This is a genomic window from Glycomyces sp. NPDC021274 (assembly GCF_040641195.1).
Classification (GTDB): Bacteria; Actinomycetota; Actinomycetes; order Mycobacteriales; family Micromonosporaceae; genus Glycomyces.
Map to the genome: position 1 here is coordinate 1 of NZ_JBFADC010000010.1, position 57,671 is coordinate 57,671.

Sequence of the window (57,671 nt, forward strand, 5' to 3'; positions counted from 1 at the left end):
GGGGGGGGGGGGGCCGCCCCCCCCTTTACACGGGGGGGACGTGCACCCCCCCGCGGGCCGGGGCGGGGGCCCCTCGATCGAGGGACACCGGCCCGAGCCGTCTCTTGCCTTGCTTATTCGGCGGTCGCCTGGCGGTCGCTGTCGCCCGTGGGGCGACGACGGCGGCGTCGGCGGCGGGCCGGGGCCTCGCCGTCACCGTCGGCTTCGGCGCGCGGGGCGCTGTCGCCTTCGGGCTTGGCCTGGCGCGGGGCCTTCGCCGCCGCGCCGGTCTCGGCGCCTTCGGTGCGGATGCGGCGGCGCTGGCGGCTGCGCGGGGCCGGAGCCTCGCCGCCGTCGGCGGTGCCGTTCCCGGCAGTGCCGTTCACGACCGCGCCCTTGTCGTCCACGGTGATGCGCTCGCTCGAAGCGGCGGGACGCTCGCTGCGCCCGCCCGAGCGTCCGCCGCCGCGGCGTTCGCTGCCGCCCCGGCCGCGGTCGCGGTCACCGCGTCCCCGGCCTCGGCCGGACTTGCGGCTGTCGCCCTCGACGTTCTCCTCGCGCTCGGCGCTGAGGCCGTCGCGCTTGCGCTGGTCGCTCGGGAGCGACGACGGCGCGCCTTCGGGGATGTCCAGGTCCGTGTACAGGTGGTCGGACGTGTGGTACGTCTCGATCGGCTCGCCGATGTCGAGGTTGTTGTTCTTGACGATGATCTTCCAGCGGGGGAGGTCCTCCCACGTGAGGAAGGTGACCGCGATGCCCGTGGCGCCCGCGCGGCCGGTGCGGCCGATGCGGTGCACGTACGCGTCGGCCTCTTCGGGCGCGTCGTAGTTGATCACGTGCGTGATGTCCGGGACGTCGATGCCGCGGGCGGCCACGTCGGTCGCCACGAGCACGTCGATCTTCCCCGCGCGGAAGGCCCGCAGGGCCCGCTCGCGCGCGTTCTGCCCCAGGTCGCCGTGGACCGAGCCGACCGCGAAGCCGCGGAAGTCCAGTTCGTCGGCGACCTTCTGCGCGGCGCGCTTGGTGCGGCAGAACAGGATCGTCAGGCCGCGTCCGCGGGCCTGGAGGATCCGGGCCGTGACCTCGACCTTGTTGAGGGCGTGGGTCATGTAGACCAGCTGGCGGGTGTTGTTCGCCGCCTCGAGGTCGGGGGCGGTCACGTCGGCGGCGACCGTCATGGGCCGGTGCATGTGGCGGCGCGAGAGCGACATGATCGTGTCGGGCATCGTCGCCGAGAACAGCATCGTCTGGCGCTCGGTGGGGAGGAGCTTGAGGATCTTCTCGACGTCCTCGGAGAAACCGAGGTCGAGCATGCGGTCGGCCTCGTCGAGGACGCAGTGCGCGATGGCGTCGAGCTTGATGTGCTTGGACTTGTGCAGGTCCAGCAGGCGCCCGGGGGTGCCGACGATGATCTCGACGCCCGTCTTGAGGGCGTCGACCTGGGGCTCGTAAGCGCGCCCCCCGTAGATCGGCAGGACCCGGATGCCGCGGGTCTTGCCCGCGTCTTCGAGGTCGCGTGCGACCTGGAGGCCCAGTTCGCGGGTCGGGACCAGGATCAGCGCCTGCGGCTTGCCGCTGGCGCCCTCCTCGGCGGAGAGGATCCGGTCGATGATCGGCAGGCCGAACCCGAAGGTCTTGCCGGTGCCGGTAGGGGCGCGGCCGATGATGTCCAAGCCGCGGAGCGCGATGGGAATCGCGTACTCCTGGATGGCGAAGGCCCGTTCGATGCCAAGCGCTGCAAGCGCTTCGACGGTCTCTTCTCTGACGCCCAGCTGGGCGAAGGTCGGCCCCTCGTTCGTGGGCCGGTCGTTGTTCACTTCGTTCACTCTGTTCACCTCGTGGCGGAGGACGTCACCAGATCCGGGGAACTCGGCGCCACATTCAGTCTCGTCATACAGCGGCGACGACCGCCGGATTCGGGAAGTCGCCGCTTCGCAGGAGCGGTTCGGCGCTTGGCGCCGGTACCGCGTTCGAGGACCGCTCTCGCATCGCCGAACTCGTATGGTCGAACCGTGATTCGCGAGCTTCGTCGAGGGGACTGCCACCAGATGGCCGCGGTCGCTCCCGTCCATCGTACGCTCCCGAAGCACCCCCGTCTCGGTGCGACGTCGCCATCAGGCCCGCAACGTGGGCGGACTCACCCGTTCGGGGCCGCGTCGACCTGCGAAGACGCGTGCAACGGTCCCGTTTGCGACAACCTGTGAAGGCGAAGGCCGCTCTGGGCCAGTGGTAACCTGCCCCCGTGTCCGAGACAACTGATCCCGCCGCGCAAACCGACGACCCGGCCCCCGCCGCCGCGGCCCCCAGCCGCGAAGCCGTCATCGATCTCCTTGGGCTGCTTGCCCTCGGCGAGCTGCTCGCGTTCGAACGGATGGTCTACGACGCGCGGCTGGCCCCCGATCTCGGACGCCGGGCCGCCCTCTCCGAAGCCGCGGTGGGTGAGATTCGCAACTACCGGCGCCTCGCCGACCGCCTGCAGGAGCTCGGCGCCGACCCCGGCGAGGCCATGGCCCCGTTCAAGGAGGCCTTCCGCTCCTTCGACGCCTCCACCTCGCCGCGCGACTGGCTCGAGGCTCTTGTGAAGGTCTACCTCGGCGACGCCGTCGCCGACGACTTCTTCCGCGTCGTCTCCGCCGGACTCGACGAGCGGGACCGCACCCTCATCGAGACCGTCCTCGCCGAGACCGGCGCCTCCGACCTGGCCGCCGAGGAGATCCGCGCCGCCGTCGAGGCCGATCCCGCCGTCACCGGCCGCCTCTCGCTGTGGGCCCGCCGCCTGGTCGGCGAGGGCATCAACCGCGCCCAGGGCGTGGCCGCCGCCAACGAGCGCCTCACTGCGATCATCCTGGGCGACGGCGGGACGCTCGACGCCCTGCTGCGCAGGCTCACTCGCGCGCACCAGGACCGCATGAAATCCGTCGGGCTGAACAACTGAGCCGCTACTCGTTCACGGCTCGCAAGGGGCGTTACCGAATCGAGATGAATCGGCCGCAACTGGACCCTTCCTTCCACGCGTCTTGGCGGTGGAGGAGGACACAAACATGCGGCTCACAAAAAGCCATGTCGTCAGCGGGGTTCTTGGCCTTGCGCTGCTCGGCGCCACCGGCACCGCCTGGTATTTCGCAGACCAGGCGCGCACCCCGGCCCAGCGCGCCGAGGAGACGGCCGCACCCGACGACAGTGTGATCACTGTCCGGGTCGACCAGGACCAGTTGATCGACACGCTCGATTTCGACGCGGAACTCAACCGCACCGGAGACTTCGAGATCCCGGCCCCGGCGAACGCGCCCGAAGGGGCCGAGACCGCCCTGGCCTCGAAGCTCCCGCTCGAGGTCGGCGACGAGGTGAAGGCCGGCACCGTCCTCTTGGAGGTCTCCGGCCGCCCGATGATCGCCCTGAAAGGGGCAGTGCCCGCCTACCGGGACCTTCAGGAGGGCGACACGGGGCCGGACGTGGAGCAGCTGCAACTGGCGCTCCAGCAGATCTACGGCACCCCCAAGACCGGCAAGTTCGACGCCCGCACCATCGCCGACGTCAAGAAGCTCTACGACCACGCCGGATACGACCACGCGACCACCTCGGAAGAGGTCGTCGACGAGACCCCCGAGGGTGAGGGCGACGCGCCCCCCGAGGGCGAGGGCGACGAGGACGCCGAGAACACCGGCGGCGGCCAGACCACCACAGTGGAGCGCGTGACCGTGCCCGCCGCGGAGGTCGTGTTCCTGCCCGAGCTGCCCATGCAGGTCAGCAAGATCAACGCCAAGCAGTCCGCGCCCGTCACCGGCATCGAAGGACCGCTCATGGTCCTCGCCTCGGGCGACTGGAAGCTCGAGGCCAAGCTCGACGAGGAGACCGCCTCCGCGCTCATGGACGCCGGCGACGACGCCGAGCTCGAGTTCGGCAGCGGCCCCATGGAGGGCCAGGAGGTCGGCGCGTTCGAACTCGAAGAACGCGAAGAGGCCGCCGAGAGCGAAGGCGACTACTACGGCGAAGAGGGCGGCGAGCAGCAGACCGTCGACGTCGTCTACGCCGTCTTCGAATTCGACGCCGAGACCGTCGAGGGCATCGACGACCTCTCCCCCGGCGAGGAGCAGGAGGTCACCCTCATCCGCGCCCGCTCGGCCGAGGACGCGCTCATCATCCCGCTCTCGGCCCTGTGGACCGACAGCGAGGACCGCACCATGCTCACCGTCGTCGAAGGCGAGGACGGCAAGGAGCGCCACGTCGAGGTCAAGGTGGCCCTGCGCCACGAGGGCCGCGGGGTGGTCGAGGTCGTCGACGGGGAGCTCGCCGCCGGCGACGAGGTCGTGATCGCCTGGCGCGACCGGGAGAACGCCTGATGGCCAGGGGGCGCCGCAAGCCCGAGACCGACACTGAGCTCCTGGAGTTCGTCACCGCCGAGGAGCCGGTCGAGGCCCGACCGCGCGGGCGGAAAGCACGCAAGGCCGCCAAGCAGGAGGCCAAGGCGGCACGCGAAGCCGCCAAGGCCGAAGTACCGAAACGCCAGGGCCGCTTCGGGGTCCGCAGCATGGGCATCGCCTACGAGGCGTTCCAGTCCCTGCGGGGGCGCTCCATGCGCACCTGGATGACCGCGATCGGCATCGCGCTGGGCATCGCCGCCACGGTCGCCACCGTGGGCCTCTCGTCCACCTCGGCCGCGGCCATCGCCGAGCGCTTCAACGCCACCGAGGCCACCCAGGTCACCGTCTCGTTCTCCAACAACATGCGCGACGCCGGCTTCGCGCCCACATTGGACGCCAGCGAGCGCGTGCGCTCCATCATCGGCGTCGAGAACGCCGGCATCTTCTGCACCTCGAGCGAGGAGCGCAAGGCCTCCCGCACCGAGACCCAGGACTACACGCGCGACGTCCCCGTCCTCGGTATGGAACCGGGCGCGATGGAGGCCTACGGCTTCACCTTCGTGGAAGGCGCCGCCTTCGACACCGGGCACGTCGTCCGCGACGACAAGGTCGCCATCGTCGACGAGTCCGCCGCCCGCGACCTCGGCTACGCCTCGCTCGAGGGCGGCCCCATGATCTACCTCAACGGCGAGGAGTACGCCCTCGTAGGCGTCTACACCGCGCCCGAGGGCGAAGCCAAGCTCACCGGCGCCGTGATCATCCCGCCCACCCCCTGCACCGCCGCCGACCCCGCGTACGGGGCCGCGGAGGTCTTCATCCGCACCGACCTCGGCGCCGCCGACAAGGTCGCCCAGACCGCCCCGACCGCCGTCTTCCCCGAAGGCGCCGACAACCTCTCGGTCACCAAACCCTCGGACCTGCGGAACTTCCGCAAGGGCGTGGAGAACGAGATGCAGGCGCTCCTGCTCGGCCTCGCCGGCGTCTCGCTCGTCATCGGCGCCGTCTCGGTCTCCAACACCGCGCTCGTCTCGGTCATGGAGCGCCGCAGCGAGATCGGCCTGCGCCGCGCCGTCGGCGCCGCCCGGCGGGCCGTCGCCATGCAGTTCGTGTGGGAATCCACCCTCATCGGACTCATCGGCGGCCTCTTCGGCACCGTGCTCGGCGTGAACGTCACCGCGGTCGTCTCGCTCTACCGCGACTGGCAGATCGTGTTCGACCCGATGCTGTTCGCCGCCGGACCGGTCATCGGCGCTGTCGTGGGCGTCGTCGCCGGCGTCTACCCCGCCTGGCGCGCCAGCCGCATCCCGCCCGCGGTCACCCTCCGGGCCTGACACTCGTTAGTCCCCGGTGAGACTCACCGAGGACGCACGGGACCTGTTCCTGCCCGCCGCCTGCGCCTCCTGCCGGAGCGCGCCGGCGGCGGGCAGCGGTCTGTGCGCCGACTGCGCCGCCGACCTGCTCGCCCTCCGCCCGGTCCTCGCCACCCCGGCCCGGCGCACCGCGCCGCCCGTGGTCGCCGGCGGGCCCTACGCCGGGGCGCTCGCCGAGGCCCTCAACGAGTACAAGGAACGCTCCCGGCGCGAACTCGCCCCCGCCCTGGGCGCGCTCCTGGGCCGCGCGCTGGCGGTCGTCGCCGCCGAGGTCCCGGACGCCGTGCTCGTCCCGGTCCCGCCCACCCGGGCCGCCCGCCGCGCCCGCGGCTTCGACCACGTCGCGCACCTCTGCGCGGGCCTGGGGGAGCTGCATCCGGTGCTGCGGGCGCGGCCCCGGCCCGACTCGGTGGGCCTGACACCGCAGCGGCGCGCCGCCGCGGCGCGCGCGAGCCTGCACCCCGCCCCGCGCCGCCTCGCGGCCCTCATCGCCTTGGGGCGCCCCGCGATCCTGGTGGACGACATCGTGACGACCGGGGCGACGATCGACGCCGCGGCCGCGGTGCTCCGCAGCGCCGGCCTCGCGGTCCCGGCGGCGGTCGTCGTGGCCGCCGCATGAGTGTGGCTGGAGAGGTTCATGTGACGGTACCGGCGGGTACGCCTTCAGGTGTCGGCAATTCGACAAGCCGCGAAACACCGCTTCGGCCGCTAATGCGAAGAGTTATCTCCAGTCCTCCGAATTTCGCGCGGACGTACCCATTCGCATTGGAGAATTCCGGTAGCCGAAGGGTCGACTTTCGGTGACCGAGGGGATAGTCTCGAAATCTCGGATCGGTAACGAGACGACAGCGGCCACATGGCCCAAAGGTGAACGCCCCCAATTCCTGAGGCGCGGAAAGCCAGGTCGTTCCACCCGTGAGAGGAGGTTGCTCCTGCCGCCGTACCGGACCATCGGCTCCGGACCCAGCACGCACAACTTCGTCCGCATCACCGCCGCAAGCCGCGCGGGATGCACCTGGGAGGTTCAGAGGTGGACATCGTCGTTAAGGGTCGCAACGTGGAGGTTCCCGACCACTACCGCGAGCTCGTCGAGGAGAAGATCGAATCGAAGATCGCCAAGTACCTCGCCCGTTACGACGGGGAGGCGATCCATATCGACGTCGAGCTCTATCACGAGCCCAATCCCCGCCAGGCCGACCACGCCCAGCGAGTGGAGATCACCTGCCGTCCTAAAGGGACTGTCATGCGCGCCGAGGCCTGCGCCGAGGACTTCCGCTCCGCGTTCGAACTCGCCGTGACCAAGCTCGGGCACCAGCTCCGCAAGAACACCGACCGCAAGCGCATCCACCGGGGCGGGACCAAAGCCCCGATGTCGGTCGCGCAGGCGACCTCCAACGGCAACGGCGGGTTGAACGGCACCCTTCTCGCGGAGCCCGAGGTGAAGGACGCCGCAGCGGCGCATTTCATCTCCGAGGACATCGACCACTTCGACGGCCTCGTCGAGGACCACCTGCCCGGCCGGATCGTGCGCGAGAAGATCCACCCCGGCGAACCGATGACCGTTGACGACGCACTGGCGAACATGGAGCTGGTCGGCCACGACTTCTACCTGTTCCACGACAAGGAGAGCGGCCGCCCGACGGTCGTCTACCGCCGCCGGGCCTTCGACTACGGCCTGCTGCGGCTCGACCTCTAACCGGGCCGCGGCGCCGCACGACGGCGCCGATGCAAGAGGGGGGACTTTCCTCTTCGGTCCGGATGTTGTTGAGGGGTGGCATCCGGACCACGGACGAGGCCCCGGGCGCAAGCCCGGGGCCTCGTTCCATGCTCAATCCGCTTCTCGGTGGTGCACGCGCCGGGCCCTAGAGGGCCGAGCCTTCCTTCCACTCGTCGAAGGACATGATCCAGAACCCCCAGCCGTTGTCCCACGGCATGTCGCGCGGGGAGGACTCGCCGACGACCTCGACCGGGTCGCCGCGCTGGGCGATGTTGAAGAACCACTCGGCGTCCGAGTCGCTGGCGTTGAGGCAGCCGTGCGAGAGGTTCGCCTCGCCGAGGCTGCCGTTCCAGGGCGCGCCGTGGACGAACTCGCCGGTGGCGTTGATGCGGGTGGCCCATTTGACGGGCGTCGAGTAGTAGCCCTCGTCGCCCTCCTCCTTGCCGGGGGAGACCATGGTCTTGTCGGCCATCTTCTCCATCACCAGGTGCGTGCCCTTGGCGGTGTAGTACTCGTACTCCGCGCCGGAGCCGCCGCTGATCGGGATCTCCTTGGCGACCTCGCCGTCGATCTCGACGGTCATGGTGTGGGTGTCCAGGTCGGCGACCGAGATGTTCGCCTCGCCGATGACCATCTGCGCGGTGTAGTCCTCGCCGCCCCAGGTGTCGTCGCCGAGGAACTCGCCCTCGAAGTTCGCGGTGAAGGTCACGGTCTGGTGGCCGTCCCAGTACTCCTTGGTCCGGTAGATCACCGTGTCGTCGTCGATCCACCGCCAGGCGCCCTCGTGGCCCTTCTCGGACTCCACGACCAGCAGCCGCTCCACTGCGGCGCGGTCGGGGGCGTCCTCGGTGAAGGTCACGATGAGCGGTGCGCCCACACCGACCTCCTCGCCCTCGGCCACCGGGGTGACGTCGGCGACCGCGAAGCCCGAGCTCTCGCGGGCCTGGGTGGTGAACTGCTGTTCGAACTCGGTCACGGTGCCGTCCGAGCTGACGGCCTTCGCGACGACGTTGTGGGTGGACCCGGCGTCGAGGATGCCCTCAGAGGTCCAGGTGGTGAGGTCCTCGGAGAACGAGCCCTCGATGGTCTCGGAACGGTCGGAGGTGACATTGACCTCTTCGAGGATGCCGTCCACCACGGACAGGGTGAACGGCGCGGTCGGGTCCTGCTCCTCGACGGCGTCCATCGACACCGCCGGGACGATCGGCGCGGGCGTGAACGTCCCCGTCTGGGGCGCGCTGCAGGCCCCGGCCATGAGCAGCAGGGACAGCACCGCCAAGGCGCGCGCGGGCATGAGCTTCAAAGGGGGTTCCTCCACAAAGCGAAGTGACTGGATCACTATAGCTTCGACGCTCGGCCCCACCTGTTGGGTTGCATGTCAATCGCTACTTAGCGAAGCCCACAGCAACGTGTCCCGCCGCCGCCCCGCGATCGTCGGCAGACCGCCCCGCTCGACCCCCTCCAGGCGGAACCCCGCGCGCCTGAGGACCGCCTGCGACGCGGTGTTGTGGATGTCGGTCCCGGCCCACACGCGGTCGAGCCCGACCTCCTTGAACGCCCACTGGCGCACCAGCCGCACCGCCCGCGTCGCGTACCCCCGGCCGCGGGTCTCGGGCCGCAGGTCGTAGCCGATCATGCCGGTGCCCGCGACGCGCGCCACGTCGTAGAGCCCGATCGTGCCCTGGTAGCCGGCGCCGTCGTCGATCACCATGAGGGCGCTGCGCCCGCGCAGCCACTCCAGTGCCGCCCGCCACTCGCAGATCTCGCGGGCCTCCTCCCGGCTCGGCGGCAGCGGCAGGACCGCGCCGGAGTACACCTCCGGCCGCGAACGGTGCCGCAGATGCGCCTCGAAGTCGTCGGGGATCAAGGGCCGCAAGGCGATCACGCCGTCCCGGAGGGTCCCGCCCGGCAGGTCCGGCAGCACCCGCGGGAACGGCCCGGGCCCGTCCTGCGGCAGCAGCCCGAGCGTCAGCGCCTCCGTGCCGTCCCAGGCCGCGCCGCGCGCCACACCGCTGTCGGGCCGGAACCCGGCCCGCATCGCCGCCCTGATCGCCGCCTGGTCGCGCACCGGCGGCCGCACCTCCAGGCGCCGCGCGCCGCGGTCGAACACGCCCGGGGCCGCGGCCCGCAGCATCGCCGCCGCCAGGTGCTTGCCGCGCCGCTCGGGCGCGACCCAGTACCGCGCGGTCACCGTGGCGCCGACGGCCGCGAAGCCCAGCGCACCCCAGACGGCCTCGCCCTCGGGCCCGTACGCGAGGGCGTGGGGCGCGAACCCGCAGTCGACCTTGGCGTCCTCGGGCGCGGGGCGCAGCGAGAACGCCGCCGACTCGACGGGCTCGAAGTCATACACGCCCTCAGCCAAGCAGGGGCGACGCCGTCCCGTCAACCATTCGCCGAACAGAATTCACGTTGTCGGCGGCTCAGGCCACGTCCTCGGGCAGCAGGCTCCCGAACCACGAGTCGAGCAGCCCGTCGGCACCGTGCCGCACTCGCCTGCGCGTGCCCTCGACCGTGAAACCGGCCTTCTCGGCGACCCGCCGCGAGGCCTCGTTCCCGACCACCGCGCGCCAGTTGACGCGCTCCAGTCCCAGCTCCTCGAAGCCGAGCCGGCACAGCCGCCGCACCGCCGCCGTCATCCAGCCCTGCCCGCGCGCCCACGGCGAGCAGAAGTACCCGATCTCGGCCTCGCCGGCCGCCCCGAGCCCCAGCTCCACCGAACCGCAGTACCGGTCCTCCGCGTCGGCCAGCACGAACAGCACGCGCTCGCCCCGCTCCCACGCGCCCTCGCAGAACGCGAACCAGTCATCCGCCATCGCCCGGGTGTAGCCGCGCGGCACGGTCGTGCACCGCTGCACGTCCTCGTCGGCGCAGGTCGCGGCCAGGTCGTCCAGGTCCGCCTCGCGCAGCGGCCGCAGCCGCAGTCCCGCCACCCCGGTCTCGAGCTCCTGGCGGTCGGCCAGGAAGAACCCCGCCTGCCGCTTCAGAATGCCGTAGTCCGCGGGCGGATTGTCGGGTCCGCGGACCTCGCCGGGCAGCACGCCGCCGACCCAGCAGTCCTTGGAGACGCCGCGCTGGTGCACCCCGTTGCGGGCGATGCCCTCCACGGTGAAACCGGTGCGGACCGCGGCGAGGCGCGACGCGTGGTTCCCCACGATCGCGTCCCACGCGATGCGCTTGGCCCCCATGTTCGTGAAACCGAACTCGACGGCCGCGCGGATCGCCCGCTGCGCCACGCCGCGGCCCCGGGCCCACGGCGCGGTGACGTACGTGATCGTCAACTCGTACGGGAACGACTTCGTCAGCGCCATCGAGCCGCACAGCGATCCGACCTCGTCGACCACCGCCCACCGGGGGTTCCCGCTCTGCCAGTGCCGCTCCTGGAGCCACACGAACCGCTCGCGGGCGGTGCCCGCCCAGGGGAGGGGCATCACGAGGAAGCGCTCGATGAGCGGGTCGGCGTAGATTTTCGCGAGATCGGCCATGTGCCGCTGCTCCCACGTGACGAGTCGCAGGCCGTCGGCGGTGAGGGTGACGGGTTCCATAAGCACTGATTGTGCCCCACCGGCGGCCGTCGGGACCAGCCGCGGAGTACGCGTATTATTGACCGGGAAATCCACCCTGTTCTGGCCGAGACGTTGCTGTGGGAGCTGATCTTCCGTGTCGTTGTTCGAGAAGGTACTGCGAGCCGGCGAGGGCCGTGCGCTCAAGCGACTCAACGCGATCGCCGACGCGATCGACTCCTTGGAGGACGAGTACGCGGCGATGACCGACGCGGAGCTCCGCGCGCTCACCGACGAGTACAAGGAACGGCTGAAGGACGGCGAGACCACCGACGACCTGCTGCCCGAGGCGTTCGCCACAGTGCGCGAGGCGGCCAAGCGGGTCCGCGGGATGCGGCACTACCACGTGCAGCTCATGGGCGGCGCCGCACTGCACCAGGGCAACATCGCCGAGATGAAGACCGGTGAGGGCAAGACCCTCGTGTCGACGCTCCCGGTCTACCTCAACGGCCTCACCGGCAAAGGCGTGCACCAGGTCACGGTCAACGACTACCTGGTGCGACGCGACGCCGAGTGGATGGGCGAGATCCACCGCTTCCTCGGCCTGACCGTGGGCGTCGTGCTCCCGGGGGAAGGCGCCGAGAAGCACCGCGAGGCCTACAACTGCGACATCACGTACTCCACGAACAACGAGCTGGCGTTCGACTACCTGCGCGACAACATGACCAGCTCGGCTGACAGCCTCGTGCAGCGCGGCCACCACTTCGCGCTCGTCGACGAAGTCGACTCGATCCTCATCGACGAGGCCCGCACCCCGATCATCATCTCCGGCCCCGCGGACCACACGCCGCGCTGGTACAAGGAGTTCGCGGAGATCGTGCGCTCCATGAAGCGCGACGAGCACTACGAGGTCGACGAGGGCAAGCGCACGATCGCGATCACCGAGTCGGGCGTCGCCCGCGTCGAGGACCGCCTGGGCATCGAGAACCTCTACGACTCGGTGAACACCCCGCTGGTCGGCTACCTCAACAACGCGATCAAGGCCCACGAGCTGTTCGAGCGCAACCGCGAGTACATCGTCTCCGAGGACAAGGAAGTCCTCATCGTCGACGAGTTCACCGGCCGCGTGCTGCCGGGCCGGCGCTTCAACGAGGGCATCCACCAGGCCATCGAGGCCAAGGAGAAGGTGGACATCAAGCAGGAGAACCAGACGTTCGCCACCACCACCCTCCAGAACTACTTCCGCATGTACGAGAAGATCGGCGGCATCACCGGTACCGCGCAGACCGAGGCCGCCGAGTTCAACAACGTCTACGGCATGGGCGTCATCCCGATCCCCACGAACAAGCCGATGATCCGCAACGACCAGTCCGACGTCATCTACAAGACCGAGGAAGCCAAATTCCAGGCGGTCGTGGACGACATCGCCGAGCGCCACGAGACCGGCCAGCCGATCCTCGTGGGCACCACCTCGGTCGAGAAGTCGGAGATGCTCGGGCTCCTCCTGAAGAAGCGCGGCATCCCGCACCACGTGCTCAACGCGAAGAACCACGCCAAGGAAGCGGACATCATCGCCCAGGCGGGCCAGCGCGGCGCGGTCACCGTGGCCACGAACATGGCCGGTCGCGGTACGGACATCATGCTCGGCGGCAACCCCGAGTACCTGGCCGCCGCCGACCTGCGCGCGCGCGGGATCGACGAGGCCGACGAGGAGACGTACGCGGCGGCTTGGGAGGAGGCCCTCGAGAAGTTCGAGGAGACCACCAAGGCCGAGGCCGAGGAAGTGAAGGACGCGGGCGGCCTGTACGTGCTGGGCACCGAGCGCCACGAGTCGCGGCGCATCGACAACCAGCTGCGCGGTCGCGCCGGCCGCCAGGGCGACCCGGGCGAGTCGCGGTTCTACCTCTCGCTCTCCGACGACCTGATGAAGCGGTTCAACGCGGATGCGGTGCGCGCCATGATGAACCGGCTGCGCGTCCCTGACGACGTGCCGATCATCTCCAAGATGGTGTCGCGCCAGATCGAGTCGGCGCAGTCGCAGATCGAGGGCCACAACGGCGAGATCCGCAAGAACGTCCTCAAGTACGACGAGGTCATGAACCGCCAGCGCACCGTCATCTACGACGAGCGGCGCAAGGTGCTCAACGGCGAGGACGTCTCCGAGCAGATCGGGCACTTCATCGACGACACGCTCGAGGCCTACGTCGCGGGCGCGACGAGCGAGGGCTACGCCGAGGACTGGGACCTGGACGAGCTGTGGAGCGCGTTCAAGCAGCTCTACCCGATCCAGATCTCCCACAAGGACCTGGTGAAGAAGGCCGGCGGGCTCGCCGAGCTCGACGCCGAGACGCTCCTGGCCGCCGTGAAGGAGGACGCGCACGAGTTCTACGCCTCGCGCGAGGAGGAGTTCGGCGAGGAGATCCTGCGCAAGCTGGAGCGCCGCGTCCTGCTGCAGACGATCGACCGGAAGTGGCGCGAGCACCTGTACGAGGTGGACTACCTCAAGCAGGGCATCAGCCTGCGGGCGTACGCGCAGCGCGACCCGGTGATCGAGTACCAGCGCGAGGCCTTCGACATGTTCCAGACGATGCTCGACGGCATCAAGGAGGAGTCGGTCCGGTTCCTCATGAACGCCGAGCTGAAGCAGAAGACCGAGGGCTCCGCCGAGCCCGAGGCCCAGATCCGGGGCCTGGAGCCGCTGAAGAAGCCGGAGATGCTGACGCAGTCGGCGCCGTCGATGGACACCGCGAGCGGTGTCGAGCAGCAGACCACCACTGAGGACGGCGCGGTGTTCAAGCGCCCGCCGAAGCCGGTCCCCGGCCAGAAGCGGGCCGTGAAGCGCACGCCCGGGGCGGGTACGAAGGGCGCGGCGAAGGTCGCGCCGAAGTCGGCCCGTTCGGCCGGCCCGCGCAAGGCCTCGACCGCGCCTCCGGCGAAGCAGGCGAACCCGCAGCAGCGCCAGTCCGAGAAGGTCGGGCCGAACGAGCCGTGCCCGTGCGGTTCGGGCAAGAAGTACAAGCGCTGCCACGGGGCCCCCGGCGGGGCTGCAAACTAGGGGCATGCAGAAGAACTCGAGCCGCGGTTCGGAGGACGCGCCGAGGCGCGTCTACGTGCCCGCGAACGTGGAGATGCTGGCGCACCTCGCCGCTCACGGCGAGGTGCGGTCGGTGCTCGATGTGCACGCGGTGACGGCCTGGCTCAGCCGCGAGGCGCCCGGCGCCGACATCGAGGACCTGGAGTACACGGCATTCGCCGATGCGGCGCTGGCCGCAGTGGCGCTACTCATTGACGGCTCGCAAGCGTCGCCGAAGGGCCTGGTGGATCAGGCGCCGCGGCGGGTGGTGATCTCCGCTGACGTCCCGGCCGCTTTGGTCGAGGACCGGCCGGACGGCACTGCCGCGAAGTTCGACGGCACAGTGCAGCTGAAGCAGGTGGCGGCGATCCACATCGACGACGCCGCCGCGGCGGTGCAGATCGCGGCCGAGCTCGTCTCGGGCGAGCCCGACCTGGAGCTGATCGGCGCGAACGTGCTCGACTGGTACGACCCTGCGGAGCTTCAGGACCTCTTGGCGGCCTTGGACTTAGGGTGCTTCGGCAGCAGCAGGCCGAAGGCGAGCACGGCGCAGAACGCACCGGCGAACATCGCGGTCATCGACCCGTTGTACTGGGACTGGAAGCTCAGGCTCAGGTAGGCGCTGTCGAGCGGGGAGACCTCGTCCGCGCCGACGGCGAGGACCGATTCGACGCCGAACTGGGCGATGATCGTGGAGAGCATCCAGATCGCGCCGGGGATCGCGCCGGCGAACAGGTGGCCGATGAGCTTCACGTTCGCTTTGCGCTTGCGCAGGTACAGGAACGCGGTGATGCCGCAGGCGAGGCCGATCAGGAACGGGGCGGCGGTGCCGAGGGCGTTGTACTCGTCGAGCGGGTCCGAGAAGAGGCTCAGCGACGAGGCCGCTTCGTAGATGCCGCGCGCGTACATGAACACCAGCAGCACCAGGGTCGCGATGAGCCCGGCAGCGGTGGCGGCGGCGTGCCTCGACAGGGCGATGAGCCCGCCGACGAGGCCGGAGCCGACCAGGGTCAGGCCGATCGCCAGGGCGATCGCGGCGTCGACGCTGAACAGCGCGTAGGCCGCTGCGCCCGCGACCAGACCGGCCACGAGGGCCCCGATGAGCGCGGCGAGTTTCTGCGGGCCTTTGACCAGGCGCAGGGCGACGACTGCGGCGACCGCGCCCGCGAACACGGTGACGATGATGGGGCTGAACAGGCTCAGGGCCAGGAGGATGACGCCGGTCTGGTCGAGCCCGTCGGCCATGCCGGTGACGCGGTAGAGCGAGAAGAGGACGCCGCCCACGGAGAGCAGGGCGGCGGCGCCGAGCACCCAGAGCGCGACCCGGCCCGGCCGGGCCGCGGGCGGGGCCTCCGCTCGCGGCTCGGTCTCCTGCTCCTGCGCCTGTGCTTCCTGCGTTTCAGTCACCTGCCCAGAGTACGGACCGGGGTCTCGGGGCATCCGTGCGGAGCCGCGAGTGTGGGCTGAGCGGACACCTGCCGGTTTGTTCGCATCGCAGCAGGTCGCGGGCTTGAACTGTGCGAGGATGGCGGCAGGGCCATGCGTCTTGTAGCCTGGTTATCAAAGACTTGTCACCGCAGTAGCCATCGATTCGACGGGAGGGCGCGATGGACGCCTTGTTTACGGTTCCCACTCCGGAGAATGAACCGGTCAATTCGTACGCACCGGGCACTCCTGAGCGCGAGAGCCTCCAGAAGACGCTCGCCGAACTCGCCGGCACCGAGCTCGAGCTCGACCACCACATCTCCGGCGAATGGCGCCGCGGCACCGGTGCCGAGATCAAGGTCGTGCAGCCCCACCGCCGCGCCCACGTCCTCGGCACCACTCGCGAGGCCACCGCCGCCGAATGGGGCGACGCGGTCGCCGCCGCCAAGGCCGCCCGCCACGACTGGGTCCGCACCGACTTCGCCGACCGCGCCGCGATCTTCCTGCGCGCCGCCGAACTCATCGCCGGCCCCTACCGCGACGTCCTCAACGGCGCCACCATGCTCGGCCAGTCCAAGACCGCCGTGCAGGCCGAGATCGACGCGGCGTGCGAGCTCATCGACTTCCTGCGCTTCAACGTCAGCTTCGCCGAGGGCATCTACCGGCAGCAGCCGAACTCCTCCAAGGGCCTGTGGAACCGCACCGACCACCGGCCGCTCGACGGGTTCGTCCTCGCCATCACGCCGTTCAACTTCACCGCCATCGCAGGCAACCTGCCCACCGCCCCGGCCCTCATGGGCAACACGGTGGTGTGGAAGCCTTCGCCGACCCAGCAGTTCGCGGCGCACTTCGTCATGAAGGTGCTCCTCGAGGCGGGCCTGCCGCCGGGCGTGATCAACATGGTCACCGGCGTCGGCGAGAACAGCGAGACCGCGCTCCTCGACCCCGACCTCGGCGGCATCCACTTCACCGGCTCCACCAAGACCTTCCAGCACCTGTGGAAGACCGTGGGCGCCAACATCGCCGGATACCGCACCTACCCGCGGCTCGTCGGCGAGACCGGCGGCAAGGACTTCATCGTCGCCCACCCGAGCGCCGACGTCCAGTCCCTCGCCGTCGCCATGGTCCGCGGCGCCTACGAGTACCAGGGCCAGAAGTGCTCGGCCCTCTCGCGCACCTACGTGCCGGCGTCCCTGTGGAAGCGGGGCCTGCGCGACGCCGTCGTGGGCATGACCGAGGACATCACCTACGGGGACGTCACCGACTTCGCGAACTTCGGCGGCGCCGTCATCGACGACCGCGCCTTCGCCAAGCACACCGCGCTCTTCCAACGCCTGCAAGAGGACGCGAAGGCCACCGTGGTCACCGGCGGCTCCGCCGACGACTCGCAGGGCTACTTCGTGCAGCCCACGCTCATCGAGTCCACCGACCCGACCCACGAGCTGTTCTCCGAGGAGTACTTCGGGCCGATCAACGGCGTCTACGTCTACGACGACAACGACTTCGACACCGTCGTCCGCCAGGCCGCCGATATCGCCCCGTACGCGCTCACCGGCGCGGTCTTCGCGAACGACCGGGCCGCGATCGCCCGCGCCAGCGAGGAGCTCCGCTTCGCCGCCGGCAACTACTACATCAACGACAAGCCCACCGGCGCCGTCGTCGGCCAGCAGCCCTTCGGCGGCGCCCGCGGCTCGGGCACCAACGACAAGGCCGGCTCCTGGCAGAACCTCGTCCGCTGGGTCAGCCCGCGCTCCATCAAGGAGAACTTCCTGCCGCCCACCGACTACCGCTACCCGCATCAGGGCTAGCCAGCCGCTCGCGAGGGGGCCCGGACCGTGCGGTTCGGGCCCTTTTATGCTTGGCCCATGACGAAGCGTGAGCACCCGCTCAAGGGCGAATTCGACACTGCGGCCGCCCGTTGGGAACGCACCACCCACGAGGACGGCACGCCCGCCGCACTCGAGATCGGCTACGCCGACAACGGCCTGGTCGCCCTCCGCATGGCCGAAGACCCCGAAGGCGACGTCCTCATCTACACCCCCTCCGAGTGGGAGGCCTTCGTCGAAGGCGTCCGCGACGGCGAGTTCGACATCGAGACCTGGGACGACGAGCCCATCGTCGAGATCATTGACGACGAGGATGAAGACCGGGACGCCAACGAGAAAGCCGACGCGGGCGAAGCGAAGTCCGCCTCTTAGCAAGCCCCGCAACGGCTCACGGCCGCGCCGACGGGAGACCGCCAGCGCGGCCGTCTGCATGCCCGGATCCACCGCGCATCGCCGGAACGTGCCAACCTGAATTTCTCGCGAAGCTCTTGTATCCGAACGGACTCGGCGGTCTCTTCCCTGGTGAATGACGCGATACCCGCCCAGTCAGTGGTGTTCGCGGCATTCCGGGCTTGACTGCCTCCCTACCTATCGGCGCCGTTCGTGGCCCCCGCGAATGGCGGCAGGCGAGGAGAATGGATCGCGAAGAGATCCCCCTCCTCACCGAACAACCGCATAGACCCCCCGAGAACAGCAGAGGAGCTCCCATGCGATTGGTGTTCGCCGATCACGAACCCCATCTGAAGCCCAACCCCCGCCGCGACCACATGAGCGGCGTGCCCGAGCTTTCGTACTCCACTCTGGACCGCCACGGCGGCCGCGTCCTCGCCCCTGGACAGGTCGTGCGCACGGCGGGTCAGTCGGCGCCGATCGGCACGATCTACCGCTATGACCGTCTGCTCGTGGACGAGTCGGTAATCCGTGACGACCACTCGCGACGTCGACTCGAAGGCGCGGTCGGACCGACTGGCATGTCGCTTGAGAGCCGGTCCGCCAGCACGATCATCCCGGGTCAGGGCGCCTACCGCGTCCCGGTCGTGAGCTCCTACGGAGACCAGGCCGGAGTCGACGCCTGGTCGCTGCTCCAACGGCTGCGGACTGACACCAGTGACGCAAGCCTGCCAAGAGACCTGCTCGACAAGGTCCGCCTTGAACACCTGATGATCTGCGCGAAGACCGGGGGCGGAGGAATCGGCAGCGGCGAGCCGCCGATCGGCGGCGGACACTACTCCCCGCTGGGGCGCATCCCGGTCGACATGGTCAACCCGATGCCCGTCCGCCGGAAGCTGGACCGGCGCCTGCGCGTCGCGGTCCTGGACACCGGTGTTCCGTCACGTCACCCCGCGTTCGACGTCTCCGACCGTACCGAGCACGACGACACCTTCGTGGTGGTCGACCACGCATTCCAAACCAAGCTCGGCGAGCACTCCGACTCCCCGGCGATCCCACTCGACGACCCTTGGGAGGGCCCGGTCCACGAGCCGACCCTCATCGGCGAGGTCGCCAGCCATTTCGGGCACGGCACGTTCATCACCGGGCTACTCCGGCAGATGTCGCCGGACGTCCAGGTTTATTCGCTCCGGGTCGTCCACAACGACGGTATGGCATACGAGCACGAGGTGATCGCGGCCGTTCACCACGTCGCCGACCAGGTCGAAGCGGCACGAAACGGCGACGCGGAGGCGTTCGGGGTCGACTTGGTCGTCCTGGCCATGGGCTATGTCGACGAGAACCCGGAGGACGAGCCCGGTGGCTGGATCGGCGATGCGGTGCAACGCCTCGCGGCACTCGGCATCCCCGTAGTCGCCGCCGCAGGAAACCAGTCGTCAGACCGTCCTTTCTACCCCGCGGCGTTCGCGGGGAACCCGACGGTTGAGAACGCCGCCCCGATCCTGAGCGTCGGCGCGCTCAACCCCAACCGCAAGATCGCGATGTTCTCCAACGAAGGCCCTTGGGTCTCGTGCTACGCCACCGGGGCCGGGTTGGTGAGCACGTACCCATGCGAGGCTTCGGGCTCGCGAATGCCCGAACGACGAGCGATGTCGACGATGCTCAACCGCCACAGGGAAAGCCACGACCCCGACGACTTCTCGGCCGGGTTCGCGGTCTGGAGCGGTACTTCATTCGCGGCGCCGATCGCGGCTTCGTTCCTCGTGAACGCGATGTTGGAGACCGAGTTCAGCGAGGTCAGCGGTGCCGCTAAAGCTTCAGCGCGAGCACACGAAGCGTTGAAACGGCTGAAGAAGCAGCTAGCCTGAAACCATGAACGCGATTTCGGCTCACCCGGTGGATGCCGTCGACTACGACCGGCGCGCGCAGCTCTATCTCTCTGCGCGCGCCGGCGACGGCAGTGCACAGCAGGCCCTCGTCACAGAGCTCAACGAGATCCTGTGGCGTGCGGCCCGTCGCACCGGACTGGACCGAGAGCGCGCAGCAGACGTCGTACAGACCGCATGGCTTCGGCTGTGGCACATCGAGAAAGAGCTGGAGCACCCTCGCGCTCTGACCAAGTGGCTGCTCACCACGGTCAGCCGCGAGGCATGGAAGCAAATCGGACACATGCGGCGCGAGGTCCTCGCCGACCCGATCGACATCCGTGTAGAAGAGACCGCCGAAAGCGCCGAGGACGGACTCGTCCGCGACGCCGAGCGAGAGGCCGTGCGCCGTGCCTTCCTCGCACAGCCGGAGCGGTGTCGGCAACTGCTCGCCTTCGTGGCGACAGTCTCCCGGCCCGACTACGACATCATCGCCGAGGCATTGGGGATGAAAAGGGGGAGCATCGGTCCGACTCGGGGCCGCTGCTTGGACAAATTGAGGAGAACGCTCCTGGACGATCCGTCCTGGAGCGCAGGTGAGGAGCGGGATGAAAATGCGGCCTGAAGACGAAAGTCAGAGCGAATTCGAGCCATTGGACTCCTGCGATGAGCGGATCTTGTCGGTGATCAACGAACTGCATCACCGCCATGATCCGATCCCGGTGGATCTCAACGAGCGGGTCCAGTTCGTGCTCGAACTGGAAGCGGAACTCGATGCGAGAGTAGCCCGGGTGTCTCGATCCGGGGACCTCGTGTTGACGAGGGGCGACTCGGAATTGATGGTCGGCCAGGGCGATCCGGCATCGGTCACGTTCGACTGCGAGGCGGTCACCGTGATGGTGACGCCGCGTCCATCCGCTCCTGGGGGACTTCGCCTCGACGGTTGGATAGGGCCCGAAGGCATCTATGAGGTCGAACTCAGGAGCCCCGAAGGCTCACGAAGAGCCTCAACCGATGGATCTGGCAGATTCGCGCTCGAGGGCGTGCCCGACGGGCAGATGCTCCAACTGGTGATCCGGCCCGATGAAACACTGCAGCGACAAGGGCTACCGGCAGTCGTCGTGACACCCGCGGTCCGCCTGTAGCATATAAAGAATGCTCCACGGCGCTTGGCGATTGTTCACACGTGGTCAGCGCCTCAGCCGCCGCGGCAGGGTTGCCGAATCCGCAGCTGTTCTGGAGGAGGCGCTGGCACTCCTCGACTGGAGTGAAGAACGACTCCCTGAAGCGGGAACTGCTCGGGCCCGCTTGACCGCCAAAGTCCTGATGGCGATGGCGTTTAACCGCGCCAGCCTCGGCGACTCGGCCGAGGGACAGCGTCTGCTCGACTATGCCGACATCCTGGCCTTCGCAGATGATCGGGGAATACTGCTGCACCAGCGCGCGCTGATTCTCTGGCAGAGCGGCCGCCTCGCCGATGCACTGCATTGGTTCGAATTGGCCGAACCGCTGCTGGCGCAATACGGACCGGACAATTTCTACGCCGCATCGTTCTACAACCGAGCGTTGGTGTGGAGAGATCTGGGCGAGTTGCGCAAGGGGATGGCGAGCATCCGCCGTGCAATCGAGCTTTACAACGGCATCGACGTCCCGGTCAATCGGGCGCGGGCGATCCATATCGAGGCTCTGTTCCTGCTCGACCTCGGCGAAGTCACCAAGGCGCTCACGGCATTCGACGTGGCCAGGGAGCAGTTCCGCAAACTCGCTCCAGACCTCGAGTCTTTCATCGACGCTTCGTATGCCCATGCGCTGCTGAGCGTCGGCATGTACCGGCAGGCGGCCGAGCGGTGGGAACACGCCATTGCCGCGCAGCGGCTCGCGGGCGACCACCGGAACGCGGCGATGGCCGAGTACTGGAGGGCGCTCGCCGCCTCCGAGGACAATCGGTCCGAATTGGCCGATCAATGGGCCAGGCAGGCGATGGATTCGCTCTACAGCCAGGGGAACGAGCCGATGGCCTTCCTGGCGCGACTGCTCATCCTTCAGGGGCAGTTCGATTCGGGACAGCAGAGCCCGGACTTTGCGGACAAGGTGCAGCGGCTGTGCGACGCCTTGGAACAACGCGGTTGGACCCTCAGACTCAAGCAGGCCAAAATCCTTGCAGCTCGCGCCAGGATCAAGGCCGGGGACCTCGACGGAGTCGAGGCAGTGCTCCAGGGCGAACACGGCGGGCCGGGTCACGACGCGCTGGCCGAGGAGTTGGCACGGTATCTCGCCAAAGCGGAACTCGCAGTGGCGCAGGACCGCGATCCCCTTCCCGAACTGCTCGCAGGGCTCGATCTGCTCGACGAGTACCGGATGGCCTTCGGCTCGGTAGAGTTCCAGGCGGGGGTCTCGGCCCTGGGGACCCAGCTCGCTTTCATGGGTCTCGGTCACGTGGCCAGGCACAGCGGCCCTAAAGACATGCTCTGGTGGGTCGAACGCAGCCGCGCCCAGGCGCTTCGGATTCCGCCGGTCAAGCCCAGCAACGACCCCGCGGCCCGTGAAGCGCTCGGTCAGCTTCGGCAGGCACGTCAGCGGCTCTGGGATCTGCAAGTCGAAGGCGGAGACGACGCCGAGGCGCGCAACCGGGTACAGGAGCTGGAGGAGGAGATCCGCGCTCACGAGCGCGCCCAGCCCGGCTCGGGGAAACGCGCCGATCGCATCGCGCCCGAAGCCATCCACGATCTCGCCGAGTCGCGAGACACGGTCGTGGTCAACATGTTCGAGATTGCCAACAAGGTCTGCGCGGTGCTCGCCGGGGGCGACGGACTCCAGTTCGCGTGGATGATGCCGCTCGACGAGGCGAGTGAGCTCGAACGTCGTCTGGGCGCGGACCTCGACGCCCTCGGCAGCCGACGGAAGCTTCACCCCCGCATCCAGGCGAGCGTCGAAGGCGCGATCCGGCGGAATGCGACCGCACTCGCCGACGGCATCTGGAAGCCGATCGCCGACTATGTCGGGGACCGGCAAGTGGTCATAGTCCCGCACAGCCAACTCAACTGGGTGCCATGGCCGCTGTTGCCGCCCCTGCGCGGCCGGCCCGTCACAGTCTCGCCCTCGGCCGAGGCATGGTGGCGTGCGGTGCATCGAACCCGCGCGAACGGTCCTGCTCTGGTGGCGGCTGGTCCGGCGCTGTCGCGTGCGGGCGGCGAGATTGAAACGATCGCCGGTCTCTACCCTGGCGCGAACCTGATCACCGCTGACGAGTCGGATCCCGAGATCGTCTTGAAGGCCCTCGACGGCGCCTCCGTCGCCCATATTGCGGCACATGGACACCACGAACCTGACAACGTCCTGTTCTCCCGCCTCGACTTCGGTCTCGGGCCGCTCAACGCCTATGAACTCCTCGGCCTCGACCAACCGCCCGGCCACGTCGTGCTCTCCTCGTGCGACCTCGGGCGCTCCACCGTCGCGGTCGGGAACGAGACGCTCGGCTTCACCGCGGCGCTCCTGCACGCCGGCACTTCCACGGTGGTGTCCAGTCTTGGCCGCGTCCCCGACGACATGGCCGCCGAGATGATGATCGAGTACCACCAGCGCTGCGCGGCGGGAGCGACCCCGGCCGAAGCCCTTGCGGCCGTGGGGGAGCACCGCCCGTGGCACCCGTTCGTGGCGTTCGGCGCTTAGCCCTTCCGCAACCTCCCGCACAACCGCTCTCCGAGACCGCTGCTCCCTACACCCGCCCATCCGCCTCCCGAAAAGGTCCACCCCCTGATGGCCGAATTCGAGTCCCAACCCAAGTCCCGAACCAAGTCCATGTTCCGCAACCCCGACTACCGGCGGATCTTCACCTCCGTCGGGGCGAGCCAGATCGGCCTGCAGGTCGCGTATTTCTCGATCTCGATCATCGCGGTCGTCGTGCTCGACCTCAGCGAGTCGCAGATCGGGATCCTGTACGCGATGGACCAGATCGCGCTGGTGCTGTTCGGTCTGCTGGTCGGCGTCTGGGTCGACCGGTTGCGGGACAAGCCGATCATCGTCGTGAGCGAGGTCCTCCGCGGGGTGGTGATGCTGAGCGTCCCCATCGCCTGGGCGCTCGATGCACTGACCGTGTGGCACGTGTTCGCGGCGATGTTCCTGCTGGGCCTGACCTCGGTCTTCTTCGACATCGGGCAGGCGAGCTACGTGCCGAGGCTGATCGACAACAAGAGCCTCGCCGCCGGCAACTCGCGCATTCAAGGGATCAGGTCGGCCTCCGACACGGGCGGTCCGCTGGCCGCCGGCCCGCTCGTGTCGCTGCTGACCGCGCCGGTGGCGATCATCGTTGCGGTGGTGTCGTTCGCGGTGTCGGCGTTCTCGGTCGCGACGATCAAGTACCGCGAGGAAGAGCCGGAGAAACCAGAGAAGCCGCACCTGTGGACCGAGATCGTCCAGGGCGTGAAGTTCATCTTCCATGACAAGCTCCTGCGGAGCATCCTGTTGGTGAGCACTTGGTGCAACCTGTCGGTCGGCGCGTTCCAGGCCATGCTCATGGTGTTCCTGATCCGAGAGGCGGGCCAGTCGAGCGAGGTCGCCGGGTTCGTCCTCGCCGGTTCCGGGGTCGGCGGGGTGCTCGGTGCGATGCTGGTCGGTCGGATCTCGAGGCAGGCGGGCGTCGGTCCGACTGCGATTGCGGCGCTGGCGCTCTCGGGCCCCGGGATGGCGATCGTCGCCGCGTCCGGCCCCGGCTGGGGTGCGGCGGTGGCGTTCGTCGGCCAGGTGGTGTTCGTGGCGTCGATCGTCGTGTTCAACGTCAACGTCATCAGCTACCGGCAGGCGGTCACCCCGGACGACATGCAGGGGCGCGTGGGTGCGACGCAGCGCGTGATCTGCTGGGCGGGGCTGGCGGTCGGTTCGATCGTCGGCGGTTTCACCGGTGACCTCCTCAGCGCTCGCGCCGCCCTCCTGATCGCGGCGGCGATGCTCTTTGCGGGGTTCCTGCCGCTGCTGCGCACGCCGCTGCGGACGCTCCGCGAGATCCCCGAGGAAGACGCCCTGGGCTCCTGAGAGCGGACCCCGTTGCGGGTGCCCGTTCGCCGCCTCGGTGCGCCTGCTCCCCGGGGGATCCCTCACGGCCGCAGCACTTTTCGCGCTCACGGCTCCGCGGGACCCACCTGCCCCGATCCGCATATCGGCCGATGCCGGAGCCGCTGGCACACAGTAGATTCCAGGGGATGAAGCAAACCTGGGACCCCGCTGCCCCCGGCGTCATGCGCCTGCCGTCCGGCCGACTCGTCCGCGGCCGTGGACTCGCCCGGCCCCTCCCTGAGGGCCCGACGCCCGTATTCGCGCTCTATCTCCTCGGCAAGGAACCGCCCGCCGTCGCCTGGGAGTCCGAGTGGATCCGGTGGCCCGACTTCCGCCTCCCCAGCGACAAGCCGGCCTTCGCCACCGCCCTCCGTGCAGCCTGGGCCCGCACCGAGACCGAACGCGTCGAATTCGCCTGCCACGGTGGACACGGCCGCACCGGCACCGCCCTCGCCTGCCTCGCGATCCTCGACGGCGTCCCCGCTGCCGAAGCGGTCGCCTACGTCCGCACCAACTACGCCGCCAAAGCAGTGGAGACTCCCTGGCAACGCCGCTTCGTCGCCCGCTTCCCCTCGAACGTTCGGCTCGATTAGTTCGGGGTTCACGGACAGTTGCCGTGGTTCCCTGCGCAGGTCGCAGACGCGGGCGGGGCCGGTTCCGAAGAACCGGCCCCGCCCGCAAGTCCGTTGTTGCTAGTCGAAGAGCTCTTCGACACGCTGGATCTCGAGAGCCCGATCGCCCCAGCGGTCGAGCTGGTCGAGGTCGGTGCACGAGGTGATGCGAGCCTCCGTCTCGGCATCGACCGCGATGCCGCGCTTGTCGAGGATCCGGAGCAGCATCCGTGATTCGCCCTGGGCCTGGCCTCGAGCCTCGCCTCGAGCCTCGCCCCGAGCCTCGGCTCGGTCGAGGAAGGTGATGCGGTGTGCGGTGTCGGTCATGATGGCGGCCTCCAGTCGCTCCAGAGCCTTGTCAGAGAGCGTGTTGCTAGCGATTCGAGTGTACTTGAGCTTGAGGTGTTCGGGAAGTTCCACGAGGACGCCCAGCAGCGCATCGATGACCTCCACGCCTGCAGCGCCGCCGCCGTGGGCCATGGCGCTGAGCAGGGCCATCTGCTCGCACCCCCGGACTTCGGCGGGATCGGTGACCACCGGAATGAGGTCCGGTCCGATCACGAACGGCACCAGGGTGAACCCCGTATGGCCGGTCGTGATCGGCGTCATCGCCCATTTCGCGGTCAGTACAGCTCGGTCGCGAGTTTGGGGTTGTCCTGCAGGAGACGCAGTGGCGCCTCGTGTTCGTGTGTGACCACGTGTTCGACGCTAAGGGAGCCGTCGCACGCGACGTGCTAACGACACTGTCGGGTGCGAGACAGTGTCGTGCAGTCGCTTTCCGGCGGGAGAGGTGGTAGGCGGTTGCAGCACGGTTGGCATAAGGTGGGCGCGTTACCCCTGAAGACGAGCACTCCTTGAGGTCCCGTATGGCGCACCCCGAAACGCAGCGGCGGCGAACCGCGCTCAGGCGCTGGCTGCCCGTGCTCGTGGTGGTCGCCGCGCTGCTGGTCGTCGGGCTGGCCGCGCAGGGGGCGGGCCTGCAGTGGGACGAGGCGGAACTGCCGCCGTCGACAGGCGGGCAGGACGCCCCGCCGGATCAGCTGCAGACGCTGGAGATCCCCACCCTGCCGGAGGAGGGCGAGCCCCGCGAATCGTTCACGCTGCCGCCCTGGGTCTCCTGGGTCGTCCTCGCCATCCTCATCGGCATCCCGCTCTCCTTCATCCTGCTGTTCCTGGCGCGCAGGCTCATCGACTGGCTCGCCGACGCGCCGCCCAGCAGCGGCATCGCCGATCCCGAACCCGAGTACCTGCGCCGGGACTTCACCCTCGTCGAGGAGGCCGTCAATGCCGCGCTCGCCGAAATGGACCTCGGCGACGACCCCCGTGCTGCCATCATGGCCTGCTGGCTGCACTTCGAGCGGGCCTCCGAAGCCGTCGGCATCGAACGCGAATCCTCGGACACCCCTGCGGATCTCGTGCGCAAGCTCCTGGTCCGCCACGAACTCGACGGTGCCGCGCTGCGCCGCCTCTCCGAGGCCTACCTCCGCGCCCGCTACTCGCCGCACCAGGTCGTCGAAGCCGACCGCGACCAGGCCCGCGACGCGCTCATCGCACTCCAGGCGCAGCTCGGTCTCCGGGTGAGCCGATGAAGGAGTTCCTCGCCCCATTCGGGAGCCTCAGGTTGTGGCCCGCCGTCGGTGCCGTCGCGCTGGCCGTCGTCTTCTGGGGCGCCGCGCGCGTCAGCGGCGTCGACTTCGCGATCTGGCAGCTCGTGCTGCTCTCCCTCGCCGCGCTCCTCGCGAACTCCGTGGTGAACGGGATGCGCGCCGACAACCAGCCCGCCCCGCCGCTCGCCACCACGAGCGTCAACGAACCCAGCTGGCGCCCCTTCACCGAGGTCAACCGCTGGGAGGACCGGCTCATCTTCGCCGAGGCCAAGCCCGGCCGCTTCGATGGCACGAACGCGAGGCAGCAGCTCGTCGAGGTCGCCTCCGAACGCCTCCGGCTCCGCCGCGGCCTCTCACTCGCCGACCAGCCCGACCAGTGCCGGGCACTGCTCGGCGAACCCACGTACCTGTTCCTGACCCGACCCGCGCCCGACTGCCCGACCCCTCGGCAGCTCGGCGAACACCTGCAAGCCATCGAGGAGATCTAATGGCAGACACCCCGAACATCAGCCTCGACCAGGTCGCCGACCACGCGAGCGCGGTCCTCAAATCCGTCCAGTCGGTCATCGTCGGCAAGGAGGAGCCGCTGAAGCTGGTCCTCGCCGGGATCCTCGCCGGCGGCCACATCCTCCTCGAAGACCTTCCGGGCCTTGGCAAGACGCTCACCGCGCGCTGCTTCGCCCAGAGCCTCGGACTCGACTTCCGGCGCCTGCAGTTCACCCCCGACCTGCTGCCCGCCGACGTCACCGGATCCCTCCTCTACAACCAGAAGACCGGCGACTTCGTCTACCGCAAGGGCCCCGTCCACACCAACCTCCTGCTCGCCGACGAGATCAACCGGACGCCCCCGAAGACCCAGTCGGCCCTCCTCGAAGCCATGCAGGAGCGCCAGGTCTCGGTCGAAGGCGAGACGCACCCGCTGCCGAAGCCGTTCACCGTGCTCGCCACCTCCAACCCCGTCGAGTTCGAGGGCACCTACCAGCTTCCGGAGGCGCAGCTCGACCGCTTCCTGCTGCGCGTCTCCTTCGGCTACCCCACGCCCGACGAGGAGTGGGAGGTCCTCCAGCGGCGCCTTTCCCGGCGCGAGGAGACCGTCGACCTCGCGCCCGTCATCGACGCTCCGACGCTCGTCGCCATGCAGCAGGCCCTCGAGAACGTCACCGTCGAGGACTCGGTGGGCCGCTACATGGTCGCCATCACCACCGCCACCCGCGGCCACGCCCAGGTCCAGGTCGGCGCCTCGCCCCGCGGTTCGCTCGCCCTGCTGCTGGCCTCCCGCGCGCTGGCAGTGCTCGCCGGGCGCGACTTCGTGACCCCTGACGACGTCAAGGGTGTCGCGGGCGCGGCGCTCGCCCACCGCATCACCCTCAAGCCCGAGCTGTGGATGCGCCGCATCGACCCGGCGTCCGTGGTCGCCGACATCTGCCTCGGCGTCGAAGCGCCCCAGACCGCGCAGGCCCCCGTGTACTCGGCCTCGGCAAGCCGCACTTCGGCGCAGTAGCGATGACGGCCATCGGCGATCCCGCTCTCAGCCTGCGCACTGACAACCCCCGGCCCGTGGGTCGGGCGCAGTCCGAGCCGCCGGTCACGTGGCGCCGCACGCCGGCCCTGACGCGCGCGGTCGCGCTCGTCGCGGTCTGCCTGCTCGTCGCGGTCGCGTTCGGACGGATCGACCTGGTGCTCATCGGTGCGCCCTTCGCGATCGGCACGGCGATGCTGCTCCAGCACCGGCCCACCCGCCCGCCGGAGGCCCGGCTCGTGCCCGCCGGCGGCGCTGTCGACGGCGAGGCCACCACGGCCGAGGGTGCGACGGCCGCGGCGAGTCTCATCGTCGTCAACCCCGAGCCGGTCGCGATCACGACGCTGGTCACCGCGGCCGCCGATCCCTGGATCGACCTGCACACCGGGAAGGGCGACTTCGCCGAGCGCCTCGCCCCGGCCGCCGGCCGCGAGATGGTCGTGGCCGGCCGGGCTCGCCGCTGGGGCGGCCACCACCTCGGCCCGATCCACGTCCGCTCGATCGCCTGCGGCGGCCTGCTCGAGACGACGGTGCAGCGCCTGCACGGCGCGACCGTGTGGGTCCTGCCGGTCCCTGACTGGTTCGACTCCGCCGAGTCTCTGCCGTTCGCGGACGGCGTGACGGGCGTGCACCGCTCCCGGCGCGGCGGCGACTCCGGCGAGCTCGCCGAGGTCCGCCTCTACCAGCCGGGCGACCGCCTGCGTCGCATCGACTGGCGCACTTCGATGCGCAGCCAGGACCTGTACGTCAACGCCACACTGTCCGAACGCGACACTGACGTGACCCTCATCCTCGACCTCCAGGTCGAGGCCGGCGTCTCCGGCGGCCTGGACGGCGCGGCCTCGATCGCCGACCTCACGGTGCGCGCGGCCGGGGCCGTGGCCTCCCATTACGCGCTCCAAGGCGACCGCGTCGCGTGCATCGAGTTCGGTGCGCGCGGCCGTCGGATGCGGGCCGGGGCCGGGCGCCGCCACGCGGCCGCGACGCTCCGCTGGCTCGCCTCGGTCGACATGCCGGCCGATCCGCTGCCGCCCTCGCCCGAGATGCTGCGCCGCCAGCTCGCCGGGCAGCGCAGCCTGAACGTGGTGTTCACGCCGCTGCTGACCGACCGCTCGCTGGCGCTTATCGCCGCGATCGCCCGCGCGGGGCGGCCGGTGCTCTGCGTCGACACGCTCCCGCCGCACGTAGCGCCGCCTCACCGTACACATTGGACGCCGTATGCGGAGCGGCTGTGGCGGCTCTCGCGGGCCAACACCGTGATGGAGCTGCGCGACCTCGGCGTCGCCGTCGAGCCCTGGCAGGGTTCGGCGTCACTGGACAACGTGCTCGCCGAACTGAACCGGAGGCGCTACCGATGAGCTCCCTCGACGATGCTCGCGAGTCACAAATGAGCCCTCTTGACGAAGCCTGCGAGTCGTAAATGAGTGATGTCCAGCGCGGCCTCGTCCGGGCCCTCGCCGATGGCGCCCGCGAGCGCTTCAAGGCCGGCCGGGCCGGCAGCGTCTCCTGGGCCCGGCGGGTCGCGCCCGCCGGAGTCCTGCTGCGGTTCGCCATCGCACTGCCGCTGTTCGTCGCGGCCGAGATCGCCGTCCCGCTCGAGTGGGCGGCCACCGGCTTCTACGTCGGGGCCGCAGCGCTCTTCGCCCTGGCTGCGGCCCTGCTGCCGGGCGGCGTCGCGCCGACCTTCGCGATCCTCTTCGTGCTCGCCTCGTGGCTCATCAGCGGCGCCCTCAACGAAGGCCACCCGTCTTTGTGGACGGCCACCGCCATCGCCTGCCTGCTGTATGTCGCGCACGCCACGGCGGCCGTCACTCAGCGCTTCCGAACAACTACCGCAATGGACGGTGAGATCATCCTCACCTGGGCCCGCCACCTGGGGCTCGTCCTGGCGTCGACGGTGGCCGTGGCCGGTACCCTGGCCCTGTTCACCGCGTATTTCACTGGTCTCGCCGCCGGTCTCGTCATCGCGGCCGGGATCGTGGCAGCGGTGACAGTGATCTACGTCCTCGCGCGTTCGCTACACAAGAACCCTGAACAAGGACAGAATTGAACCCGTGAAACGTATTGTCGTGATAGGTGCCGGTCACGTCGGTTTTTACGTTGCCGAACGCTTGAGCAAGCTCTTGAAGAGCGACATCAAGCGCGGTCAAGTGGAACTGATGGTCATCGACCCCAACCAGCACATGACCTACCAGCCGTTCCTGCCCGAGGCGGCTGCTGGCTCCATCTCCCCGCGTCACGGTGTCGTGCCGCTCCGACAGGCCCTCAAGCTCTGCACCATCCTCACCGGTGCGGTCACCGAGATCGACCACGCGGAGCGCAAGCTCGTCGTGCAGCCGTTCGTCGGACCCGCCCGCGAGGTGGAGTACGACGAGGTCATCGTCGCCCCCGGTTCCGTCACCCGCCCGCTGCCCATCCCGGGCCTGGCCGACGTCGCCATCGGCATCAAGTCGATGGGCGAGGCCATCTGGCTGCGCAACCACGTGCTCCAGCGCTTCGACATCGCCGCGACCACCGAGGACCCGGACGTGCGCCGCAAGGCCCTCACGTTCGTGACCGTCGGCGGCGGCTTCGCGGGCGCCGAGACCCTCGGCGAGCTCGAGGACCTCACGGCGAACATCGTGAAGAACTACCCGATGCTCGACGCCGACGAGATCAAGTGGTACCTCGTCGAATACGCGAACAAGATCCTCCCCGAGGTCGGCCCCGAGATGGGTGCCTACGCGGCCCGCGAGCTCACCAAGCGCGGCGTCGACATCCGGCTCGGCACGACCCTCAAGTCCTGCATCGACGGCCACGTCGTCCTCACCGACGGCGAGGAGTTCGACACCGACACCATCATCTGGACCGCCGGCGTCATGCCGCACCCGATCCTGAAGCAGTCGGACCTGCCGCTCGGCCCGCGCGGCCACCTCGAGTGCAACACCCGCCTCCAGGTCGCGACCGGCGTCGAGGCCGGCAAGCACACCGTCGGCGAGGTCGTCGAGGGCGCCTGGGGCGCCGGCGACTCCGCCCAGGTGCCCGACACCTCGGACTTCCCGATGGACTGGTGCACGCCTTCGGCGCAGCACGCCGTCCGCCAGGCCGCGATCCTCGCCGACAACGTGTACGCCAAGCACGTCGGCCGCGAGCTGAAGCCGTACGAGCACAAGTACCTCGGCTCGGTCGCCGGCCTCGGCCTGTACAAGGGCGTCGCGAACACCTACGGCTTCAAGGCCAAGGGCCTGCTCGCCTGGCTCATGCACCGCGGCTACCACCTGTCGCGCGTGCCCGGGACCGGCCGCAAGGGCCGCGTCCTCGCGGACTGGATCGTCGGCTTCTTCACGAAGCGCGAAATGGTCCAACTCGGTGAAATCCAGGCCGGCCGCGAGCCGTTCGAAGCCATCGCCGCAGGCACTGACCCCGCACGGGCCGCCAAGTCCGTCGGTTAGTCGTTACAGTTGGAGCACCACGGGTAAACAGACCCGTGGTGCTTCAGCCTTTAGCGAGGTGGAAAACTGGTGTCCATGAGAGCACGTGTACTCGTCGTCGACGACGATCCGGCCCTGGCGGAGATGCTCGGCATCATCCTCCGGACCGAAGGATTCACCCCCACGTTCGTCACCGACGGTGAGAAGGCACTCGCCGCGTTCAAGGAGCACCGCCCCGACATCGTCCTGCTCGACCTCATGCTCCCGGGCATGAGCGGCATCGACGTCGCCAAGGCGATCCGCGGCGAATCCGGCGTGCCGATCGTCATGCTGACCGCGAAGTCGGACACCGTGGACATCGTCCTCGGCCTCGAATCGGGCGCCGACGACTACATAGTCAAACCCTTCAAGCCCAAGGAGCTCGTGGCCCGCATCCGCGCCCGCCTCCGCCGCGGCGACGACGTCACCCCTGAACGCCTCGAGATCGGCAAGCCCGGCCTCCAGGTCCAGATCGACGTGCCCGCCCACCAGGTCACCCTCAACGGCGCCGAAGTCAAGCTCACGCCGCTCGAGTTCGACCTCCTCGTGGCCCTCGCCCGCAAGCCGCGCCAGGTCTTCACCCGCCAGGTCCTCCTCGAGCAGGTCTGGGGCTACCGGCACTCGGCCGACACGCGCCTGGTGAACGTCCACGTGCAGCGCCTGCGCGCCAAGATCGAACCCGACCCCGAGCGCCCCCAGCTCATCCAGACCGTGCGCGGCGTCGGGTACAAAGCCGGATTGGGTTAATGGCGCTCGATCAGGGCCGGACTCGCGAGAGGCCGGCATGGCTGCGGCGCCTCGTCCAAGGGGCCGCTCGCTTCGCGGGCCGCGTCTCGCGTCCGCTGGTCGACCGCTTCCGGGCGTCGCTCCAGCTGCGCGTGGTCTCGTCCACCCTGATCGCCTCCACGATCCTCGTCCTCATCTTCAGCTTCGTCGTGGCCGGATCGGTGACCTCGGGGCTCCTCGAGGATCGCCGGGACACGGCCGTCGAGGAGACCGAGAACGCGGCCGAGAACGCCGCCGAGCAGCTCGGCTCCTTCACCACCGAGTCCGACACCTCGCTGGCCCAGACCATGCAGCGGATCGTCGTCGAGCTCGGCGAGGACCCGGCGTACGCGCCGTACATCCTGCTGCGCACGGCCAACGGCACCGTCGCGAAGTCGCACCCCGTGTCGGGCGGAGCCGAGCCCAGCACCGAGCTCCAGGCCACGGTCGCCGAACGCAAGGTCGCGACCCAGTACGCCGAGTTCGAGATCGACGATGAAGGATCGAAGCCCTTCCTCGTCGTCGGCTCGTACATCGACCTGAACATCGGGTACGAGATCTACGCGTTCTACCCGCTCGAATCGCAGCAGGAAGCCATCGGCCTGCTGCGCACCAACCTGGCCCTGGCCGGGGTCGCGCTGGTGCTGCTCCTCGGCGTGATCGCCGCGCTCGTGACCCGCCTCGTCGTCACCCCGGTCCGTGAGGCCGCCCGCACCTCGCAGCGCCTCGCCGCCGGGCTCCTCCACGAGCGCATGGAAGTGCGCGGCTCGGACGACCTGGCCCGCCTGGCGGGGTCGTTCAACCTCATGGCCGAGAACCTCCAGAACCAGATCCGCAGGCTCGAAGAGATGTCGATGATGCAGCGGCGCTTCACCTCCGACGTCTCGCACGAACTGCGCACCCCGCTCGCGACCATGCGCATGGCCGCCGACCTGCTGTACGACAACCGCGACGAGTTCGAGCCGCTCACCAAGCGCTCCACCGAACTCCTCCAGCACGAGATCGACCGCTTCGAGGACCTGCTCCAGGAGCTGCTGGAGATCTCCCGCTTCGACTCCGGGTTCGCCTCACTCGAAGTGGAGGCCGTGGACGTCGGCCGCATCGCCGAAGACGTGGTCGAAGGCCTGTCCCGGCTCGCGAGCGAATGCGGCGTCGAGGTCGCGATCACGAAGCCGCAGCGCCGCGTCATCGCCGAGGTCGATCAGCGCCGGGTGCACCGCATCCTGCGCAACCTCGTCTCGAACGCGATCGAGCACGCCGAAGGACGCCCGATCGAGATCACCGTCGCCGAGAGCGACACCGCCGTGGCCGTCGCCGTACGCGACCACGGGGTGGGTCTCAAACCCGGCCACGCCGACCGCGTCTTCGACCGGTTCTGGCGCGCCGACCCCTCCCGCAACCGCAAGACCGGCGGCACCGGCCTGGGCCTGGCCATCAGCCTGGAGGACGCGAAGCTCCACTCCGGCACGCTCAAGGCCACCGGCTCTCCCGGCGAGGGCACACTGTTCGTGCTCACCCTCCCGCTGCAGGCCGGGAACCGGGTCATCAACTCGCCGATCCCGCTGCGACTCGAACAGAGCAAGGAGGAAGCTCCCAATGCGACGCAGGACTAGCCTCGCCGCCGCGGCCGCGCTGGGCGCCGCCTGGGCGCTGACCGCGTGCGGCATCCCGACGGACAGGGAACCCGAGGTCATCGGCAGCGCGCCCACCGACTTCGACTCGTCCCCAGGGGCCCGGCCGGAGGTCTTCAGTCCCACCTCGATCGCCGAGGAGACCGTCGAGAACTTCTTCAAGGCGGCCGCCGGCGACCCTGCCAGCCGCGACGACCGGCTCAACGACTTCACGGTGAGCGGCGACGTGCAGTTCTCCGACCCGGCCGAGGACATCCGGCTCGTCGCGGGCCTCAACGTGACCGTGAACCCCGCGAGCGACTTCGATTCGGCGACGGTGACGGTGACCGGGTCGGTCGTCGGCAACTACCTCCAAGACGGCTACGTCCGCATGAACCCGACTCCGGGCGACTACGAGGAGACCTTCACCCTCCAGCGAGGCGACGTCGACGAACCCTGGAAGATGAGCGAGCAGCCGGTGCAGGCGGCCCTCAGCTACGAGCACTTCACCAGCTCCTATGAACAGGCGCCGATGTACTTCCAGGCCGGGCAGGCCGAGCGCCTCGTTCCGGACCTCCGCTGGGTCTACCGCGAGCTCGACGCGGAGGCCCGCCAGCGGCTGCTCCTCTCGTGGCTGCTGGCGGGTTTCCGCGATTTCGCGATCGGGTCGGCGCGCAATGCGATCCCGCCGAACACCAAGGGCAAGATCGGCGAGGACGGCGGTGTCGAGGTCGACCTCTCGCCGAGCGAGGCCATCGAGGAGGAGACCGCCTACGCCATTGCGGCGCAGATCGTCTGGAGCCTCGAGGTCGACGGCGACTTCACGCTCAGGATCGACGGGGACGTCCGAGCCGAGGGCGACTCGACCGAATGGCGGAACTGGAACGCGATACCGCCGAACCTGCCCGAGACCGCGTACTTCATCGCCGAGAACACCGTGTGGGAGTACTCGGCCATGTCCGGCGTCACCAGGCAGCCCACCGCAGAGCACTCCTGGGTCGGCTTCAGCGCGGAGGGGCTCCAGCAGGTCGCGGTCGGGTTCGACCAGCTCGCCGCGGTCGTGGCCGGTCCGGGCGGCGTCGTGCTGCAGACCGGCGCGTCCGCTGCGGAGATGCGCGAGGTCGCCGGTCTCAGCGGGGTGCTCACCGACCCGCAGTGGCTCGACCGGAGCACGTTGCTGATCATCGACGACGGTGTCCCGACCCTGGTCCTACCGTCGACGGGGGCTGTGCAGCCGCTCGGCGTCGGAGCGGACGTCACCGCGATGGCGCTCGCGGCCGATGGACGGCGCCTGGCCTATGTCGAAGACGGCCACGCCTGGCTGGCTCCGTTGAGCGTCGACGCGGACGCGAACGTGACCATGGGCGACCCGCGGCGGATCGGCCTGGACATCGAGAACGTGAAGGACGTGGCCTGGAGCTCCGAGAACTACCTGTGGGTGGTGGGGGAGCGCGGCACCGACCAGCTGTTCCGGGTCGCGACCGACAATTCGCGGACCGAGGCGCAGGACGGCACGGGCACCGGGCAGATGCCGCCGATCAACCAGATCGCGGCGAACCCGGCCGATCCGGAGCGACGGAACGTCGATCGCGGCGAACCGGTGATCATCGTCGCGAACGAGACCCTGTACCGCGTCTTCGCGAGCGATGCCGCCCAGGTGACCAATGAAGGCGAACTCGTGGGAGGCACCGCGCCGTTCACGGTCCTGTCGCCGGGTTAGGGCAGGGCTCAGACAAAGCGAAAGGCCCGGAGCGGGATGCTCCGGGCCTTGCAGCTAACTACGCGTCGACCGTGAAGCCAACCGACCGCACGTTGCTCGCGGCGACCTCGACGTAAGCGATCTTCTCTGCGGGGACGTACACCTGCCGACCCTTTTCGTCTTCGAGACGGAGGACGCCGCCGTTCGTCACGGCCTGCTCGATCGTCTCGGACAGGTCCTTCGGCGACAGCTTGCTCTCCAACACCAGTTCGCGTGGGGCGTACTGGACACCGATCTTGACCTCCACGGGTCCTCCTCAATCGAAATACTCTGACGTCTCTACGGTTGCAAGACTACTAGCGGGCCGCGCCCGCGACCGTCGCGGCGCAGTGCGCCGAGAGCGAACGAACCCGCGGGGGAGTGGCCGGGTTCACGAGAAAAATTCTGTCTGCGGATACTGGCTTCGTCTTCGTGCGGACTGTGCCCACTTACCCGTGCTCGGCTTCGCCTTCGCGCGGGAAGTGCGAGATGCCGCGCCAGGCCAGGGTGCTCATGAGCTGCACGGCCTCGTCCTTGGGGATGGCGCGGCCGGAGGCGATCCACTTCCGGGCCGAGATCTCGGCGATGCCCAGCAGGCCGGTCGCGAGGAGTTCGGCGCGGGCCTTGTCGACGTGCGTGTCGCCCATGATCGTCTCGGCCATGGCGGCGACGCAGTCGGCCTCCATCTTCAGCACCCGCTCGGAGACCTCGGGGTCGTTGCGCTGGTCGGACTCGAAGACGAGCCGGAACGCCTCGCCCTGCGCGTCCACGAACTCGAAGTACGCCCGCATCGCGCGGTTGACCCGCTCCTTGTTGTCCTCAGTGGAGTCAAGGGCGTGGCGGACCTGGCCGACGAGCTCGGCCGCGCGCCCGTCGAGCAAAGCCAGGTACAGCTCCAGCTTCGAGGTGAAGTGCTGGTAGAGCACGGGTTTGGAGACCCCGGCGTTCTCGGCGATGTCGTCCATGGAGGTGCTGTGGTAACCCTTGGACACGAAGACGTCCTGGGCGGCCCGCAGCAACTGCGCCCGGCGTTCGCTTCTGGGCAGTCGGACCCGGCCCTCACCAGCGCTGTTCACCAGGGCACCTCTCCTCGGCACATGTCGGTCATCCGTCAGTGGCCCGCTCTTGCGACCTGAACGAAGTTTACGGAAACCTGAATACAGTCTCCCAGCGTACGGGGGCGACAAACGCGGGTTCGAGTCACTGGGCACGCCACGGTACCTTGAGACCGGGAATATGAAGGAGTTGTCTAGTGGTGTATGACCAGAACCGACCGGATGAGCCGCAGCGTCCGAGCGGGGAGGAACGACCCGCCCGCAGGCGCATCGGCAGGTCCTGGGGACCACCCGCCGATGAGGCTCCCGAGCCCGCCGAGGAGGCGCGGCAGGGGATGGGCCAGTCGCCGGAGCAGTACCGGTTCGATCCGGACCGGGGACGCCGCCACCGCTACAGCGAGGACCCCACCGGGCAGGTGCCGAACGTCCCCGTGGAGATCGCCGAGACCGGACCGATGGTCCCGGCCACCCGCCGCCCTTCGCCAGGCGAGCAGTTCGAGCCGATCCCGCCCGCCCCGCAGCATTCCCAAGCCCCCCAGAACTTCCCAGGCGAGCAGCAGCAGTCGCCGTTCGCACCGCCAGGTGCGAACCAGGAGTACAGTGCGCCGCCCGGTGTGAACCAGGAGTTCAGCGCACCGCCCGGTGCCAATCAGGAGTACGCGCCGCCGGGTGCGAACCAGGAGTACCAGCAGCCTGGCGCGAACCAGGAGTACAACCCGCAGCCCGGCGCCAATCAGGAATACAGTGCCCCGGGCCAGAACCAGGAGTACAGCCCTCCCGCTCAGGAGCAGGGCGCGCCGCAGCAGCACCCCGGTTACAGCGCTCCGCCCATGCCGGGCGATTACGCGGCCCCGCAGCAGCACCAGAACCAGCGTCCGCCGCAGCCGAACCAGGAGTTCGTCCCGCCCGGTGCGAACCAGGAGTTCCCGCCGCCCAGTGCGAACGGCTCCGCGCCGGCCGCGAACCAGCAGGAGTACGGCGCCGCGCAGGACCAGAACGGCCCGGCGCAGCAGTTCTACAGCGCCCCGCGCCAGGCCATGCCGAGCGGGCCGCCCGCGAACCCGCAGTTCGGCGCGCCGAACCAGGAGTTCAGCGCGCAGCCGCACCACCAGGAATACAGTGCGCCGCAGCATCCGAACCAGGAGTTCGCCGCCCCGCCGGGCATGAACCAGGAGTACGCGCCGGGCGCGAACCACGAGTACGGTGCGCCGCCGAGCGCGAACGGTGCGGCTCCGGCCCAGCAGGAGTACAGCCCGCAGCAGGCCACCCCGCAGCATCCTGACGCGCTCGAAGCGCCGCAGGACCCGACCGCGCCCCCGCCGCTCCAGCCGCCCGGGCCGCAGCAGCACACCGGCCCGATCGAGGTGCCGCAGCAGGCCGCGCCGCCGACACCGAGCGCGCCGGGCCCGCTGCCGCGTGGACTCTCCAACGCGGAGCAGCAGACCGAGCAGTTCCCGATCGTGCAGCCGCAGCCGCCGGTCACCGAGGTCTCGCCCGCGGCGGTCCCGAGCCCGCCGGTCACCGAGCAGGCCCCGCTGCGCACGCCTCCGGCGAACCGTCCGCCGTTCGCCGAGCCCACTCCGCCCGCGACAGTAGAGAAAGACGTGAACGACCCCGAATCCGCGAGACTCGTCGACGCCGTGCGCCAGGTCCCCGGCGTCCGCGACGCCTTCCATGTGACCGCCCCCGACGGCAACTCCAGCCTGCGCCTCGAGCTCGAGGAAGGGGTCGACCCGGACGAGGTCCACGCGGTCGTCTCGGCCGTCGTCGCCGAGCAGCGCGCGGTCGAGCCCGGCCCGCAGACTGCGGAAGAGCCGGAGGTGCACGACCAGGTCGAGTCCCCGTCCGCCGAGGTCGAGGTCGCGAAGGTCGGCCCGGTCGAGCTGCGCCGCGTCGAGATCGAATCCGCGGGGCTCGAAGCCGAGGTCAGCGTGACGCTCGCGCTGGGCGACGCCGAGTCCACCGGCAAGGTGGCGGTGCCGCCCATCGACTGGCACATCCAGCACGCGGCGGCGGCGGCCACGGTCGAGGCCCTGCGCCCGCGACTGGGCGCGAACGACGTGCGCGTCGAGGTCGAGCACGCCTCGATCGTCCCCACTGGACCGGTGAAGACCGCCGTGGTGGTCGTCCTCTGGCTCGACGGGCACTCCGTGCGCCGCCTCTCGGGCGCTTCGGTGGTCACGGCCGAACGCTCTCGCGCGGTGGTTTCGGCTACATTGGGCGCGCTGGCCGGTGAAGTGACACACTAGGTCCCATGAAACGGGCACGGCTGGCCGAGGCGGGCGGGGTTCGCAATCCGACCCGCCCCCACCCGCCGTTCCCCGGGGTGGAGCACCAGCTCAGCCGCCGTCGCCTCTTCATCAGGCACACGCAGCCGACCGCGCCGAACGCCGAGCCTGCCGTGTTCGTGCACGGCCTCGGCGGGTCCGCCCAGAACTGGACCGACCTCGCCGACGCGCTCTCGGACCGGCTCGCGGTGGACGCGATCGACCTGCCCGGTTTCGGGCACTCGGCCCCGGCCCCGCGCGTGACGGTGCCGCTGCTGGCGCAGGACGTGGCGGCGTGGATCATCGAGTCCGGCCGCGCCCCGGTGCACCTCGCGGGCCATTCGCTCGGCGGGGCCGTCTCGGTCTACCTGGCCGCGACCCGACCGAACCTGGTGCGCACGCTGACGCTGATCTCCCCGGCGATGCCGTTCGCGAACCCGCGCCGCTCGCACCAGGCGCGCTACGTGCCGATGCTGGCGCTGCCTCGCATGGCCTGGTTCGCCGACCGCGCCATGAAGGCGCGCACGCCCGAGCAGGTCGTGGACGACATCTTCCTCGGCACCTGGGCCGACCCTTCGACGGTGCACCCGCAGCGCCGCCGCGAGGCCCTCGCCGAGGCCCGCCGCCGCCTCGCGACGCCGTGGAACTCGCGCGCGTACATCCAGACGTACCGGGGCCTCATGGCCTCGTTCTTCCAGGCGTTCGTGCCCGGCACGCACTCGCTGTGGCGGCTCGCCCGGACGATCGAGTGCCCGGCGCTGGTGGTCTGGGGCAAGCAGGACCGGGTGATCGACGTGCGCCAGGCGCCGCCGACCGCGATCGCGATCCCCGACTCGCGGCTGCTCATCCTGGACCGGACGGGGCATGTGGCGATGATGGAGCGCCCGCAGGCCGTGGCCCGTGCGATGGCCGCGATGTTCGACGAGGCGCGACAGGCAATGGACCCGACCGATACTGCTTTGTCCGTATTGTGAACAGGAACCGTGCCACATGAAGCTGCGGTGTCTGCCCCGCGCGGCTCTGTCTGTCTTAGACTCGGCGGGTGACTGAGGGACGGCTGGCACGGCTCAAACGCATCCGCAGGCTCCGCCGGCGGCGCCGGTTCGTGTTCCTCGCCATCCTCGTCCTCACCGCCGGCACCGGCCTGTACTTCGCTCTGGGCGCGGCCGACTCCGAGAAGCCCCAGGCCCTCGACGAAGAAGAGCGGATCGCGCCGACCACGGTCGCCGACCCCGCCCCGTCCGCATCCGGCTCGCCCTCGCCTTCAGCTGAAACGGAAGTCGCGGCCACGCCGCCGCTCTACTTCTCCGGCTCGGGCACCTGGACCTACGCCGAACCGGTGAGCGACGCGGTCGTCGGCGACGCCGGCACCCTCCTCCAGTACGACGTGGCCGTCGAGAACGGCCTCGAGCTCGACGCGGCCGAGGTCGGCGCGTTCGTCAACGCGACCCTCGCCGACGCCCGCTCCTGGACTGCCGGCGGCGCGTGGCGCTTCCAGCAGGTCCCCGAAGGCGCCGGCGCCGACTTCACGGTCTACCTCGCCAGCCCCGAGCAGCGCGCGTACCTGTGCGGCTCCCAGAACACGACGGTCTCGTGCCGCAACGGCGACAACGTCGTCATCAACTCGGCCCGCTGGATCACCGGCGTCGAGCACTGGGACGGCACCCTCGACTCCTATCGCCAGTACGCCGTGAACCACGAAGTGGGACACCGGCTCGGCCACGGCCACGAGGTCTGCCCCGCCGATGGCGAGCTCTCCCCGGTGATGGCCCAGCAGACCTACCAGCTCGCGGGCTGCGTCGGCAACGCCTGGCCCTTCCCCGACGGCACGACCTACGCCTCTGGGCCCGTGGGGGACTACAACGGGCCCGACCTCCCGCCGGACGACTTCGTCGACCAGTAGCGTTCCAGCATCCGGGACGGGACGTCCCACACGCGTGAAGAACCGCACACCGGGCTTCCCGGTGGAATATCCAGCCCTTGGACATGCATTATTGAACATATGAGTTTGCCGCCGCTGGTCGAACCAGCCTCAGAGCTGTCGGTCGACGAGGTGCGCCGCTATTCGCGCCACCTCATCATCCCCGACGTCGCCATGGACGGTCAGAAACGACTCAAGAACGCCAAGGTGCTCTGTGTGGGCGCGGGCGGCCTCGGGTCCCCCGCCCTGATGTACCTGGCCGCGGCCGGGGTCGGCACGATCGGCATCGCCGAGTTCGACACCGTCGACGAGTCGAACCTGCAGCGCCAGATCATCCACGGCCAGTCCGACATCGGCCGCCCCAAGTCCGAGTCGGCCGCCGCCTCGATCCGCGAGATCAACCCGTACGTCAACGTCGTCATCCACAACACGGTGCTCGACAACGACAACGTGTTCGACATCTTCGGGCAGTACGACCTCATCATCGACGGCACGGACAACTTCGCGACCCGCTACATGGTCAACGACGCGGCCGTGCTGCTCGGCAAGCCGTACGTGTGGGGTTCGATCTACCGCTTCGACGGCCAGGCGTCGGTCTTCTGGGCCGACCAGGGCCCCTGCTACCGCTGCCTCTACCCCGAGCCCCCGCCGCCCGGCATGGTCCCGAGCTGCGCCGAGGGCGGCGTGCTCGGCGTCCTCTGCGCCTCGATCGGCTCGATCCAGGTCACCGAGGCCATCAAGCTCCTCACCGGCATCGGCGACCCGCTCGTCGGCTCGCTCATGGTGTACGACGCGCTCGAGATGACCTACCGCAAGATCAAGGTCCGCAAGGACCCGAACTGCGCGGTGTGCGGCCCCAACGCCACCGTCACCGAACTCATCGACTATGAAGACTTCTGCGGTTCTGTGACCGACGAAGCAGCGGAGGCCGTCATCGGTTCGACCATCACCGCCCGCGAGCTCGAGGCGTGGATCAAGGAAGGCCGCGACATCGACCTCATCGACGTGCGCGAGCCCGCCGAGTACGAGATCGTGCGCATCCCCGGCTCCCGGCTGATCCCCAAGGGCGACATCGTCTCCGGTGCCGCGCTCGCCGATCTGCCGACCGAGCGGCAGGCGGTGTTCTACTGCAAGGCGGGCGTCCGCTCCGCCGAGGCGCTGGCCGCGGCGAAGGCCGCCGGTCTGAAGAACGCGGTCCATGTCCAGGGCGGCGTGCTCAGCTGGATCAACCAGGTCGACCCGAGCCTGCCCACCTACTAAGGGGCGCAAGGAAAGCGACAGGATCGAAGGGCGTGCGGCCCAAGGCCGCACGCCCTTTCCCGTGCCCCCGGTCGTGCCGTTTGGTTGCCTCGGCCGGATATGAGATATCGGACCCCTGCTGTTCGGTGAATTCCGCTGAGGGGGCATTGACTCCCGCTTGACCGGTTCCGTACGCTCGCAAGGATGATCCGCAAAAGCGAACCATTCTCCCGTCGCCTCACCCCCACCCGTCGCAACCTGCTGCGGATCGGCGTGCCCGCCGCGGCCGTCCTGGTGGGCGGCGGCGCCGTAGCCACGGTCGCCGCGAACGCCGCGGAAGGCGGGATCGACTTCTTCGGCCCGTCCCGCGAGGACCTCGAAGCCGACCTCAAGACCCGGATCGACGCATACCTGGCGGGCACCGGCACCGCCGTCGAAGCCTCCGTCGCCGTCGAGCGCGGCGACATGCACCTCGACTACAACGCCGAGCAGACCCACATCACCGCCTCCATCGTCAAGGTCGAGATCCTCGCGATGGTCCAGCAGTACTGGGGCTCGGTCGACGCCATCCCCGCCGACCAGCGCGACGACCTGCAGCTCATGATCACCGAGTCCGACAACGACGCGACGACCACCCTCTACAACTACCTCGGCGGCGCCGCGGCCCTCGAAGCCGCTCACGAGCGCTACGGCCTCGAGGACACCACTGTGGACGCTCAGGGCCGCTGGGGCGTCGGCTGGTCCAGCGCCCGCGACCAGCTCGTCCTCACCGACCTCAACCTCTTCGCCGACGTCCTCACCGAGGAGCAGGTCGACCTCGGCCGCGAACTCATGGGCGCCGTGATCGAAGAGCAGGCCTGGGGGATCTCGGCCGCCGCAAAGGAAGGCGAGACGGTCTGGCTCAAGAACGGCTGGGACGTCGAGTCGCAGCTCGACGGCCTCTGGGTCGTCAACTCCATCGGCGTCCTCAGCGGCGACGGTGACGACCCGGTCAAGCTCGCCGTCCTCACCAGCGGCGCCGTCGACGACGTCGAAGGCATCCCGATCGTCGAGGAGATCGCCAGGATCGCCCGCGACGTCATCGAGACCGACTGACGCAACAGGAACCATTGCGGTGCAAGCGAAGCCAGCGGGCGCTCGGCCTCAGCCGAGCGCCCGGTCCCGTCTCCCGCACCGCTGCGGACGCGAACGGCGGCACCGGCCGCGACCAGTCGCGAGACCGTTTCATAGTCTTGCGCAATGACGCAGCAAGCCCCCGAACGACACCCCTTCATCCCCTCCCGGCGCACTTTCCTCCGCGCCGGCATCCCCGCCGCCGTCGCCCTCGCCGGCGGGACCGCCCTCTTCGGCGCGGTGACCGCCTCCGCCGCCGGGCCCACCGATGCCGAGCTCTCCGCCGAACTCGCCACCCGCATCAGCACCTACCTGGCCACCACCGGGACCAAGACCGAGGCCTCCGTCGCCGTCTCGCGCGGCACCCGCCTCGTCACCGCCAACAAGGCCAAGATCCACGACACCGCGTCCATCGTGAAGATGGAGATCCTCCTGATGCTCCTGGAGAAGTACAGCAGCGTCGCTGCGATCCCGACCGCCATCAGGGAGCACGCGCGGCAGATGATCATCTGGTCCAACAACGAGTCGACCACCACGGTGTACAACCACCTGGGCGGCTGCAGCGCCCTCTCGGCGGCGCACACGCGCTACGGCCTGCAGTACACGAAGTCCGCCGCGGACTGCCGCTGGGGCCTGACCACCACCAACGCCACCGACCAGCTGCGGGTCATGGGCCAGCTCCTCTACAAGGGCCGGGTCACGCAGGCCGAGGCCGACCACGCGCGCTGGCTCATGGGCGGCGTCGCCGCTGTGCAGGCGTGGGGAGTGAGCGCCGCGGCGAAGACCGGCGAGAAGGTCTGGATCAAGAACGGCTGGGACACCCGCGCCTCGCTCGGCGGCCTGTGGGTCGTGAACTCCTGCGGCGTCATCAACGTGCCGAACCAGACTGCCATCCGCATGGCGGTCCTGACCAGCAAGGCCCCCAACCACACCAAGGGGGTCGCGATCGTCAAGGAGATCGCCAAGATCTCCCGCGCGGTGATCAACAAGGCCGTCCTCTAGACGACGAAGAGCGGCCCGAGCCGAAGCCCCGACCGCTCAAATCCTATAGGATATATAGTATGGGATTTCGTCAGTAGCGGTAGTGGTCCGGCTTGTAAGGCCCTTCCACGTCCACGCCGATGTAGTCGGCCTGCTTCTTCGAGAGGGTCGTCAGCTTGACGCCGAGCGCGTCGAGGTGCAGGCGCGCGACCTCCTCGTCGAGCTTCTTCGGCAGCGTGTAGACGCCGACCGGGTACTCGGCGAGACGGGTGTGCAGCTCGATCTGGGCGAGCACCTGGTTCGTGAAGCTGTTGCTCATCACGAAGCTGGGGTGGCCGGTCGCGTTGCCCAGGTTGAGGAGTCGGCCCTCGCTGAGCACGATGATCGAGTGCCCGTCGGCGAACTGCCACTCGTGCACCTGCGGCTTGACCTCGAGCTTCTTGACGCCCGGCTCGGCGGCGAGGCCGGCCATGTCGATCTCGTTGTCGAAGTGGCCGATGTTGCCGACGATCGCCTGGTGCTTCATGCGGCGCATGTGGTCGATCGTGATGATGTCGCGGTTGCCGGTGGTGGTGATGAAGATGTCGGCGTACTCGACCGAGTCCTCGAGGGTCAGCACTTCGTAGCCGTCCATCGCCGCCTGCAGCGCGCAGATCGGGTCGACCTCGGTGACGATGACGCGCGCGCCCTGGCCCCGCAGCGACTCCGCCGAGCCCTTGCCCACGTCGCCGTAGCCGCAGACCAGCGCGATCTTGCCGCCGATGAGCACGTCGGTGGCGCGGTTGATGCCGTCGATGAGCGAGTGCCGCACGCCGTACTTGTTGTCGAACTTCGACTTGGTCACCGAGTCGTTCACGTTGATCGCCGGGAACGGCAGGCGCCCGTCGCGCTCCAGCTCGTAGAGCCGGTGCACGCCCGTGGTGGTCTCCTCGGTGACGCCCTTGACCGCGGCGGACTTGCGGGAGTACCGCTGCGGGTCCTCCTTGATGGAGCGGGCGAGCAGCGCCAGCACGACGCCCTCCTCCTCGCTCTCGGCGGTGGACAGGTCGGGCACGACCCCGTCGGCCTCGTACCGGGCGCCGTTGACGACGAGCATCGTGGCGTCGCCGCCGTCGTCGAGGATGAGGTTCGGCTCCTCACTGCCCCAGTCGAGGGCGCGCTCGGTGCACCACCAGTACTCCTCGAGGGTCTCGCCCTTCCACGCGAACACCGGGACGCCCTGCGGCGCTTCGGCGGTGCCCTCGGGGCCGACCGCGATCGCGGCGGCGGCGTGGTCCTGAGTGGAGAAGATGTTGCACGAGGCCCAGCGGACCCGGGCGCCGAGCGCCGTGAGCGTCTCGATGAGCACGGCGGTCTGGATCGTCATGTGTAGCGACCCGGTGATGCGGGCACCCTCCAGCGGGCGGGACGCGCCGTAACGCTCGCGCAAGGCCATGAGGCCGGGCATCTCGTGTTCGGCCAAGCGGATCTCATGGCGGCCGAAGTCGGCCAGCTTGAGGTCGGCAACCTTGTAGTCGTCGGCACGCAGCGTGTTCGTCATGGCAGAAATGCTACGCGCCGCGCCTCGAAGACCTGAAGAACGCCACTGCCGAGGCTGCTTGGAGCACTCTCGTTCGGGGCAGGGCCTGTTGCTCGGACCACTGTTTCGAGGCCGCGGAAAATTTTTTTCCGGCAACGCGTGTTTCGGCTTGACACTGCCGAGGCTGTGGGTAATATTGCAGATACACAGCGTCACGGAGATGCGGAGGGCCCACAGGGTCCGGAACCATCACCGAGACGCCGGGGAATACCAAACCGGGGGGAGTGCCGGGCGGTCTGGGGTGGCCGCCCGGCACATTTTTGTGCCCACCCGGTTCCGAAATTCGATTGCGCTCAGTCCCGGAATGCGGGACCGTACAGGGCAAATGAGCGACATCGACATCACCCAGATCGATCCCCTCGACACCGAACTCGTCGGGGCGTGGATCGCCATGCAGAACGCCGTCATCGCGCACGACCGCCCTGGCGACGCGCCCTACAGCCCCGCTCACCAGCGGCTGCGCCTCCTCCTCTATCCCTCCGCCGTCTCCGTGGAGCGCTACGCCGCCCGCGTCGACGGGCTGATCGCCGGCGCCGTGGAACTGGTCTGCTACCTCAAGGACAACCAGCACCTCGCCAGCGTCGAGCTCGAAGTCCACCCCGACCGCCGCCGCCGCGGCATCGGCACGCGCCTCCTCGAATTCACCGAGCAGCGCGTCGCCGAACTCGGCCGCGACACGATCCTCAGCGGCGTCGCCGAGACCGTCGAGGACGCGCCGACGGTGGACCACGCCGGCCGCGAGTTCGCCAAGGCCCGCGGCTACGCGGCCGTCGACAACGAGATCCACCGCCGCAACGACCTCTTCGCCGTCGATGACGACGACCTCGCGAGCCTCTACGTCGACGCCTGGGACAAGGCCGCCGGGTACGAGCTCGTCCAGTGGGTCAACCACGCCCCCGAGGACATCGTCGAGGGCATCGCCGCCATGCGCGCCCGCATGTACACCGACCCGCCGATGGGCGAGGAGCTGGACATCCGACCGGCCGTCTTCGACGTCGAACGGGTCCGCAACGAGGAGCTCGTGCGCGCCGACCGCGGCGAACTCCAGCTCGCCGCCGCCGTCCGGCACGTCGAGTCCGGCGAGGTCGCGGGGATGACCGACATCCTCGTGTTCCCCGGCAGCGAACTCCACGCGGGCCAGAACGACACGATCGTGGACCCGGCCCACCGCGGCAAGCGGCTCGGCACGATCCTCAAGATCGCCAACCAGCGCCTGCTGCGCGAGTACCGGCCGAAGCTCCGGTACGTGCATACCTGGAACGCCGAGTCCAACAACCACATGATCGCCATCAACGAGGCCGTCGGCTACCGGCGCTTCTGCCGCGACATCGACGTGCAGAAGAAGCTCGCCTAGTACGCGAAGCATTCCTGCTGCTCAAATGGAACGGCCCCGGCGTGCAGACGCCGGGACCGTTCCTTCGCTCTGGGGCGCTAAGCGCTGGCGATGAACAGTTCGCCTTCGCCGCTCGCGACGACCGGACCGGCCGTGCCGGGCGAGAACGCCGCGCGGCCGGGGGAGAGGGCCACTTCTCCCTCGTCGTCGGCGACGATGACGTTGCCGCCGGTGCTCAGGCAGATCCGCGGGCCGTCGACGTCGATCCGGATCGGCTCGCCCGTGAGTGCGACGCGCCGCAGCAGGAAGTCCTCGATCGGGACCGGCCACGAGCGCACGGGGCCATCGTCCTCGACGATCGCGCGCGGCTCGTCGATCGCGTTGAAGTCCAGGACCCGCAGCAGCTCCGGCACGTCCACGCGCTTGTTCGTGAGGCCGCCGCGCAGCACGTTGTCGCTGGCGGCCATGATCTCCACGCCGAACCCGTTGAGGTACGCGTGCAGGTTCCCCGCGGGCATGTACACGGCCTCGCCGGGCTGGAGCGTGATGTGGTTGAGCAGCAGGCTCACCAGGACGCCCGGGTCGTCCGGGTACGAGCGGGCCAGGTTCACAAGGTCGGCTGCGTCTGCGGTGCCCTGCTCCGAGGCCGCCTTCGCGGCGGCGTCGATGATGCCCCGGCACTCCTCGCGCCCGAGCCCCAGCAGGTCAGGGACGGCCCGGCGCAGGCCGGCCTTCGGGTCGCGCAAGGTGGAGCACAGCGCCGCGAGCTCGGGGACGCCGAGCACTTCGATGTCGGCGGCGGCCGCGAGCGGGTCGCGGAAGCCGCACATCGCGCGGAACTCGGTGAGCGCCACCAGGAGTTCGGGCTTGTGGTTGTCGTCCACGTAGTTGCGGTAGGCCGCGTCGATGCCGATGCGCATTTCGCGCTGGTGGCCCGAGTTGGCCTGGCGCAGGTTCGGGTGCGCCTGGAGTGACAGGGGCTTCCCGGCCGCGAGCAGCTTCATCAGGAACGGCAGTTTCGGGCCGAAGCGGTCGAGCACGCGCGGGCCGAGCATCGCGGCGGGCGCGGAGGCGATGGCGTCGTCCAGGGGACGGCCGTCGTGGAGGGTCGAGGGGGCGCTGTGGTGGGCGCCGAGCCATTCCTCGGCTTCGGGGAGGTCGGCTGGGACCTCCCGGCCCTGCAACTGGGCGATGTCGACTTGCGATCCCCACGCGTAGTTGCGGATGACACCGTAGAGCCCCTGCACCGCCGCTCCTCACTGTTCGGGTTGAAGGCCTCAACTCTAACGGTTCGGCTCGCGCGTCCCGCCACCCCGGCCCGTCTGAGCGCGGGACGCGGCAGGCCGCGGACGGCATCGCCGTCCGCGGCCCTGCAAGCGTTGCGGCCCTTGCGGATCCGCTATTCGGCCCCGAGGGTGGCGTCCTTCATCTCGGAGACGGCCGGGACCCGCATCGGGTCGAGGCCGTGGGCGAGCGCCAGGTACACCGACGCGAAGTCGGGGACGGCGATGAGCGAGGCGAGCCGCTCGAGCGAGCAGCCGCCCTCGGCGGGGAGCACGTCGCAGCGGACGCCGCGGCGCGAGGCCAGGTCGGCCACGGCTTCGGCCCGGCGCACGTCCGGCATGGGGCCGGTGTCGTCGCCGTCGAGGCCGTCGTCGCGCATGAGCACGATCCGCAGGCGGGTCAGCTCGGCGTCCTCGGGGTCGGCGAAGATGTCCGTCTGCCCCTCGGCGAGCGAGCCGAACACGCCGTCGAGGAGGCCCACGCGGCCGCGGCCGACCTCGCCGAGCTCACCGGAGACCACCGGGTAGCGGGAGTTCGCGGCGAGCATGTCGCCGAAGCGGCGGGCCGCGACGCCCGCGAGCGGGCTCGATCCCCAGATGACCGGGATCGACCCGGCCAGGTTCATCGCGAGCTCCTTCGCCGGGTTGACGTACGCGTCGGCGTCGGGACGGCAGCGTTCGGCGTCCTCGTCGAGCCGCCGCGCGGTCTCGGCGATGTCGGCTTCCACGAGGTTCACGAGCCCGAGTTCCCTGGCGGCCATGAGGACCGGGACGGTGAGCGCCCACAGGCTCAGGCGCGCCGGGGCGCGGCGCGGCACGGCCACGAACGAGGCGCGGGCGCGCTCGGCGAGGGCCTGGAGCTCCGAGTCGGGGGCGCCGATGGCGACCAGTCGCGCGCCGCGGCGCGCGGCGGCCTCGGCGGCGGCGAGCGCCTCCGGGCTGCGTCCCGAAGCCGAGACGGCGATGACCACGTCGGCCGCACCGACCCAGCCGGGGACGCCGGCGGACCGGTGCCCGAGGATCGGCACGGGGCAGCGCGGCCCGGCCACGGTGGCGAGGATGTCTCCGGTGCGCGCGGCGGTGCCGACGCCCGCGACGACGACCGCCCGGGGGCGGCCCTCCTCGGCGAGCGCGGTGAGGCCGGCGTCGGCGGCGAGCGCGGCCGATTCGCGCAGCTGCGGCCCGGCCGAGGCGAGGGCCCACAGGGCGCCGCCGGGCCGGATGGACTCGCTGAGGTCGCCTTCGATGCGACGCTCGTCGGGGAGCCGGTCGCCGGTGATCCCGGCGAGGCCGTCGTCCTCAAGACCCATGCTGTACTCCTCCTTGGCCGGTGCGGCCTCGACGGTTCACTTCATTGCCGGGCAGTACATGTTCACGGCTCGCAAGCGCTGCCGAGCAGCCGCTTTCACGACCCGCGGGCCCCGTGGAGGCGGCCTCCGGCGGCTCGTGCGCCGCCGCGTCACTGCTTGCAGATCCTGCCGCGCTGTTGCGCGCACTCTTCGGCCCGGGAGCCGAGCGGTGCGGGCTATTCCGGGCCGTCGAGGAGCATCACGGGGATGCCGTCCTCGACCCGGAAGACCTTGGCGCACTCCGAGCAGGTGAGCGCGTTCGCCTCGCGGTCGTACGAGAGCGGGGCGTGGTGTGGCTCAGGGCAGCGCAGCAGTTCGAGGAGCACTGGCTTGGGCGCGGTGGCGGGCATGGGCTAGTTCCTTACGGTGCGGAGGATGTCGTCCCGCAGCCGCTCCATGGACGCCTGGTCGGGGCCCTCGGCGTTGAGGCGCAGCAGCGGTTCGGTGTTGGACGGGCGCAGGTTGGCCCACGAGCCGTCTTCGAGGTTGATCGTGAGGCCGTCGAGGCGGTCGGTCGAGACCCCTTCGCGTGCAGCGTACTGCGCGGCGACCTCTTCGATCTTCGCGTGCGGGTCGGCGACCTTCGAGTTGATCTCGCCGGAGGGCACGTAGCGGACGAACTCGTTCGCCAGATCCGAGGCGCTGCGCTCGCCTTCGCCTACGGCCGCGAGGACGTGCATCGCGGCGAGCATCCCGGTGTCGGCGAACCAGAAGTCGCGGAAGTAGTAGTGCGCGGAGTGCTCGCCGCCGAAGACCGCGTCCTCCTCGGCCATCACGGCCTTGATGTAGGAGTGGCCGACGCGGGTGCGCATGGCGCGGCCGCCGTGCTCGGCGATGATCTCGGGGACGGCCTTCGAGGTGATCAGGTTGTGGCACACCGCGGAACCGGGGTGCTTCGCGAGTTCGCGGGTGGCGATGAGCGCGGTGATCGCCGAGGGGGTGACCGGCTCGCCGTCGGCGTCCACGACGAAGCACCGGTCGGCGTCGCCGTCGAAGGCCAGGCCGAGGTCGGCGCCGACCTCCTTGACGCGGGCCTGGAGGTCCACGATGTTCTTCGGTTCGAGCGGGTTCGCCTCGTGGTTGGGGAAGCTGCCGTCGAGTTCGAAGTAGAGCGGGTCGATCTCCAGCGGCAGCCCGGGGAGGAGCTGGTCGCCGAGGACGGCGGGGACGGTGTACCCGCCCATGCCGTTGCCGGCGTCGACCACGATCTTGAGCGGGCGGATCTCGGAGAGGTCGACGAGCGCGCGCAGGTGATCGGCGTAGGCCGCGAGGAAGTCTTCCTTCGTGACCGTGCCGACCCGTTCAGGCTCCTCGACGATCGAGGCGAGATCCTGGCCGGCGTCGAGGATGGCCTGGGCCTTGTCGCGGATCTCGGCGAGACCGGTGTCGAGGCCGATCGGACGCGCGCCCGGCAGGCACAGCTTCAGGCCGTTGTACTCGGCCGGATTGTGGCTGGCGGTGAGCATCGCGCCGGCGACGTTCCGCTGCCCGGCGATGAAGTAGAGCATGTCGGTCGAGCACAGCCCGGCCTCGATGACGTCGGCGCCCATCCCGGTCGCGCCGCGCGCGAAGGCTTCGGCGAAGCCGGGGCCGGAGTCGCGCATGTCGTGCCCGACGGCCCAGGTCCTTTCACCGGTGACGGCCACTGCGGCCGCGCCGATGGCCTCCATGACCTCGGGAGTGAGCTGCGAACCGACGAGTCCGCGCACGTCGTAGGCCTTCACGAAATCGCTGAGTCTGGGTGCCACTCAGTTGCCGCCTTTCCGGTGTTGCGGGTCCGGTGGGGAGACGTCCGGCACTCTCGGCGATGCTCATTCATGGCTCGCAAGCTTCGCCAAGGCTGCTTGCGAGCCATGAATGAGCATCGCCAAGGCTGCTTGCGAGCCGTGCATCGGCACCGTCGCAGGAGACCGCCCCGTGACGAGACTAGCGCTGTAGGTCCTCGTCGCCGGACACCACCCGGAGGTGACGCCTGGCACCGATCTGGGGCGCGGCGGGGCGGAGCCCTTGGCGCGGAGACGCATCGGCCTCGTCGTACCGGCCCCCTGCCATCGGGGCCGCTTCGGGCGGCTCGAGCTCGTGCCTGTCGCCCACGGCGGCTTCCCGCACGGCGTTGGCCAGGGCGACCAGGTCGTCGTCGGTGGGCATGGGCACCGTGTAATCGCCTTGATGGCGGACCAGTTCCCAACCATGGGGCACGGTGAGGCGCCGGGCATGCGCATCACACAGGTCATAGCTGTGGGGTTCCCGCGTCGTGGAGAGCGGGCCGACCACAGCCGTCGAATCCGAGTAGATATATGTCAAAGTGGCCACCGCAGGCTGGCGGCAGCCGTTCCGGGAGCAACGCCGATCCGACCTCACCCCACGAAACTACCACTCGCGGTGGCGAAGTCAGCGGCGCTGAACTGTGGTCCGATGCGGAATTGTCCGGATCGCGATCGCGGGGACCGAATTCGTCGGGCGCGAACGCTATGGTTTCCCCATGCGCAGAGATCGACACGGACGGGGGATGCGGGGGCCGTTGGCGCCCCGCGCGCTGCCGCTGCGTCGCACGCCCGTCGAGCAGTTCGACGCGCTGGTGATGGATTCGGTGGCCGCGATCGAGCGCCGCCTCGCGGACACGCTGGGGTCGAAGTTCACCGATTTGCGGCATATCGAGTTCGCCGTCGACGAGGTGCCGCCGGAGTCGCAGCATTACGACGCCGACATCGTGGAGGACCGCGGGGTGCCGCTCGCGAAGCTGTACCCGGCGCAGCCGGGCACGATCGCGGCCTCGCCGCGGATCGTGCTGTACCGCAGGCCCATCGAGCTGCGGGCCGAGGGCAAGTCCGAGATGGAGGGGCTGGTGCGGTCGGTGCTGGCCGAGCAGCTCGCGTCGCTGCTGAACCTGCCGCCCGAGGACCTGGAGTTCTGAGGTCGGTTCGCTTCTTGTTCGAAACGATCGGTGTCATACCGGCGACGTAGTGTTATATCAGGGGTCCCCTAAGGGGACAAATCGGGAATATCCTGTTTCATGTTCGCGGGACGGGCTGTTGCGGCGGCGCAGGGGCGGGACTTCGGTGTCCCGCCCCCGCCGCTCGCTCGTAGGGACGTGCTTATGCGGCGACCGGGATGCGCTCCTGCACGACCGGTTCCTCCGCGAGTTCGCCGACCGGAGCGGGCATGCGGGCGCCGACCAGCTCCTCCAGCAGGCCCACCTGGGCGCCGATGCCGCCGCCGACCAGGACCGGCTCGGCATGGCGCTGCTCGGCCGCGAAGACGACCTCCGTCGCCAGCGCGGGGTTGATCATCGGGCTCGGGAAACACACCACCACCGGCAGGCGCTCGGTGCGCCGCCGTGCCGCTTCGCGCGCCTGGCGCTTGATCTTGCGGCGCTCCCGTTCGGAGAGCCCGCCCCAGATGCCGAAGCGCTCATCGTGGTCGAGTGCGTACTGCAGACAGTTCTCTTTGACCTCGCACCGCGCGCAGATGCGTTTCGCATCGCGCGTGGACCCCCCTTTTTCGGGGAAGAACGCCTCCGGATCGGTCTGCGCGCACAATGCGCGAGCCTGCCACTCCGGAACGTTACCCAACAGGTCGGCCAAGTAGTCACGGCCGTCCATATGCGTCCGCCTCCTCGTTCGCGCACCGGCAGAACCGGTGCTCCCCCCTTGCAATCACTTGCGCTGCACCGGGATGCGGATGGCGGGCTGGACGCGTCCCCTCCCCTGAAACGCGTACGGCCCTGCTGCGGACGAGCCGGTCGTCCGCTGGTGCCTGTCCTGCATGGTTGTGCTTCTTGGTGAAGCCCGGTGCCGGCGGGCGGCCTGTAGATGGGGCCGCACCGCCATTACTCGTCGCTATGGACGATGAGTGCTCATCGCTATTCGGTCACGGTTCGATATCAGACGATAGCGCACAGTGAACTGAATGATGGAAGGACCCCTCAGACTCACGCTTGTGGGGGACTTGTCTTGACAGGTCCAGGAGTGGAGGATCGCTCGCGAGTTCCGTTCCATCGCACCGAGACGAGGCCGATTCCGGCCAATGTCAACCACACCGCGTCGAGCAGTAGTCGCTCCACGGCGGCGCGGGTGTCGATGAAGACCTGTCCTTCCTCAATCAGCTGCCTGGCATCGTCGAATCCGTACCGGGCTGCCGACAGTGCCAGCAGTACACCGATAACGAGGTAGGCGACATAAACGAGACGGGTAAGGCGCTTTGTCACCCGTCCGGGTCGCGTGTCGGGGGCGAGGAACGCCGCAAGTGCTGGCAGGGCGACCGGGAGGATCGAGAAGAGCGTGCTGCGGGCCTCGTCGTTGTAGCCGATCCCGGCGGCGCGGCGGAGGGTGTCGTCGCGCGGGTCGAGGCCGACCCCGAACAGCCACTGGGACAGTGCGACCGCGATGACCGTGATCGCGAGGGCGAGGAGCAGGCCGGCGAGGACCGACCGTTGGCGTGACCCGAGCTTCATGCGCGCCATTAGACCAGATCGGTTCGGTTGGCCTGCTTGAGTTCCTCGACCAGGCCTTTGACCTCCTGGGCCCTGTCTCTGGGGCACACCAGGAGTGCGTCCGGCGTGTCGACGATGATGAGGTCGTCGACGCCGACGGTGGCGATGAGCCGCCCGGCGGCCGGGACGACCACGTTCCGCTTCGACTCGGTCAGGAGCGTCTGGCCGGAGCCGCGCGGCTCGACGACGACGTTGCCGACCTTGTCGTTGGCCTTGAGGACCTGGCCGAGGGTGTTGTAGTCGCCCACGTCGTGCCATTCGAAGTCGCCGGGGACGACGCCGACTTTGCCCGCGGCGGCGGCGGGCTCCATGACGGCGTAGTCGATCGAGATCTTCTCGAGGGTCGGCCACAACTGCGCGAACAGGGCCTCGCGGCGGTTGGAGTCCCAGGCGGCGGCGAGGGTGCGCACCGCGTCGTGCAGGGCGGGCCGGTGCCGCTTGAGCTCGGCGAGGTAGACGTCGACGCGCCACACGAACATGCCGGCGTTCCACAGGTAGTTCCCGGCCGAGACGTACTCGACCGCCGAGACCTGGTCGGGCTTCTCGACGAACGCCCCGAGCTGGTAGCCGGGGCCCACGGCGGGACCGAGCCGCAGGTAGCCGAAACCGGTGTCAGGGCCGGTGGGGTTGATGCCGATGGTCATGAGGAGGCCTGTGGAGGCCAGCTCCATCGCCTTGGCGACGGTCTTGGCGAACGCCTCGCCGTCGAGCACGAGGTGGTCGGCGGCGAACGAGCCCATGATCGCGGCCGGGTCGCGCTCGGCGATGACGGCCGCGGCGAGGCTGATCGCGGCGGCGGAGTCGCGCGGCGAGGGCTCGACGAGGATGTTGTCGCCGGGGACGTCGGGCAGCTGGCGGGCCACGTCGACGGCGTGGGCCGCGCCCGTGACGACGTAGACGTGGTCGGGGTCGGACAGCAGCCGCGCCCGTTCGACGGTCGATTGCAGCAACGACGAGTCGGTGCCCGTGAGGGGCAGCAGGAACTTGGGCCGTTGCGCGCGAGACAGGGGCCAGAGCCGAGTTCCGGAACCGCCCGCGGGGACCACCGCGTGAAGCATGCCAATAGTCTTGCATGCCGCTCCCACGTGCCCGTTCACCACCTGCGGCGGGCCCTTCGGAGTGACGCGGCGGTTGCGGTCGCGTGAAGATCGGGGCAACTCGGGCCCGTCCTAAGGCATGATACCGGTTTCTATGCGGGGCGGCTCCCGGTGCAGACTGGAGCCGATCTTGATCTTGAGGAGACTGCAATGCCCATCCGCTTCGACGAAGCCGCCCGCACCTGGCACCTCACCGGGCCCGGCCTCTCCTACGTCGTCGGCCTCCAAGGCGGCCTGCCCCGCCAGCTCCACTGGGGCCCCGCGATCCCCGACGAGGCCGTCGCCTCGCTCGCGGTCGAATGGCGCGAGGCCTACTCGTGGGACGACCGGCTCCACACCGGCGCCGAGCTCCTCGGCGAGCTCGGACCGCAGTTCGCGACCCCGTCCCTGCAGCTGCGGCACCCGGACGGCGCCAAGGGCTTCGCCTGGAACTACGCCGACCATACGATCGAAGAAAACGCTGTGGAGGGCGACCACCTCGCGATCCGCTTCACCGACCGGACCCTGGCGCTCACCCTGCACTACCGGCTGTGGGACACCGGCGTGCTCGACCGCTGGGCCTCCCTCGACGCCGCCCCGGTCGAACTGACCCGCTTCGACTCTGCTCCCTTGGTCGAGATAACCCGCTTCGACTCTGCCGCCTGGACTGTCCCGCACTGGGGCGATTACCGGCTCTCCCACCTGAGCGGCGAATGGGCCGCGGAGTGGCAGCTGCGGCGCGTCCCGCTCCCCGTGGGCGAGACCGCGATCGGCTCGCGGCGCGGCGGCACCAGCCATCAGGCCAACCCCTGGGTCGCCCTCGACGACGGCACCGCCACCGAGACCGCCGGCACCGTCTACTCCACGAACCTCGCCTGGTCGGGCTCGTGGCGGGTGCTGCTGCGTCGCTCCGCCCAAGGGCGCGTGTCGATCACCGGCGGCGCCGGACACGAGGGCCTGCGCTGGACCCTGCGGGACGGCGAGACCTGGACGACCCCCGTCTACTCCGGCCTCTGCACCGCCGACGGCTTCGGCGGGGCCTCCCGCGCCTGGCACGAGCACCTGCGCCGCCACGTCATGCCCACCCCCGACGAGGACGCGCCCGTCCTGTTCAACTCCTGGGAGGCCGTGTTCTTCGATGTGGCCGAGGAGAAGCAGCTGCCGCTCGTGGACCTCGCCGCGCGCATCGGCTGCGAGCAGTTCGTCGTGGACGACGGCTGGTTCGGGCGGCGCGTCACCGACCACGCCGGCCTCGGCGACTGGTGGCCCAACCCCGACCGGTTCCCCGATGGCCTCGGGCCCCTGATCGACGCCGTCCACTCGGCCGGCATGAAATTCGGGATCTGGGTCGAACCCGAGATGGTGAACCCCGACTCCGACCTCTACCGCGCCCACCCCGACTGGGTCCTGCACCAGGCCGGACGCGACCGCACCGAACTGCGGCAGCAGCTCGTCCTCGACTACGGCCGCCCCGAAGTCGCCGCCTGGGCCTTCGCCTGGCTCGATGCGCTATTGAGCGGCAACGACATCGACTACCTCAAATGGGACCACAACCGGCCCTGGACCGAAGTCGGCCGCCCCGACTCGACCGACCCCGACCGGGCCTGGTTCGAGCACGTCGAAGCGGTCTACGCGCTCAAAGCACGCCTGCGCGCCGAGCACCCGAACGTGCGCATCGAAGGCTGCGCGGGCGGCGGCGGCCGCGTCGACCCCGGCATGCTCCGCCACGTCGACCAGGTCTGGACCTCCGACAACACCGACGCCGGCGACCGCATCGCCATCCAGTACGGCTTCAGTCAGGCCTACCCCGCGCGCGCCATGGACACCTGGATCACCGACGAACCCAGTGGCTTCAACCAGCGCACCACCTCGCTGCGGTTCCGCTTCCACGTCGCCAGCGCGGGCGTGCTCGCGGTGGGCGGCAACCTGACCGAGTGGACGGAGACCGAGCTGGACGTGGCCACCGAGCTTGTGGCGCGGTACAAGCGGTTGCGGCCGGTCGTGCAGCACGGCGTGCAGTACCGGCTCGGCGACCCGGAGAGCTCCCCGCTCACCGGCGTGCAGTACGTGCGAGGGGACCAGATCGCGGTGCTGGCGTTCAAGACCCCGTGGCACTGCAACCGGCCGCT

The 57,671-nt window shown here is 69.6% G+C and carries 48 protein-coding genes and 1 pseudogene (1 of these 49 running past the window's edge); 32 read left to right on the plus strand and 17 right to left on the minus strand.

The features are described 5' to 3' along the window. Nucleotides 1–113 precede the first annotated feature (113 nt). Complete coding sequence (locus AB0I03_RS19950; protein ID WP_360414934.1) at nt 114–1,805, minus strand: DEAD/DEAH box helicase; 1,692 nt, start codon at nt 1,803–1,805, stop codon at nt 114–116. A 416-nt stretch (nt 1,806–2,221) separates the two neighbouring features. Here AB0I03_RS19950 and AB0I03_RS19955 point away from each other — a divergent pair, with 416 nt between their 5' ends. From AB0I03_RS19955 to raiA, 5 genes are all read left to right on the plus strand, one after another. Then, the gene (locus AB0I03_RS19955; RefSeq protein ID WP_360414936.1) at nt 2,222–2,914 is read left to right on the plus strand and encodes a ferritin-like fold-containing protein; all 693 of its coding nucleotides are present in this window, start codon (nt 2,222–2,224) and stop codon (nt 2,912–2,914) included. 106 nt (nt 2,915–3,020) lie between these two features. Next, nucleotides 3,021–4,319 carry a hypothetical protein gene (locus AB0I03_RS19960; RefSeq protein ID WP_360414938.1) on the plus strand — a complete coding sequence of 433 codons (1,299 nt, stop codon included), beginning with the start codon at nt 3,021–3,023 and terminating at the stop codon, nt 4,317–4,319. After that, nucleotides 4,319–5,671, plus strand: coding sequence for an ABC transporter permease (locus tag AB0I03_RS19965; RefSeq protein ID WP_360414940.1), 1,353 nt, complete (start codon nt 4,319–4,321; stop codon nt 5,669–5,671). Before AB0I03_RS19960 ends, AB0I03_RS19965 begins: the two co-directional genes overlap by 1 nt. 16 nt (nt 5,672–5,687) lie before the next feature. Further along, nucleotides 5,688–6,329 carry a ComF family protein gene (locus AB0I03_RS19970; protein WP_360414942.1) on the plus strand — a complete coding sequence of 214 codons (642 nt, stop codon included), beginning with the start codon at nt 5,688–5,690 and terminating at the stop codon, nt 6,327–6,329. 411 nt (nt 6,330–6,740) lie between these two features. Then, the gene (raiA, locus tag AB0I03_RS19975) at nt 6,741–7,406 is read left to right on the plus strand and encodes a ribosome-associated translation inhibitor RaiA (protein WP_360414944.1); all 666 of its coding nucleotides are present in this window, start codon (nt 6,741–6,743) and stop codon (nt 7,404–7,406) included. 166 nt (nt 7,407–7,572) lie between these two features. Here raiA and AB0I03_RS19980 read toward each other — a convergent pair whose 3' ends face one another. The 3 genes from AB0I03_RS19980 to AB0I03_RS19990 form a co-directional block, all read right to left on the minus strand. Further along, nucleotides 7,573–8,721 (minus strand): Ig-like domain-containing protein, encoded by a 1,149-nt coding sequence (locus AB0I03_RS19980; RefSeq protein WP_360415355.1) that lies wholly within the window; start codon nt 8,719–8,721, stop codon nt 7,573–7,575. A gap of 84 nt (nt 8,722–8,805) precedes the next feature. Continuing rightward, nucleotides 8,806–9,777 (minus strand): GNAT family N-acetyltransferase, encoded by a 972-nt coding sequence (locus AB0I03_RS19985; RefSeq protein ID WP_360414946.1) that lies wholly within the window; start codon nt 9,775–9,777, stop codon nt 8,806–8,808. A gap of 70 nt (nt 9,778–9,847) precedes the next feature. Next, nucleotides 9,848–10,969, minus strand: a complete 1,122-nt coding sequence (locus AB0I03_RS19990; protein ID WP_360414948.1) for a GNAT family N-acetyltransferase — start codon at nt 10,967–10,969, stop codon at nt 9,848–9,850. A gap of 115 nt (nt 10,970–11,084) precedes the next feature. Between AB0I03_RS19990 and secA the strand changes: the two genes are divergently transcribed. Then, the gene (gene secA / locus AB0I03_RS19995) at nt 11,085–13,982 is read left to right on the plus strand and encodes a preprotein translocase subunit SecA (protein WP_360414950.1); all 2,898 of its coding nucleotides are present in this window, start codon (nt 11,085–11,087) and stop codon (nt 13,980–13,982) included. A gap of 501 nt (nt 13,983–14,483) precedes the next feature. Here the strand turns inward: secA and AB0I03_RS20000 are convergent. Next, nucleotides 14,484–15,407: a hypothetical protein gene (locus AB0I03_RS20000; protein ID WP_360414952.1), complete on the minus strand. Its 924-nt coding sequence runs from the start codon at nt 15,405–15,407 to the stop codon at nt 14,484–14,486. Between the two features lie 200 nt (nt 15,408–15,607). Here AB0I03_RS20000 and pruA point away from each other — a divergent pair, with 200 nt between their 5' ends. The 8 genes from pruA to AB0I03_RS20040 all read left to right on the plus strand — a co-directional run bounded on the left by pruA (nt 15,608) and on the right by AB0I03_RS20040 (nt 25,148). Beyond that, on the plus strand, nt 15,608–17,233 hold the full coding sequence (gene pruA / locus AB0I03_RS20005; RefSeq protein ID WP_360414954.1) for an L-glutamate gamma-semialdehyde dehydrogenase: 1,626 nt from the start codon (nt 15,608–15,610) through the stop codon (nt 17,231–17,233). Between the two features lie 57 nt (nt 17,234–17,290). Next, on the plus strand, nt 17,291–17,623 hold the full coding sequence (locus AB0I03_RS20010; protein ID WP_360414956.1) for a DUF397 domain-containing protein: 333 nt from the start codon (nt 17,291–17,293) through the stop codon (nt 17,621–17,623). A 335-nt stretch (nt 17,624–17,958) separates the two neighbouring features. Then, nucleotides 17,959–19,509: a S8/S53 family peptidase gene (locus AB0I03_RS20015; RefSeq protein WP_360414958.1), complete on the plus strand. Its 1,551-nt coding sequence runs from the start codon at nt 17,959–17,961 to the stop codon at nt 19,507–19,509. 4 nt (nt 19,510–19,513) lie between these two features. Then, entirely contained in the window at nt 19,514–20,131 is a 618-nt protein-coding gene (locus AB0I03_RS20020) for a sigma-70 family RNA polymerase sigma factor (RefSeq protein ID WP_360414960.1), read from the plus strand. Further along, entirely contained in the window at nt 20,121–20,651 is a 531-nt protein-coding gene (locus AB0I03_RS20025; RefSeq protein WP_360414962.1) for a hypothetical protein, read from the plus strand. Before AB0I03_RS20020 ends, AB0I03_RS20025 begins: the two co-directional genes overlap by 11 nt. A 163-nt stretch (nt 20,652–20,814) precedes the next feature. After that, entirely contained in the window at nt 20,815–23,175 is a 2,361-nt protein-coding gene (locus tag AB0I03_RS20030; RefSeq protein WP_360414964.1) for a CHAT domain-containing tetratricopeptide repeat protein, read from the plus strand. An 87-nt stretch (nt 23,176–23,262) separates the two neighbouring features. Next, on the plus strand, nt 23,263–24,534 hold the full coding sequence (locus tag AB0I03_RS20035; protein WP_360414966.1) for an MFS transporter: 1,272 nt from the start codon (nt 23,263–23,265) through the stop codon (nt 24,532–24,534). A 167-nt stretch (nt 24,535–24,701) separates the two neighbouring features. After that, a complete protein-coding gene (locus AB0I03_RS20040) occupies nt 24,702–25,148 on the plus strand; it encodes a protein-tyrosine phosphatase family protein (protein WP_360414968.1) in 447 nt (148 codons plus the stop codon). A 99-nt stretch (nt 25,149–25,247) separates the two neighbouring features. Here the strand turns inward: AB0I03_RS20040 and AB0I03_RS20045 are convergent, their stop codons facing one another. After that, nucleotides 25,248–25,775, minus strand: a complete 528-nt coding sequence (locus tag AB0I03_RS20045) for a hypothetical protein (protein ID WP_360414970.1) — start codon at nt 25,773–25,775, stop codon at nt 25,248–25,250. Between the two features lie 257 nt (nt 25,776–26,032). Between AB0I03_RS20045 and AB0I03_RS20050 the strand changes: the two genes are divergently transcribed. From AB0I03_RS20050 to AB0I03_RS20090, 9 genes are all read left to right on the plus strand, one after another. Continuing rightward, the gene (locus tag AB0I03_RS20050) at nt 26,033–26,755 is read left to right on the plus strand and encodes a DUF4129 domain-containing protein (protein ID WP_360414972.1); all 723 of its coding nucleotides are present in this window, start codon (nt 26,033–26,035) and stop codon (nt 26,753–26,755) included. Then, complete coding sequence (locus tag AB0I03_RS20055) at nt 26,752–27,261, plus strand: hypothetical protein (RefSeq protein ID WP_360414974.1); 510 nt, start codon at nt 26,752–26,754, stop codon at nt 27,259–27,261. Before AB0I03_RS20050 ends, AB0I03_RS20055 begins: the two co-directional genes overlap by 4 nt. Then, entirely contained in the window at nt 27,261–28,274 is a 1,014-nt protein-coding gene (locus AB0I03_RS20060; protein ID WP_360414976.1) for a MoxR family ATPase, read from the plus strand. The genes AB0I03_RS20055 and AB0I03_RS20060 overlap by 1 nt, the downstream gene beginning before the upstream one ends. Before the next feature lie 2 nt (nt 28,275–28,276). Then, complete coding sequence (locus AB0I03_RS20065; RefSeq protein WP_360414978.1) at nt 28,277–29,650, plus strand: DUF58 domain-containing protein; 1,374 nt, start codon at nt 28,277–28,279, stop codon at nt 29,648–29,650. A gap of 62 nt (nt 29,651–29,712) precedes the next feature. Then, entirely contained in the window at nt 29,713–30,342 is a 630-nt protein-coding gene (locus tag AB0I03_RS20070; RefSeq protein ID WP_360414980.1) for a hypothetical protein, read from the plus strand. Beyond that, nucleotides 30,338–31,723, plus strand: a complete 1,386-nt coding sequence (locus tag AB0I03_RS20075; protein WP_360415357.1) for an FAD-dependent oxidoreductase — start codon at nt 30,338–30,340, stop codon at nt 31,721–31,723. Before AB0I03_RS20070 ends, AB0I03_RS20075 begins: the two co-directional genes overlap by 5 nt. Nucleotides 31,724–31,798: 75 nt before the next feature. Further along, nucleotides 31,799–32,488 (plus strand): MtrAB system response regulator MtrA, encoded by a 690-nt coding sequence (mtrA, locus tag AB0I03_RS20080; RefSeq protein ID WP_030155693.1) that lies wholly within the window; start codon nt 31,799–31,801, stop codon nt 32,486–32,488. Then, nucleotides 32,488–34,119, plus strand: coding sequence for an MtrAB system histidine kinase MtrB (gene mtrB, locus AB0I03_RS20085; RefSeq protein WP_360414982.1), 1,632 nt, complete (start codon nt 32,488–32,490; stop codon nt 34,117–34,119). Before mtrA ends, mtrB begins: the two co-directional genes overlap by 1 nt. After that, on the plus strand, nt 34,103–35,836 hold the full coding sequence (locus AB0I03_RS20090; protein WP_360414984.1) for an LpqB family beta-propeller domain-containing protein: 1,734 nt from the start codon (nt 34,103–34,105) through the stop codon (nt 35,834–35,836). The genes mtrB and AB0I03_RS20090 overlap by 17 nt, the downstream gene beginning before the upstream one ends. A 58-nt stretch (nt 35,837–35,894) precedes the next feature. On the opposite strand, the gene AB0I03_RS20095 is transcribed toward AB0I03_RS20090, so the two are convergent. Next, nucleotides 35,895–36,122, minus strand: a complete 228-nt coding sequence (locus AB0I03_RS20095; protein ID WP_360414986.1) for a DUF3107 domain-containing protein — start codon at nt 36,120–36,122, stop codon at nt 35,895–35,897. A gap of 181 nt (nt 36,123–36,303) precedes the next feature. Then, on the minus strand, nt 36,304–36,930 hold the full coding sequence (locus AB0I03_RS20100) for a TetR/AcrR family transcriptional regulator (RefSeq protein WP_360414988.1): 627 nt from the start codon (nt 36,928–36,930) through the stop codon (nt 36,304–36,306). A gap of 176 nt (nt 36,931–37,106) precedes the next feature. Between AB0I03_RS20100 and AB0I03_RS20105 the strand changes: the two genes are divergently transcribed. The 6 genes from AB0I03_RS20105 (at nt 37,107) to AB0I03_RS20130 (ending at nt 44,451) form a co-directional block, all read left to right on the plus strand. Further along, entirely contained in the window at nt 37,107–39,158 is a 2,052-nt protein-coding gene (locus tag AB0I03_RS20105; protein WP_360414990.1) for a hypothetical protein, read from the plus strand. Between the two features lie 5 nt (nt 39,159–39,163). Next, on the plus strand, nt 39,164–40,150 hold the full coding sequence (locus AB0I03_RS20110) for an alpha/beta fold hydrolase (RefSeq protein WP_360414992.1): 987 nt from the start codon (nt 39,164–39,166) through the stop codon (nt 40,148–40,150). A gap of 68 nt (nt 40,151–40,218) precedes the next feature. Continuing rightward, nucleotides 40,219–41,079, plus strand: coding sequence for a DUF3152 domain-containing protein (locus AB0I03_RS20115; RefSeq protein WP_360414994.1), 861 nt, complete (start codon nt 40,219–40,221; stop codon nt 41,077–41,079). A 99-nt stretch (nt 41,080–41,178) separates the two neighbouring features. Continuing rightward, a complete protein-coding gene (gene moeZ, locus AB0I03_RS20120) occupies nt 41,179–42,357 on the plus strand; it encodes an adenylyltransferase/sulfurtransferase MoeZ (protein WP_360414996.1) in 1,179 nt (392 codons plus the stop codon). Nucleotides 42,358–42,540: 183 nt separating this feature from the next. After that, nucleotides 42,541–43,431, plus strand: coding sequence for a serine hydrolase (locus tag AB0I03_RS20125; RefSeq protein ID WP_360414998.1), 891 nt, complete (start codon nt 42,541–42,543; stop codon nt 43,429–43,431). A gap of 144 nt (nt 43,432–43,575) precedes the next feature. Continuing rightward, nucleotides 43,576–44,451: a hypothetical protein gene (locus AB0I03_RS20130; protein WP_360415000.1), complete on the plus strand. Its 876-nt coding sequence runs from the start codon at nt 43,576–43,578 to the stop codon at nt 44,449–44,451. A 70-nt stretch (nt 44,452–44,521) separates the two neighbouring features. Here the strand turns inward: AB0I03_RS20130 and ahcY are convergent, their stop codons facing one another. After that, nucleotides 44,522–45,970 (minus strand): adenosylhomocysteinase, encoded by a 1,449-nt coding sequence (gene ahcY, locus AB0I03_RS20135; protein ID WP_360415002.1) that lies wholly within the window; start codon nt 45,968–45,970, stop codon nt 44,522–44,524. A gap of 364 nt (nt 45,971–46,334) precedes the next feature. On the opposite strand from ahcY, the gene AB0I03_RS20140 reads away from it, so the two are divergent. Continuing rightward, complete coding sequence (locus tag AB0I03_RS20140; protein WP_360415004.1) at nt 46,335–47,363, plus strand: GNAT family N-acetyltransferase; 1,029 nt, start codon at nt 46,335–46,337, stop codon at nt 47,361–47,363. Between the two features lie 77 nt (nt 47,364–47,440). On the opposite strand, the gene manA is transcribed toward AB0I03_RS20140, so the two are convergent. From manA to AB0I03_RS20165, 5 genes are all read right to left on the minus strand, one after another. Beyond that, complete coding sequence (gene manA / locus AB0I03_RS20145; RefSeq protein ID WP_360415006.1) at nt 47,441–48,589, minus strand: mannose-6-phosphate isomerase, class I; 1,149 nt, start codon at nt 48,587–48,589, stop codon at nt 47,441–47,443. Between the two features lie 152 nt (nt 48,590–48,741). Continuing rightward, on the minus strand, nt 48,742–49,935 hold the full coding sequence (locus AB0I03_RS20150; protein WP_360415008.1) for an SIS domain-containing protein: 1,194 nt from the start codon (nt 49,933–49,935) through the stop codon (nt 48,742–48,744). A gap of 215 nt (nt 49,936–50,150) precedes the next feature. Continuing rightward, entirely contained in the window at nt 50,151–50,324 is a 174-nt protein-coding gene (locus tag AB0I03_RS20155; RefSeq protein ID WP_205326859.1) for a Trm112 family protein, read from the minus strand. Nucleotides 50,325–50,327: 3 nt separating this feature from the next. Beyond that, on the minus strand, nt 50,328–51,722 hold the full coding sequence (locus tag AB0I03_RS20160) for a phosphomannomutase/phosphoglucomutase (protein ID WP_360415010.1): 1,395 nt from the start codon (nt 51,720–51,722) through the stop codon (nt 50,328–50,330). A gap of 178 nt (nt 51,723–51,900) precedes the next feature. Next, a complete protein-coding gene (locus AB0I03_RS20165) occupies nt 51,901–52,335 on the minus strand; it encodes a DUF3499 domain-containing protein (RefSeq protein WP_360415012.1) in 435 nt (144 codons plus the stop codon). 121 nt (nt 52,336–52,456) lie between these two features. Here AB0I03_RS20165 and AB0I03_RS20170 point away from each other — a divergent pair, with 121 nt between their 5' ends. Continuing rightward, a complete protein-coding gene (locus AB0I03_RS20170; RefSeq protein ID WP_360415014.1) occupies nt 52,457–52,888 on the plus strand; it encodes a metallopeptidase family protein in 432 nt (143 codons plus the stop codon). Between the two features lie 436 nt (nt 52,889–53,324). Here the strand turns inward: AB0I03_RS20170 and AB0I03_RS20175 are convergent. The 3 genes and pseudogenes from AB0I03_RS20175 to AB0I03_RS20185 all read right to left on the minus strand — a co-directional run. Beyond that, nucleotides 53,325–53,576 (minus strand): annotated as a pseudogene (locus AB0I03_RS20175) (WhiB family transcriptional regulator); the annotation flags it as partial. 329 nt (nt 53,577–53,905) lie between these two features. Beyond that, nucleotides 53,906–54,427, minus strand: a complete 522-nt coding sequence (locus tag AB0I03_RS20180; RefSeq protein WP_360415016.1) for a hypothetical protein — start codon at nt 54,425–54,427, stop codon at nt 53,906–53,908. Between the two features lie 8 nt (nt 54,428–54,435). After that, entirely contained in the window at nt 54,436–55,524 is a 1,089-nt protein-coding gene (locus tag AB0I03_RS20185) for a sugar phosphate nucleotidyltransferase (RefSeq protein ID WP_360415018.1), read from the minus strand. A 189-nt stretch (nt 55,525–55,713) separates the two neighbouring features. On the opposite strand from AB0I03_RS20185, the gene AB0I03_RS20190 reads away from it, so the two are divergent. Beyond that, nucleotides 55,714–57,671: the 5' portion of an alpha-galactosidase gene (locus tag AB0I03_RS20190; RefSeq protein WP_360415020.1), read on the plus strand. Its footprint extends 163 nt past the window's final position; 1,958 of the gene's 2,121 nt are visible here — the first part of the coding sequence; it begins with the start codon at nt 55,714–55,716; its stop codon lies off the right edge, out of view.

What these genes read in the sequence shown, in the direction of transcription:
- AB0I03_RS19960 (WP_360414938.1), top strand. Translation starts at nt 3,021, where the DNA reads ATGCGGCTCACAAAAAGCCATGTCGTCAGCGGGGTTCTTGGCCTTGCG.
- AB0I03_RS19965 (WP_360414940.1), top strand. Translation starts at nt 4,319, where the DNA reads ATGGCCAGGGGGCGCCGCAAGCCCGAGACCGACACTGAGCTCCTGGAG.
- AB0I03_RS19980 (WP_360415355.1), bottom strand. Translation starts at nt 8,721, where the DNA reads ATGCCCGCGCGCGCCTTGGCGGTGCTGTCCCTGCTGCTCATGGCCGGG.
- AB0I03_RS19990 (WP_360414948.1), bottom strand. Translation starts at nt 10,969, where the DNA reads ATGGAACCCGTCACCCTCACCGCCGACGGCCTGCGACTCGTCACGTGG.
- pruA (WP_360414954.1), top strand. Translation starts at nt 15,608, where the DNA reads ATGGACGCCTTGTTTACGGTTCCCACTCCGGAGAATGAACCGGTCAAT.
- AB0I03_RS20010 (WP_360414956.1), top strand. Translation starts at nt 17,291, where the DNA reads ATGACGAAGCGTGAGCACCCGCTCAAGGGCGAATTCGACACTGCGGCC.
- AB0I03_RS20015 (WP_360414958.1), top strand. Translation starts at nt 17,959, where the DNA reads ATGCGATTGGTGTTCGCCGATCACGAACCCCATCTGAAGCCCAACCCC.
- AB0I03_RS20020 (WP_360414960.1), top strand. Translation starts at nt 19,514, where the DNA reads ATGAACGCGATTTCGGCTCACCCGGTGGATGCCGTCGACTACGACCGG.
- AB0I03_RS20025 (WP_360414962.1), top strand. Translation starts at nt 20,121, where the DNA reads ATGCGGCCTGAAGACGAAAGTCAGAGCGAATTCGAGCCATTGGACTCC.
- AB0I03_RS20035 (WP_360414966.1), top strand. Translation starts at nt 23,263, where the DNA reads ATGGCCGAATTCGAGTCCCAACCCAAGTCCCGAACCAAGTCCATGTTC.
- AB0I03_RS20040 (WP_360414968.1), top strand. Translation starts at nt 24,702, where the DNA reads ATGAAGCAAACCTGGGACCCCGCTGCCCCCGGCGTCATGCGCCTGCCG.
- AB0I03_RS20045 (WP_360414970.1), bottom strand. Translation starts at nt 25,775, where the DNA reads ATGACGCCGATCACGACCGGCCATACGGGGTTCACCCTGGTGCCGTTC.
- AB0I03_RS20050 (WP_360414972.1), top strand. Translation starts at nt 26,033, where the DNA reads ATGGCGCACCCCGAAACGCAGCGGCGGCGAACCGCGCTCAGGCGCTGG.
- AB0I03_RS20055 (WP_360414974.1), top strand. Translation starts at nt 26,752, where the DNA reads ATGAAGGAGTTCCTCGCCCCATTCGGGAGCCTCAGGTTGTGGCCCGCC.
- AB0I03_RS20060 (WP_360414976.1), top strand. Translation starts at nt 27,261, where the DNA reads ATGGCAGACACCCCGAACATCAGCCTCGACCAGGTCGCCGACCACGCG.
- AB0I03_RS20065 (WP_360414978.1), top strand. Translation starts at nt 28,277, where the DNA reads ATGACGGCCATCGGCGATCCCGCTCTCAGCCTGCGCACTGACAACCCC.
- AB0I03_RS20070 (WP_360414980.1), top strand. Translation starts at nt 29,713, where the DNA reads ATGAGTGATGTCCAGCGCGGCCTCGTCCGGGCCCTCGCCGATGGCGCC.
- mtrA (WP_030155693.1), top strand. Translation starts at nt 31,799, where the DNA reads ATGAGAGCACGTGTACTCGTCGTCGACGACGATCCGGCCCTGGCGGAG.
- mtrB (WP_360414982.1), top strand. Translation starts at nt 32,488, where the DNA reads ATGGCGCTCGATCAGGGCCGGACTCGCGAGAGGCCGGCATGGCTGCGG.
- AB0I03_RS20090 (WP_360414984.1), top strand. Translation starts at nt 34,103, where the DNA reads ATGCGACGCAGGACTAGCCTCGCCGCCGCGGCCGCGCTGGGCGCCGCC.
- AB0I03_RS20110 (WP_360414992.1), top strand. Translation starts at nt 39,164, where the DNA reads ATGAAACGGGCACGGCTGGCCGAGGCGGGCGGGGTTCGCAATCCGACC.
- moeZ (WP_360414996.1), top strand. Translation starts at nt 41,179, where the DNA reads ATGAGTTTGCCGCCGCTGGTCGAACCAGCCTCAGAGCTGTCGGTCGAC.
- AB0I03_RS20125 (WP_360414998.1), top strand. Translation starts at nt 42,541, where the DNA reads ATGATCCGCAAAAGCGAACCATTCTCCCGTCGCCTCACCCCCACCCGT.
- AB0I03_RS20130 (WP_360415000.1), top strand. Translation starts at nt 43,576, where the DNA reads ATGACGCAGCAAGCCCCCGAACGACACCCCTTCATCCCCTCCCGGCGC.
- ahcY (WP_360415002.1), bottom strand. Translation starts at nt 45,970, where the DNA reads ATGACGAACACGCTGCGTGCCGACGACTACAAGGTTGCCGACCTCAAG.
- AB0I03_RS20140 (WP_360415004.1), top strand. Translation starts at nt 46,335, where the DNA reads ATGAGCGACATCGACATCACCCAGATCGATCCCCTCGACACCGAACTC.
- AB0I03_RS20150 (WP_360415008.1), bottom strand. Translation starts at nt 49,935, where the DNA reads ATGGGTCTTGAGGACGACGGCCTCGCCGGGATCACCGGCGACCGGCTC.
- AB0I03_RS20155 (WP_205326859.1), bottom strand. Translation starts at nt 50,324, where the DNA reads ATGCCCGCCACCGCGCCCAAGCCAGTGCTCCTCGAACTGCTGCGCTGC.
- AB0I03_RS20170 (WP_360415014.1), top strand. Translation starts at nt 52,457, where the DNA reads ATGCGCAGAGATCGACACGGACGGGGGATGCGGGGGCCGTTGGCGCCC.
- AB0I03_RS20180 (WP_360415016.1), bottom strand. Translation starts at nt 54,427, where the DNA reads ATGAAGCTCGGGTCACGCCAACGGTCGGTCCTCGCCGGCCTGCTCCTC.
- AB0I03_RS20185 (WP_360415018.1), bottom strand. Translation starts at nt 55,524, where the DNA reads ATGCTTCACGCGGTGGTCCCCGCGGGCGGTTCCGGAACTCGGCTCTGG.